This window comes from Paraburkholderia sp. BL10I2N1 (assembly GCF_004361815.1).
In the GTDB taxonomy this organism is placed as follows: Bacteria; Pseudomonadota; Gammaproteobacteria; order Burkholderiales; family Burkholderiaceae; genus Paraburkholderia.
This window is the reverse complement of sequence record NZ_SNWA01000002.1, coordinates 516,502-573,814: the sequence shown is the minus strand read 5'-3', so window position 1 is coordinate 573,814 and position 57,313 is coordinate 516,502. Positions and strand designations below refer to the sequence as shown.

General features: G+C 61.8%; 46 protein-coding genes, 2 tRNA genes, 3 rRNA genes and 1 riboswitch. Of the genes, 23 read left to right on the top strand and 28 right to left on the bottom strand.

Annotated elements, in window-relative coordinates; genetic code table 11:
• Positions 1–85: 85 nt before the first annotated feature.
• From B0G77_RS24485 to B0G77_RS24460, 6 genes are all read right to left on the bottom strand, one after another.
• Complete coding sequence (locus B0G77_RS24485) at positions 86–1,432, bottom strand: glutamine synthetase family protein (protein ID WP_133664646.1); 1,347 nt, start codon at positions 1,430–1,432, stop codon at positions 86–88.
• A 106-nt stretch (positions 1,433–1,538) separates the two neighbouring features.
• A complete protein-coding gene (locus tag B0G77_RS24480; RefSeq protein WP_133664645.1) occupies positions 1,539–2,096 on the bottom strand; it encodes an XRE family transcriptional regulator in 558 nt (185 codons plus the stop codon).
• Positions 2,097–2,110: 14 nt separating this feature from the next.
• A complete protein-coding gene (locus B0G77_RS24475) occupies positions 2,111–3,400 on the bottom strand; it encodes an FAD-binding oxidoreductase (RefSeq protein ID WP_133664644.1) in 1,290 nt (429 codons plus the stop codon).
• Between the two features lie 164 nt (positions 3,401–3,564).
• Complete coding sequence (locus B0G77_RS24470; RefSeq protein ID WP_133664643.1) at positions 3,565–4,245, bottom strand: alpha/beta hydrolase; 681 nt, start codon at positions 4,243–4,245, stop codon at positions 3,565–3,567.
• A gap of 30 nt (positions 4,246–4,275) precedes the next feature.
• On the bottom strand, positions 4,276–4,665 hold the full coding sequence (locus B0G77_RS24465; RefSeq protein WP_133664642.1) for an MAPEG family protein: 390 nt from the start codon (positions 4,663–4,665) through the stop codon (positions 4,276–4,278).
• 46 nt (positions 4,666–4,711) lie between these two features.
• Entirely contained in the window at positions 4,712–5,617 is a 906-nt protein-coding gene (locus B0G77_RS24460; RefSeq protein WP_133664641.1) for a LysR family transcriptional regulator, read from the bottom strand.
• Positions 5,618–5,716: 99 nt separating this feature from the next.
• Here B0G77_RS24460 and B0G77_RS24455 point away from each other — a divergent pair, with 99 nt between their 5' ends.
• From B0G77_RS24455 to B0G77_RS24430, 6 genes are all read left to right on the top strand, one after another.
• A complete protein-coding gene (locus B0G77_RS24455; RefSeq protein WP_133664640.1) occupies positions 5,717–7,021 on the top strand; it encodes a citrate:proton symporter in 1,305 nt (434 codons plus the stop codon).
• A 25-nt stretch (positions 7,022–7,046) separates the two neighbouring features.
• On the top strand, positions 7,047–8,405 hold the full coding sequence (locus B0G77_RS24450) for an acyclic terpene utilization AtuA family protein (protein ID WP_133664639.1): 1,359 nt from the start codon (positions 7,047–7,049) through the stop codon (positions 8,403–8,405).
• A 1-nt stretch (position 8,406) separates the two neighbouring features.
• On the top strand, positions 8,407–8,718 hold the full coding sequence (locus B0G77_RS24445; RefSeq protein ID WP_133664638.1) for a hypothetical protein: 312 nt from the start codon (positions 8,407–8,409) through the stop codon (positions 8,716–8,718).
• A 144-nt stretch (positions 8,719–8,862) separates the two neighbouring features.
• Positions 8,863–9,495 (top strand): TetR/AcrR family transcriptional regulator, encoded by a 633-nt coding sequence (locus B0G77_RS24440; protein WP_133664637.1) that lies wholly within the window; start codon positions 8,863–8,865, stop codon positions 9,493–9,495.
• 63 nt (positions 9,496–9,558) lie between these two features.
• Complete coding sequence (locus B0G77_RS24435) at positions 9,559–10,542, top strand: MDR family oxidoreductase (RefSeq protein WP_133664636.1); 984 nt, start codon at positions 9,559–9,561, stop codon at positions 10,540–10,542.
• 210 nt (positions 10,543–10,752) lie between these two features.
• Positions 10,753–11,673, top strand: coding sequence for a dihydrodipicolinate synthase family protein (locus B0G77_RS24430; protein ID WP_133664635.1), 921 nt, complete (start codon positions 10,753–10,755; stop codon positions 11,671–11,673).
• A gap of 33 nt (positions 11,674–11,706) precedes the next feature.
• Here B0G77_RS24430 and B0G77_RS24425 read toward each other — a convergent pair whose 3' ends face one another.
• The 6 genes from B0G77_RS24425 to B0G77_RS24405 form a co-directional block, all read right to left on the bottom strand.
• Positions 11,707–12,144: an SRPBCC domain-containing protein gene (locus B0G77_RS24425; protein WP_133664634.1), complete on the bottom strand. Its 438-nt coding sequence runs from the start codon at positions 12,142–12,144 to the stop codon at positions 11,707–11,709.
• Between the two features lie 23 nt (positions 12,145–12,167).
• Positions 12,168–12,314: a hypothetical protein gene (locus B0G77_RS43425; protein WP_166656266.1), complete on the bottom strand. Its 147-nt coding sequence runs from the start codon at positions 12,312–12,314 to the stop codon at positions 12,168–12,170.
• A gap of 25 nt (positions 12,315–12,339) precedes the next feature.
• Entirely contained in the window at positions 12,340–12,663 is a 324-nt protein-coding gene (locus B0G77_RS24420) for a metalloregulator ArsR/SmtB family transcription factor (protein WP_133664633.1), read from the bottom strand.
• A 102-nt stretch (positions 12,664–12,765) separates the two neighbouring features.
• A complete protein-coding gene (locus tag B0G77_RS24415) occupies positions 12,766–13,887 on the bottom strand; it encodes a peptidase (protein ID WP_133666849.1) in 1,122 nt (373 codons plus the stop codon).
• Positions 13,888–13,889: 2 nt separating this feature from the next.
• Positions 13,890–14,645, bottom strand: coding sequence for a GyrI-like domain-containing protein (locus B0G77_RS24410; RefSeq protein ID WP_133664632.1), 756 nt, complete (start codon positions 14,643–14,645; stop codon positions 13,890–13,892).
• Complete coding sequence (locus B0G77_RS24405) at positions 14,645–14,968, bottom strand: thioredoxin family protein (RefSeq protein ID WP_133664631.1); 324 nt, start codon at positions 14,966–14,968, stop codon at positions 14,645–14,647. The genes B0G77_RS24410 and B0G77_RS24405 overlap by 1 nt, the downstream gene beginning before the upstream one ends.
• A gap of 232 nt (positions 14,969–15,200) precedes the next feature.
• On the opposite strand from B0G77_RS24405, the gene B0G77_RS24400 reads away from it, so the two are divergent.
• From B0G77_RS24400 to B0G77_RS24385, 4 genes are read left to right on the top strand one after another with little or no spacing between them, the layout of a single operon-like run.
• Entirely contained in the window at positions 15,201–16,196 is a 996-nt protein-coding gene (locus B0G77_RS24400; RefSeq protein ID WP_133664630.1) for an ABC transporter substrate-binding protein, read from the top strand.
• A 25-nt stretch (positions 16,197–16,221) separates the two neighbouring features.
• Positions 16,222–17,256 (top strand): ABC transporter permease subunit, encoded by a 1,035-nt coding sequence (locus B0G77_RS24395; RefSeq protein ID WP_133664629.1) that lies wholly within the window; start codon positions 16,222–16,224, stop codon positions 17,254–17,256.
• Positions 17,250–18,086 (top strand): ABC transporter ATP-binding protein, encoded by an 837-nt coding sequence (locus B0G77_RS24390; protein WP_133664628.1) that lies wholly within the window; start codon positions 17,250–17,252, stop codon positions 18,084–18,086. Before B0G77_RS24395 ends, B0G77_RS24390 begins: the two co-directional genes overlap by 7 nt.
• A 52-nt stretch (positions 18,087–18,138) precedes the next feature.
• Entirely contained in the window at positions 18,139–19,173 is a 1,035-nt protein-coding gene (locus tag B0G77_RS24385; protein WP_133664627.1) for an ABC transporter substrate-binding protein, read from the top strand.
• Between the two features lie 221 nt (positions 19,174–19,394).
• Here B0G77_RS24385 and B0G77_RS24380 read toward each other — a convergent pair whose 3' ends face one another.
• From B0G77_RS24380 to B0G77_RS24350, 7 genes are all read right to left on the bottom strand, one after another.
• The gene (locus B0G77_RS24380; protein ID WP_133664626.1) at positions 19,395–20,501 is read right to left on the bottom strand and encodes an LLM class flavin-dependent oxidoreductase; all 1,107 of its coding nucleotides are present in this window, start codon (positions 20,499–20,501) and stop codon (positions 19,395–19,397) included.
• Between the two features lie 49 nt (positions 20,502–20,550).
• Positions 20,551–21,753 carry an acyl-CoA dehydrogenase family protein gene (locus B0G77_RS24375; protein ID WP_133664625.1) on the bottom strand — a complete coding sequence of 401 codons (1,203 nt, stop codon included), beginning with the start codon at positions 21,751–21,753 and terminating at the stop codon, positions 20,551–20,553.
• 50 nt (positions 21,754–21,803) lie between these two features.
• The gene (locus B0G77_RS24370) at positions 21,804–22,736 is read right to left on the bottom strand and encodes an ABC transporter substrate-binding protein (protein ID WP_133664624.1); all 933 of its coding nucleotides are present in this window, start codon (positions 22,734–22,736) and stop codon (positions 21,804–21,806) included.
• 314 nt (positions 22,737–23,050) lie between these two features.
• The gene (locus B0G77_RS24365; RefSeq protein ID WP_133664623.1) at positions 23,051–24,661 is read right to left on the bottom strand and encodes a rhodanese-related sulfurtransferase; all 1,611 of its coding nucleotides are present in this window, start codon (positions 24,659–24,661) and stop codon (positions 23,051–23,053) included.
• Positions 24,658–25,254 carry a cysteine dioxygenase gene (locus tag B0G77_RS24360; RefSeq protein WP_133664622.1) on the bottom strand — a complete coding sequence of 199 codons (597 nt, stop codon included), beginning with the start codon at positions 25,252–25,254 and terminating at the stop codon, positions 24,658–24,660. The genes B0G77_RS24365 and B0G77_RS24360 overlap by 4 nt, the downstream gene beginning before the upstream one ends.
• The gene (locus tag B0G77_RS24355) at positions 25,254–26,066 is read right to left on the bottom strand and encodes a class II aldolase/adducin family protein (RefSeq protein WP_133664621.1); all 813 of its coding nucleotides are present in this window, start codon (positions 26,064–26,066) and stop codon (positions 25,254–25,256) included. Before B0G77_RS24355 ends, B0G77_RS24360 begins: the two co-directional genes overlap by 1 nt.
• 17 nt (positions 26,067–26,083) lie before the next feature.
• Complete coding sequence (locus tag B0G77_RS24350; RefSeq protein WP_133664620.1) at positions 26,084–27,160, bottom strand: LLM class flavin-dependent oxidoreductase; 1,077 nt, start codon at positions 27,158–27,160, stop codon at positions 26,084–26,086.
• A 266-nt stretch (positions 27,161–27,426) separates the two neighbouring features.
• Between B0G77_RS24350 and B0G77_RS24345 the strand changes: the two genes are divergently transcribed.
• The 6 genes from B0G77_RS24345 (at position 27,427) to rrf (ending at position 33,735) form a co-directional block, all read left to right on the top strand.
• Complete coding sequence (locus B0G77_RS24345; protein ID WP_133664619.1) at positions 27,427–27,624, top strand: hypothetical protein; 198 nt, start codon at positions 27,427–27,429, stop codon at positions 27,622–27,624.
• A 657-nt stretch (positions 27,625–28,281) separates the two neighbouring features.
• Positions 28,282–29,812, top strand: a 16S ribosomal RNA gene (locus B0G77_RS24340).
• 65 nt (positions 29,813–29,877) lie between these two features.
• A tRNA-Ile gene (locus tag B0G77_RS24335) sits at positions 29,878–29,954 on the top strand.
• A 68-nt stretch (positions 29,955–30,022) separates the two neighbouring features.
• A tRNA-Ala gene (locus tag B0G77_RS24330) sits at positions 30,023–30,098 on the top strand.
• A gap of 323 nt (positions 30,099–30,421) precedes the next feature.
• Positions 30,422–33,407: ribosomal RNA gene (locus B0G77_RS24325) — 23S ribosomal RNA — on the top strand.
• A gap of 214 nt (positions 33,408–33,621) precedes the next feature.
• A 5S ribosomal RNA gene (rrf, locus tag B0G77_RS24320) occupies positions 33,622–33,735 on the top strand.
• The 16S, 23S and 5S rRNA genes sit together here with 2 tRNA genes alongside, the layout of an rRNA operon.
• A gap of 216 nt (positions 33,736–33,951) precedes the next feature.
• Here the strand turns inward: rrf and B0G77_RS24315 are convergent.
• Entirely contained in the window at positions 33,952–35,178 is a 1,227-nt protein-coding gene (locus B0G77_RS24315; protein WP_133664618.1) for a D-amino acid dehydrogenase, read from the bottom strand.
• A 151-nt stretch (positions 35,179–35,329) separates the two neighbouring features.
• A riboswitch (glycine riboswitch) is annotated at positions 35,330–35,426 on the bottom strand.
• A 153-nt stretch (positions 35,427–35,579) separates the two neighbouring features.
• On the bottom strand, positions 35,580–36,194 hold the full coding sequence (locus B0G77_RS24310; protein ID WP_133664617.1) for an HAD family phosphatase: 615 nt from the start codon (positions 36,192–36,194) through the stop codon (positions 35,580–35,582).
• Between the two features lie 323 nt (positions 36,195–36,517).
• Between B0G77_RS24310 and B0G77_RS24305 the strand changes: the two genes are divergently transcribed.
• On the top strand, positions 36,518–38,152 hold the full coding sequence (locus B0G77_RS24305; RefSeq protein WP_133664616.1) for an NADP-dependent glyceraldehyde-3-phosphate dehydrogenase: 1,635 nt from the start codon (positions 36,518–36,520) through the stop codon (positions 38,150–38,152).
• Positions 38,153–38,416: 264 nt separating this feature from the next.
• On the opposite strand, the gene B0G77_RS24300 is transcribed toward B0G77_RS24305, so the two are convergent.
• The 4 genes from B0G77_RS24300 to B0G77_RS24285 form a co-directional block, all read right to left on the bottom strand.
• The gene (locus tag B0G77_RS24300; protein ID WP_133664615.1) at positions 38,417–41,200 is read right to left on the bottom strand and encodes an Hsp70 family protein; all 2,784 of its coding nucleotides are present in this window, start codon (positions 41,198–41,200) and stop codon (positions 38,417–38,419) included.
• Between the two features lie 5 nt (positions 41,201–41,205).
• A complete protein-coding gene (locus B0G77_RS24295; protein WP_133664614.1) occupies positions 41,206–43,053 on the bottom strand; it encodes an Hsp70 family protein in 1,848 nt (615 codons plus the stop codon).
• The gene (locus B0G77_RS24290) at positions 43,050–43,631 is read right to left on the bottom strand and encodes a DUF2760 domain-containing protein (RefSeq protein ID WP_133664613.1); all 582 of its coding nucleotides are present in this window, start codon (positions 43,629–43,631) and stop codon (positions 43,050–43,052) included. The genes B0G77_RS24295 and B0G77_RS24290 overlap by 4 nt, the downstream gene beginning before the upstream one ends.
• A 201-nt stretch (positions 43,632–43,832) precedes the next feature.
• On the bottom strand, positions 43,833–45,605 hold the full coding sequence (locus B0G77_RS24285) for a tetratricopeptide repeat-containing glycosyltransferase family protein (RefSeq protein ID WP_133664612.1): 1,773 nt from the start codon (positions 45,603–45,605) through the stop codon (positions 43,833–43,835).
• Positions 45,606–45,954: 349 nt separating this feature from the next.
• Here B0G77_RS24285 and B0G77_RS24280 point away from each other — a divergent pair, with 349 nt between their 5' ends.
• The 4 genes from B0G77_RS24280 (at position 45,955) to B0G77_RS24265 (ending at position 50,568) form a co-directional block, all read left to right on the top strand.
• Positions 45,955–47,994 (top strand): M3 family metallopeptidase, encoded by a 2,040-nt coding sequence (locus tag B0G77_RS24280; RefSeq protein ID WP_133664611.1) that lies wholly within the window; start codon positions 45,955–45,957, stop codon positions 47,992–47,994.
• A 391-nt stretch (positions 47,995–48,385) separates the two neighbouring features.
• Positions 48,386–49,615 carry an ISL3 family transposase gene (locus B0G77_RS24270; RefSeq protein WP_133662124.1) on the top strand — a complete coding sequence of 410 codons (1,230 nt, stop codon included), beginning with the start codon at positions 48,386–48,388 and terminating at the stop codon, positions 49,613–49,615.
• Positions 49,616–49,733: 118 nt separating this feature from the next.
• Entirely contained in the window at positions 49,734–49,874 is a 141-nt protein-coding gene (locus B0G77_RS45600; RefSeq protein ID WP_166656265.1) for a hypothetical protein, read from the top strand.
• Between the two features lie 190 nt (positions 49,875–50,064).
• Positions 50,065–50,568 (top strand): lipocalin-like domain-containing protein, encoded by a 504-nt coding sequence (locus B0G77_RS24265; protein ID WP_133664609.1) that lies wholly within the window; start codon positions 50,065–50,067, stop codon positions 50,566–50,568.
• A 100-nt stretch (positions 50,569–50,668) separates the two neighbouring features.
• On the opposite strand, the gene B0G77_RS24260 is transcribed toward B0G77_RS24265, so the two are convergent.
• The gene (locus B0G77_RS24260; RefSeq protein WP_133664608.1) at positions 50,669–51,739 is read right to left on the bottom strand and encodes an FUSC family protein; all 1,071 of its coding nucleotides are present in this window, start codon (positions 51,737–51,739) and stop codon (positions 50,669–50,671) included.
• An 82-nt stretch (positions 51,740–51,821) separates the two neighbouring features.
• Positions 51,822–52,688 (bottom strand): hypothetical protein, encoded by an 867-nt coding sequence (locus B0G77_RS24255; RefSeq protein WP_133664607.1) that lies wholly within the window; start codon positions 52,686–52,688, stop codon positions 51,822–51,824.
• Positions 52,689–53,095: 407 nt separating this feature from the next.
• Here B0G77_RS24255 and B0G77_RS24250 point away from each other — a divergent pair, with 407 nt between their 5' ends.
• Together B0G77_RS24250 and B0G77_RS24245 are read left to right on the top strand one after the other, a co-directional pair.
• On the top strand, positions 53,096–54,472 hold the full coding sequence (locus B0G77_RS24250) for an IS4 family transposase (RefSeq protein ID WP_133661517.1): 1,377 nt from the start codon (positions 53,096–53,098) through the stop codon (positions 54,470–54,472).
• A 166-nt stretch (positions 54,473–54,638) separates the two neighbouring features.
• Positions 54,639–55,112, top strand: coding sequence for a hypothetical protein (locus B0G77_RS24245; protein WP_208116489.1), 474 nt, complete (start codon positions 54,639–54,641; stop codon positions 55,110–55,112).
• A gap of 379 nt (positions 55,113–55,491) precedes the next feature.
• Here B0G77_RS24245 and B0G77_RS24240 read toward each other — a convergent pair whose 3' ends face one another.
• On the bottom strand, positions 55,492–57,276 hold the full coding sequence (locus tag B0G77_RS24240) for an IS1634 family transposase (RefSeq protein ID WP_133661411.1): 1,785 nt from the start codon (positions 57,274–57,276) through the stop codon (positions 55,492–55,494).
• Positions 57,277–57,313 lie beyond the last annotated feature (37 nt).

Genomic DNA, 57,313 nt, shown 5'->3' with positions numbered 1-57,313 from the left:
GCGTCGCGCGTGCGCCGCAGTCCTTCCGGCCGGAGTGGCGAATGTTTCGGTCACGCTTGTTCATGTCACGCGGGCGAGGGCCTGTTCACAGGAACCAGCGGTACTCGCGCGTACTGATTTCATTCATGAAGTCCTGCTGTTCCTGACGCTTGTTTTCACAGTAGACCATGACGAACTCGTCACCCATTCCTTCGCGTACGACCGGATCGTTCTGCATCGCGGCGACGGCGGCGAGCATGTCTTTCGGGAAGTCGATGCCACTCCTGCGATCTTCGTTGAGCGGCGCGACGGGTTCGAGCGCCGCGTCCAGACCGTGTTCCATCCCGGTGAGGATCGCGGCGAGGACGAGATAAGGGTTGGCGTCAGCGCTCGCCAGGCGATGCTCGATGCGCAGGTTGCGGGCATCCGACTCGGGGATGCGGATACATGCGTCGCGGTCTTCGAAACCCCAGCTGGCGCGGCTGGCCGCATTCACCATCGAGCCGTAGCGCCTGAAGGCGTTATGGTTGGGTGCGAAGACAGGCATGCAATGCGGCAGCAACGCGAGGCAGCCGGCCACGGCGTGACGCAGCGGTCGTTGATTGTCGGCCCCCAGCAGATTGTTGCCCGCCTCGTCGTACAGGCTCACGTGCACATGCATGCCGCTGCCCGGCGCATGCAGATACGGCTTGCCCATGAAGCTGGCGCGATAGCCTTGTTGCAGCGCCACGCCACGCGTGCTGCGGCAGAAGAGGGCGGACCAGTCGGCGGCGCGCAAAGCGTCGTTGTTATGGACGAAGTTGATCTCGAACTGTCCGGGCCCCAACTCCGCTGTGATCACCGTGGCATCCACGCCCTGCTCGCGGGCCGCTTCGACCATCTCGTGCAGCACGCCTGAAAAGCGCGACAGACGTTCGATATGCATATTGGGCTGATCGTCTGGGTCGTCGCAGAGGCGGTCGCGCGGGTACTGCGGCAGGCCGTCTGCAAGCCGCGCCGCGAACAGGTAGAACTCCAGTTCAAACGCCACGACCGGATGGATGCCGCGCTGTTCCAGGCGTTTCAACACACGGGCCAGCACTTCACGCGGTTCGAACTCGATCGGTGCGTCAGTGCCGTCCGAACTGATCAGCATCTGCCCCAATGGCTGGCTTTCCCATCGCACCGGCTTGAGCGTGCCGGGGATCAGGCGGCGTGTCGCGTCCGGATCGCCGTCGTTGAAGCAGTAGTCGCCGATCGTGTACAGCCCGCCTTGCGTGCCTAGCAGCACGCAGTTTTGTGGCAGCTTGAGCAGGGTGCCGGCCGCGATCTTCTCCAGGGCATCAATGGGATATCGCTTGCCATAGAAGTGGCCAGGTATATCCAGGCAGATGAGATCGACGTAGCGGACCTCGGGGTGAGCCGCACGGAACGCACGCACTTCGTTGACCAGGTCCGGGGTAGGGGAAGCCATGTTCTCGTCCTTCTCGTGCGACAAATGCTGAACATAAGTAGACCAGATTTCCGCGAATACAACGTCACGTCGGCCCGCTCAGCGAATTCCAACTGAGTCCGAGGTCTCAGGTGAATACCCAGATTACCCGCGTGAGCTGGTCGGAAAGATTGGCGTAGCGAAACCGGGCATGCGCGGGCAACTGGAAGGCGTCGTTGGGGCCGAGGGTGACTGGCTCCTCGTTCTCCGCCAGCCAGACAGTGAGTTCGCCTTCGAGGACGAAGCCGCCCTGTTCGTCGCTATCGTTCACGGGCCTGTCGCCGCTGCTGGCGCCGGGGGCAAGATGGCTTTCGAGAATGGAAAAGCGTGCGGACATGTTCGGCGACACCAGCACGTCGGTAATTCCAGCGGCGTAGTACACCGTGCGGCGTTCGCCGGGACGTGTGACCCAGGGCAGCGTGCGCGGCTTGCTCAGGCTGTAGAAATAGGTGGTGGGCGCACCCAGAGCCTCGCCGATGGCGGTCAGGTCGGCCACGGTGGGACGCGAAAGACCTCGCTCGACCTGGGAGAGGAAACCAACCGAGCGACCGATCCTGTCCGCGAGGTCGCGCAAGGTGACTTTCTTGTGCTTGCGCAAATCTCGGATCAGGATCGCCAGGCCTTCAATCTCTTCCTGCTCATTCATTGCAGCGGCCCCATTCAGACTGTGTCACGCAGACGGTACCAGGCCTTGCCGATGGCCTCCAGCGGTGCCGCCAGAAGTTGGCCGCCGGGAAAGCCTGCATTGCGGATGCCCTGATATAGAGTCAGCAGGCGGTCGTCACCCAGGATGGCGTCAGCGACGGCACGCGCACCCGCCAGCGTCGGCAGCACGCCATGACCTGAAAAGCCCTGCAACCAGTAGCGCTGATTTTTACGACCGATATCGGGCGTGCGCCGGATACTGATGTCGATATGTCCACCCCAGGCAAATTCGAGCTTCACGCCGCGCAGCTGCGGGAACGCCCGTTCGAGTTGGGGCCGGGTGGCGGCCGCGATGTCCTTTGGAATACCGCCCAGGTATGTGCAGCCACCGCCGAACAGAAGCCGGTGGTCCGGGCTCAGGCGGAAGTAGTCGGGCACGAACTGATTGTCGATGACGCAACTATTGCGCGGCAACAACGAGCGGGCCAGGTCCGGTTCCAGTGGCGCCGTCGCGACCTGATAGGTGCCGACCGGCAAGAGGCGCTTCGACAGTTCGCGGTCGAGGCGGTCAATATAGGAATTGCAGGCAAGGACGAGGACATCCGCGCGCACCTCGCCCTGGTCGGTGCGCGCCACGTAGCCGGCGGGTGTTTCGCGGTATTCCAGTACGCGGCTTTGTTCGAAGATGCGCCCGCCGGCCCGCTCGATGGCGGCTGCCAGCCCTTGAGCCAGCTTCAATGGATTGAGATGCCCCGCGTCAGGATCGTACAGCGCCGCGCAGTAGCGCTCGCTCGCAATCCACTCCGGCATCTCCGCACGGGGAATGAAGCGCAACCGGTCATGGCCCCATTTGTCTGCCGCTTCATCGAGGGCTTGCTGCAACAGGGCGACGCGGCGTGGCTTGACGGCGGTCCATAGACTTCCGGCGCGGTAGTCGATATCGAAGCCGTGCCGTTCTGGCAACTCACGTATCTCGCGGGCGGCCCAGCGCATGCTGTCCCATAGCTGGCTCGCCCCCGCGAAGCCCAGCGCGTTCTCCAGCGGCTGCATGTCGCAGGACCAGCCGGGCAACGCCTGACCACCGTTGCGGCCAGACGCCGCCCAGGCGACACGGCTGGCCTCGAGCACGGTCACGCGCCTGCCGGCCGACGCCAGCCGCAGCGCGGTTTGCAAGCCGCTGAAGCCGGCGCCGATGATCAGCACGTCGGTGTCGAGGCGCTGTTCCAGCGTTGGGCGAAGCGGGATGGGAGCCGCATAGGTGCCGGCGTAGTAGCTCGCGACGTGTTGAGCCGACTGATGGAACATGGCACGCCCCTGTGAAAAAATCAGTCGAAAAGTTCATGAAAAATTATCACGAAAATTTCATGGCGGCAAGCGGCGCGAATATGACGATGGCGTGTCTTCGTCCGGTCTCGCTTTGCGTCGTGAGACGCAAAGCAACCAGCACTTACGATGCGTTGCGGGACCCGTCAGGAGGAAGCCACGAGGCGCGCACCTAGCCAGGTACGCAGCGCGTCGATCTCATCCTCGCAAACCGAGTGCGGCATCGGATACGCGCTCCATTCAACCTTGCAACCCTGTGCGATTGCAAAGTCGCGTGCGGCTTCCCCCAACTGGATCCGCAATACGTCGTCGAATCTGCCGTGCGCGGCAAAGACCGGCGCGTGTCGGTTCGCGGCGCTCAACTGGCTTTCGATAAAGCGCTGCGACGGCACATAACCGGACATCACGATGAGCCCGGCAAGCGCATCAGGGTGCGTCAGCCCCGCTGAATAGGTCAACGCCGCGCCTTGCGAGAAACCTGCGAGAAAGATATTCGAAGTGGGAATGCCACGCTGATTCTGCGCTTCGATCAAGCGGCGCACGGTCACGCAGGATGCTGCAATACCTGCCTCGTCGACCTCGCGGTTGACGCCCTGGAACGACCGGATGTCGTACCACGCGCGCATCACGTAGCCGTTGTTCGCGGTAACGGCAATCTCCGGCGCATTGGGAAATACGAAGCGCACGGCGGGTGCATCGGACAGATGCAGTTCGGGGACGAGTGGCACGAAGTCGTTGGCGTCGGCGCCGAGGCCATGCATGAGGATAACGGCGAACTTTGGGGCCGGCGCAGTTTCGATTTCGATGGTCGGCGACAGGTCGGTCATGATTTGACACTCCTCAGCGTCAGGAAAAGTTCAGATGATCGGGATCAGTACAAGCAGGATACCGCCAAGCGACACGAGCCAGACCAGCGAGCGGATATACGGAACGCCCGCGGCATAGAGCGGCACATAAGCGACTCGCGCGATCAGATAGAGCCACGCGCCCCAATGCGTCAGCGCACCTTCGCGGTCCGCCACGTGGGCAATCAGAATCGCGGCGGTGAAAACCGGCAGGGTTTCGAAGAGGTTGCTTTGCGCGCGCATGAGCCTTCCCGTGACTTTCCCCACCGTTGCCTCTGGTTCGTCGCGTGGACTCGCGTTATAGGCGATTCCACACTCGCGATTGCGAAGCATGGCAGGAAGAAGCACCTGGACGAGGGCAAGAACCAGGGTCCAGGCGAGGATGGTCAGCTCGATTGTCATCGTGGCTCCAGTCGTTAAGGTCGGGTGCGACGACTCTATTGCGGTGCTACTGAATCCATCCAGCGTGACCGATCCTGTTCAGCATGGCCGCCACAAACCTCTCTGTCACGGGAGGCAGGGTACGTCCACGCTTTTTGATCAGCGCGATCGGTCGTACAAAGGCTGCATCGTCAATTGGCCGGGCAACCAGCCCAGGCTCCGCCAGAACCTCGCGCGCCGTGCCCGGAAGAATGGTCACGCCGAGGCCGCCACGCACCATCGCCACGGCAGTCATCATGTAGGTCGGCTCGCAGGTGATCTCGGGCGTGTAACTGGCGCTCGCGAGCGCGGCGTCGACCACCGCCCTGACGCTCGTTCCCTGCGCCGTCAGCACCAGTGGCACGCTGACCAGATCCTTCAATTTGATGCGCCGCCGCCGCGCAAGGGGATGTTCCTTCGGGCACACCACAACGAGACGATCCACGCCGGAGTGCAGGATTTCAAACGCAGCGTCCGACAGGTCGCCCCCTGTCAGCCCGATATCGACATCTTCGTTGCGCACCAGCGTATTCACCATACTCGCCACCACGTCGCGGATATCGAAGCCAGCGTGCGGGACGTCCTTCTTCAGATCGAGGATCAGGTCGGGCAGCACGCTTGCAGCGAACGTCGGCAGACAGGCGATTCTCACCATGCCGCTCGAACCCTCGCCGAGCGCCCGCGCGTCGATCAGCACGTGTTCCATGTCGTGCAGCGACTTCTGCAGGACCGGCAGCAATTCCCGGCCGGCGGGCGTCAACGCGACGTTGCGGCTATTGCGGTCGAAGAGCCGCACGCCGACCGTCTCCTCCAGTCGGCGAATCTGCACGGTCAACGCGGGCTGGGACAGGTGCAGGCGTGCCGCCGCTCGCGTGAAGTTGCCCGTCTGCGCCACGGCGACGAAGGCGCGGATATCGCGAAGATTGAGATCCATTACGTTCTTTGATTGTTGTAATCAAATCATTTCAATTGCTTTATCGAATGACTGAAATTACGCTGGATCACACTAAAAGACAAGTCTGGAGACAAGCATATGCTGCCGTTACTGGGGCTAGCCACCATCACCGTCCTGCTCGGTGCGATCCTTTCGAAACGTATGTCGCCGCTGGTCGCGCTCATCATCGTGCCGATTGCGGCTTCGTTGATCGGCGGCTTCGGGCTGCAGACGAGCAAGTTCGTGATCGACGGTCTGAAGAGTCTCGCGCCGGTCGTCGGCATGTTCGTGTTCGCGATCCTGTACTTCGGGACGATCACCGACGCGGGCACGCTGGATCCGATCATCGACCGGATACTCCGGGCAGTCGGTACAAAGCCGACACGCATCGTGATGGGAACGACGCTGCTCGCGCTGCTGATTCATCTGGACGGCTCGGGCGCCGTGTGTTTTCTCGTGACGATCCCCGCCATGCTGCCGCTCTACGACCGTCTGAAAATGGATCGACGCGTGCTCGCCGCCGCGGTATCGATGGCGGCGGGGATCAACTTTCTGCCGTGGACCGGGCCGATGATCCGCGCGTCGGCATCGCTTCATCTGCCGATCTCGGCGCTCTTCAATCCGCTGATTCCGGTGCAGATCGTGGGCCTCGTCTTCGTATTCGGCATGGCGTTCTGGCTCGGCCGCCGTGAAGAGAAGCGTCTCGGATACTCCGGGGCGGACGGTTCGGTGCCGATGCCGAAACGCGAACTCACACCCGAAGAACAGGCGCTGCGCCGCCCGCAGAACTTCTGGTTCAACATCGTCCTGACGCTGATCGTGCTTGGCACGATGGTCGCGATGGGCGAGAAGATTCCACCGGCAATTATGTTCATGGTGGGTTTGTGCGTCGCGTTGATGGTGAACTATCCGAACGTGGACATGCAGCGCAAGCGGATCGACGCGCATGCACGCGCCGCACTGATGATGGCCGGCATCCTTCTCGCAGCGGGCGTCTTCACCGGCGTCATGCAGGGCAGCGGGATGCTCAAGGCGATGGCGCATGCGGCCGTCGGCTTTGTGCCGCCCGCCATGGCCGGCCATATTCCGGTCGCGCTCGGCCTCATTTCGATGCCGCTCAGCATGCTGTTCGATCCCGACTCGTTCTACTTCGGCGTGCTGCCGGTCGTCGCGGAAGTGGCTGGGCAACTCGGCGTGCCGGCGGTGCATGTCGGCCAGGCCGCGCTGCTGGGCCAGATGACCACGGGCTTTCCGGTGAGTCCGCTCACGCCGGCGACTTTTCTCGTTGTCGGGCTGTGCGGCATCGAGCTTGCCGACCACCAGAAATTCACGTTTCCGCTCCTGTTTGGCGCATCGGTCGTGATGACGATCGCGTGCGTCGTGCTGGGCGTTTTCTCTGTATGAATCCTGTTCGATGGGCGGTATCCGTATGACTGCAACTCAAGACGAACGCCGTGTGCGCATTGGCGCAGGCGCGGGTTATTCCGGCGACCGGATCGAGCCGGCGGTGGAACTGGCGGAGCACGGCGCGCTCGACTATCTCGTGTTCGAATGTCTCGCTGAGCGGACGATCGCGATCGCGCAGCAGGCGCGCCGCAAAAATCCTGAACTCGGTTACGACCCGCTGCTCGAAGCGCGTATGGAGGCGGTGCTGCCCATTGCCGTGCGGAAGGGCGTGCGCATCATCTCGAACATGGGCGCGGCGAATCCGCGCGCGGCCGCGCGCAAGACCGCTGAGATCGCGCTTGCGTCGGGACTCGATGGTCTGAAAATCGCCGCTGTCACGGGCGACGATGTTCTCGACGTCGTGCGGCGGGGAAATTTTCACTTCGAAGAATCGGGCGAAAGCGTCGCGTCGTTTGACGACCGCATCGTCTCGGCAAACGCTTACCTGGGCGCGGCACCGATTGTCGACGCGCTAGCCGCCGGCGCCGACATCGTATTGACTGGCCGGGTGGCGGACCCGTCGCTTTTCACGGCGCCGCTGATCCATGAATTCGGCTGGGACATGAGCGACTGGACCACGCTCGGCCAGGCGACCGTGGTCGGACATTTGCTCGAGTGCGCGGGGCAGGTGACGGGTGGCTATTTCGCCGACCCGGGCTTCAAGGATGTCCCGCACCTCGCCCGGCTCGGCTTTCCAGTGGGCGAGGTTGGCGCGGATGGTTCGGTCGTCGTGACGAAAGTGCCGCATGCGGGCGGGCGTGTCACCGAGGCGACGTGCAAGGAGCAGATCATCTATGAGATTCATGATCCGGCTCGATATCTGCAACCCGATGTCGTCGCCGATTTCACGCAGGTCCGCGTGCAGGAGGAAGCGCCCGACCGGGTTCGCGTGACGGGAGGCCGCGGCACGCCGCGCACGGAAACGCTGAAGGTTTCGGTAGCGTACGTCGATGGGTACATCGGCGAGGGGCAAATCTCTTATGGTGGCCCTGGGGCGCTCGCTCGTGCGCGACTTGCGCTCGATGTCGTGCGGGAGAGACTCCAGTTCACGGGCGTCAAGACGAGCGAACTGCGCTTCGATCTGATCGGCGTGAATGCGCTGTATGGCGAAACGGCCGGAAGGCGCGGCGGTGAGCCTTATGAGGTTCGCGCGCGCGTGGTTGGCCGCACTGCGTCGGTGGAGCAGGCCCTGCTGATCGGTAACGAGGTCGAGACGCTTTACACCAACGGCCCTGCCGGTGGTGGCGGCGTGACGAAATCGACCCGCGAAGTGCTCGCCGTCCAGTCAGTCCTGCTGCCACGGACGGACGTCAAACCTGCATTCGAGTTTGTGGAGGCGTGAAATGAAACTACGGGAACTCGCTCACTCGCGAACCGGTGACAAGGGCAACACGCTGAACGTATCGGTCATCTGCCACGACGCGCGTCATTACGGGCATCTGCGCCAGGAACTGACTGCTGAGCGTGTGAAAGCCCATTTGAGCGACGTCGTGCACGGCGACGTCGTGCGCTACGAGTTGCCCAATCTCGCAGCATTCAATTTTGTACTTGGGCAGGCGCTCGGTGGCGGCGTCACGCGTTCACTTGCCCTCGACGCGCACGGCAAATCGTTGAGTTCCGCGTTGATGGATCTGGACGTCGCGGATATTCGTTAGGTCCACGTGAGTCGATCGCCGCGTTGCCGCTCATCGAGCGATTGCAGACGACATCGCAAAGCTTCACTCGACGCCGTGCGGAATGCTGAGGTCGGCGAGCAAGACTAATTGAATTCTATAGACGATCGGTCTAATATCGATCGCATGGAAACGCCAACAGCCAAACCTCGCCGCGGCCGCCCGCCAGGCCCATCTCGTGAGTATGGGGACGCGCGCGGCGCGCTCATCCGATCCGGCATGGAACTGCTGACCGAACAGAGCTTCACGGCCACAGGCCTCGATGCGATGCTCAAGCGGGTGAACGTGCCAAAGGGTTCGTTTTACCACTACTTCGAAAACAAGGACGCGTTCGGCCGCGAAGTGATGAACGCGTATGACGCGTATTTCTGCGCGAAGCTGGATCGTTGGCTGCTCGACGATAGCTGCTCCCCACTCGGGCGCCTGCGTGCCTTCGTCGAAGACGCCAAGGCGGGCATGGCGCGGCACACGTTCGCCCGCGGCTGCCTGGTCGGCAATCTTGGGCAGGAGATTGGCGCACTCCCTGCCGGATACCGCGAACAGCTCGCCGGCATCCTGCAGGGCTGGCAGGATCGGGTGGCTGAGTGTCTGCGCGCCGCGCAGCGTCACGGCGAACTAGCCGGGCGGGCAGACTGCGACGCCCTTGCCGCGTTCTTCTGGATCGGCTGGGAGGGCGCGGTGCTGCGCGCACGTCTGGTCAGGAATGCTGCGCCGCTGGAGATCTTTTTTCAAGGCTTCATCGCGGGTCTGCCGCGCTAATGTTGCCAGTGGCCGATCTGCAAACCTGCCCTTCTTCTCAAACCTGTCGAAATGGGGTCCGTCATGTTCAATGCCATCCTTGTCGAAAAGGACAACGAAGCTTATAGCGCCAGAATCGCCGCACTCAGCGATTCGCAACTGCCGCCCGGCGAGGTACTCGTGAGGGTTGCGTACAGCACGCTCAACTACAAGGACGGTCTCGCGATTACCGGCAAGGGACCGGTGGTCCGCAGTTTTCCGATGGTGCCCGGCATCGATTTCGCCGGCACCGTCGAAGCGAGCACGCACCCCGGCTTTGCTGCGGGAGATCCGGTTGTACTCAATGGCTGGGGCGTCGGCGAACAGCACTGGGGCGGCCTCGCCCAGAAGGCGCGGGTCCAGGGCGACTGGCTCATCCCGTTGCCCGATGGTTTGTCGCTGAAACAGACGATGGCCGTCGGCACGGCCGGCTATACCGCCATGCTGAGCATCCTCGCGCTGGAGCGTCACGGCCTCAAGCCGGAACACGGCGACGTGCTCGTCACCGGCGCCAACGGCGGTGTGGGCAGCTTTGCCATAGCGTTGCTTGCCGCGCTTGGCTATCGGGTCGTCGCGTCGACGGGACGACCGCAGGAAGCGGATTATCTGAAGCGTCTGGGCGCGGCTGACATCATCGATCGCAGCACGCTTGCCGAACCTGGCCGTCCGCTGCAAAAGGAGCGGTGGGCCGCAGCGATCGATTCCGTAGGCAGTCACACGCTGGCGAATGTCTGCGCAGGCATTCGCGCCGACGGCGCAGTCGCGGCTTGCGGCCTCGCGCAAGGCATGGACCTTCCGACAACCGTCGCGCCGTTTATCCTGCGCGGTGTCAGTCTGCTGGGCATCAATAGCGTCATGCGTCCTGTTGCGCAGCGCAAGGAAGCCTGGCGACGCCTGGCGAAAGATCTCGACACGCGACACCTCGATGAAATGACACGAGAAATCGGGCTTGCCGATGCGATATCCGCGGCAATCGATCTGCTGAAGGGTGCTGTCAGGGGGCGGCTCGTCGTCGATGTGAACCGCTGAGCGCGGCACGTCAGCGAAACTGGCAGCGCGAGGCCGCCCCGCAAATCCAGCCGCCACTCACCGCCGGCCGATCCCTGCACAATGTTGCGTCAGAACCTGTCTTTGAAGGGTAAGTCGCAAAAGCGATCATGGCATGGAAAGGTTTCATTATGCGCCGGAACGCGGACGACGATATAGTCGATGCGATCCGAACAAAGGAGACACCTTGCCATGACGCAAAAAGTCTATCGCGGCGTATTCCCCGTCGCGCCCACCATCTTCGACGACCAGGGCCGTCTCGATCTGGAAGGTCAGAAGCGCGCGATCGATTTCATGATCGATGCGGGTTCCGACGGCATCTGCATTCTCGCGAATTTTTCCGAGCAGTTCGCGCTTACCGACGACGAGCGCACCGCAGTGCAAACGACTGTGCTCGATCATGTCGCCGGCCGCGTGCCGGTGATTGTCACGACGACGCACTTCAGCACGCATATCTGTGCCGAACGCAGCCGCGCCGCGCAGGACGCGGGCGCCGCGATGGTGATGATCATGCCGCCTTATCACGGCGCCACCATTCGCGTGTCGGAGCGCGGCATCCGCGAGTTCTACAGTCGGGTGTCGGACGCCATCGACATCCCGATCATGATTCAGGATGCGCCGGTCGCCGGCACGCCCCTATCCGCACCGTTCCTCGCGCAACTGGCGAAGGACGTGAAGAATGTGTCGTACTTCAAGATCGAGACGGCGCAGGCCGCATCGAAGCTGCGCGAACTGATCGAACTCGGCGGCGAGGCGATCGTCGGCCCGTGGGACGGTGAAGAGGCCATCACGCTGATCCCGGATTTCGACGCCGGCGCCACCGGCGCGATGACGGGTGGCGGATATCCCGACGGCATCCGCAAGATCGTCGACGCCTACGCGGGCGGCGACACGGAGCAGGCCGCAGCGCTCTATCAGCAATGGCTGCCGCTCATCAACTACGAAAACCGCCAGTGCGGTCTTGCAGCTTGCAAGGTGTTGATGAAAGAGGGCGGTGTCATCGCGTCGGATGCTGTGCGCCATCCGTTGGCACCGATGCATCCGGCCGTCCGCGAAGGCTTGCTCAAGGTCGCGCGCCGACTCGATCCGCTCGTGCTGCGCTGGGGGAAGTAAGGGCAGTCACGCTGCACGCGCTTAACAAGCGCTTTACAACTCAGCCACCACGCGATCCAGCTCACCAAGGAATTTCTGCCAGCCATAGCGGGCGCCCTGATAGTTCTGCTCGTTGTCGGGCCTGAAACCAGACTGCTCCATTCGAAGATGGGTACCGCCGTTCGTGGATGTCAGCGTGAAGGTAACGACGGTGGTCAATCGACCGGCTTCGTCGCCTGACGAGTTCCAACTGTACGAGAGAAGTCTTCCGGGTTCGATAGCGAGGACTTCGCAATCGGTTACGCCGTTCCAGTGCGGCATCGGGTCGGCGCGAAGATTGAACTTGTGGCCGACGACAGGCTGAAAATTGTTCGGCATCAACCAGTCTTCGATCAGGTGGCTCTGAGTCAGGGCACGCCAGACTTTTTCAGGCGAGTGGGATATCTGACGTTCAACGACAAGCGAGCGGGTGTCGGCAGGATTCGCGGTCATGGGTCAACCTAACGTAAGGGAGGCTAAAGATATCTGCTTTCGATTTCGTCGAAAAGCGCATGGGAGCGGCGGGTGAGACCGATCGTGTGGCCGACCTTATAGTTCAGGGACGGACTTCGCCGGGTCGTGCCGTTCACATATTTTTTGCCGTAGCAATTCACGCTCAGCATGGGCGAACTCCTTTCAGCAGGATACCTATTGATCCATTCGGTTCAGGAGGGATTCGAGTTGATCGAAGCGCTTGTTCCAGAAGGCGCCGTATAGCCCCATCCAGTCGACCAGTGGTGCCAGACCTTTGGGCTCCGCGCTGTAGTGGGCCTCGCGGCCGGCACGCCGGTGGCGCACCAGGCCGGCCTGTCTCAGGATGCCGAGGTGCTTCGAAACAGCAGGTTGTGAAATGCCGGCTCGATCCGTCAACGCCCGCACCGTCTGTTCCCCATCGCGCGCCAACTGTTCGAAAATCCCGCGGCGGGTCGGATCGGAGAGCGCGGTGAAGAGGTTGTCGAACCCTGTTTGCATGACAAATCCATAACCAGTGAGCTATTGATTAAATAATAGCTCGCTGGTTATGAGTCGTCAAGTGACCCGTTGGTGCGGCCGCGTTCACGCCATCGCGCCGGGCTACAACGTTTTCGAAGGCAACGTCCTTGCGAAAAAGTCCAGGGCTCGTTCGATCGTCTGAGTATGGATCGCGTCGCGGTCGACGCCGGGATTGTCCTTGCAGATGTTCGCGAGGCGATCCACCACGGCCGGCAGGCAAGTATCGAGGAACGTGTCGTGGGCCGCTCCTGGCACCAGGACCAGGTCTGCCTTGGGCAGGAACCCGCCTATGCGCCGGATGTTCGTTTCAACCGGCGCGGTCACATCGGCTGCGCCGGCAATCAGCGACACGGGGATATTCACTTCGGTGAAAGAAGTATTGTCGAATGCTTCGCCCAGAGCCGGAGCGATGGCGAAGACGGCCTTTATGCGCGCATCGCGATACGAAGCACCGGCACGCGCGAGGGACGCCGTCGCTTTCGGCGAGAGCGCGCCCGGCGCATCTGACTTGTCCTTGAGACGCTCCATTTCGGGCGGACGACAGATAGCGTCGGCAGCGGGCGAGCGGCAGAAGTGTTCGAAGGCCGGAAAATTGGTTCGCGCACCGGCCAGTTCCAGAACTGGATAGCCGCCGAGCGAGAAACCCACGGCTCCCACCCGGTCCGTGTCGATTCGGGGACGCAGCGTCGGATCGGCGAGGAGGGCGTCGAGCACTTCGCTGACGTCTGTGGCGCGTTCCCACCAAAGTATGAAGCCTTCGCGCGTCAACGGTTCCAGCGCGTTATTGCCTGGATGGTTGACGCCTGCCACGACATAACCCTGTGCGGCTAGTGCGGACGCCAGCCAGTCGAGGCTATCCGCGCTGCCGCCGGTACCGTGCGACAGCAGGAGCAGCGGATATTTCTGATGTACGGATGACAGCGGCGCTTTATTGACGGAGGGATGTCCACGAAAAATCGGGGCGCCGGGCTCACCGATGTCATGCGGTGCCTCGGGCAGTTCGGCGTCGACCGGATACCAGATTGTTGTCAGGAGCCCCTCAGTCTGAGCGCCGCGCCAGTTGCGGGCGACGTTGGGGTGAAACAGACGTATGGTCTCCCCGACGTGATACTGGGGTGCAGTGTCCGCTGTGTCTGCGGGCGCGGCAGCACCTGTCGAAAACGCCGCAATGAACGCGACGGCGGCAACGCAACGACGAAGCATGTTCATTCCCTCCGGATGGGAATCATGAGATCTGTCACGCACCTGTGCCGCAGACCGGACCGCGGCGGGTTCCGATAGAACTCCAGGGCCGGGCGGTCGTCTGGCTCGTAGCCGCTCTGAGGCAACCAGCCTCCGAACAGGGCTCGAAAGGTCGGCGCAACGAGCGCATACGGGCCGACGAGTCGGTGAGTGGCATAGAGACCGCCCTCGATTCGCACAGGCTCGATTGAGCCAAACGGTTCAGTCGGCGTTGCCGGCACGATTCCGGCGAGGTAAGAGAAACTGCCGCTCTCCTCGGGATCGCCCGAGCAGATGCCGATCATCCGTTGGTCTTTCGCGGAAGCGCCGTCGCAGCGCAGCATTTGTAGCAGTGTCCGGAACGTCTGCCCGATGGTGGTGTTCGGCCCATGGTGGCGAAGACAAAGAACATCGATGGACGGCAGCTCGGTAAGTTCGACGATCGGCAAACCTGTGTCGGCCGCTTTCTCATTGCGCGTCGTCGATTTTTCTGCCGGAGTGTGTGAGGCAGCCAGATTTCGTTGCCGCGTCTGGAAGGCGCTCGGGCTGACACCGGCGAATCCGCGAAAGGCTCTCGCGAAGGCTTGTGGACTTTCGTAACCGACGTGATGGGCAATCGTGGTTACCGTGTCGGTTGCTTCGGTCAGATGATGCGCGGCCTGTGCCAGCCGCAGGCGCTGAACGGTTTCAACGACGCTTTCGCCCGTCAGGGCGCGATAGATGCGATGAAAATTGCGCATCAAGCCAGCGCAGCGAACCCTTCATGGATGGCGCCGACGTTCGACGGCCGTACCACCCGTGCGACTTCGTTGCCGTCGCGCACGAAGATCAGCGTGGGCCACAGTTTGACCTTGAATGAACGGCCAAGGAGCCGCCCTGGCCCGTCTTCGATCTTGAGGTGACGAACGTTGGGATGCTGCCCGAAGGCCTGTCCGATCAATGCCTGGGCACCCTGACAGTAGCCGCACCAGTCGGTGCCGAATTCGAGGACTGTCGCGCCGGCAAGCGCGGCAACTTGCGCGCGGCTCGGCGCGGAGGGTGAGTAGGGAGTATGCGTTGCCATAGGGTTCCGGATTACGGTTGCGACGGCGCGAGCCGCCTTTGTGATTAATGTACCGGAAAAATCGTGGTTCAGACCTGCGCCGCGGTCTCCCATACAAGCGAATCCCCCTCTGATGGATCGCGCGGAAGACGCAAAACATAAATGTTGAGTCGATATAAACATATACAAATAGAATAATTCTCAGGTGTGCGCTTCGTCGCTACGCTTGCGTTCATATCGCAAGCGAGGACGTATGACTTCATCTGCTCCAACTTCATTTCTGGCAAGAAGACGCGTGCTGGGTCTCCTGGCGGCAGCACCTGTTGTCGCTGCGCCAGGCGCACTGCATATACCAGAGGCCTACGCCGCCGATCTCGGGTCGGTCACGCTTGTGCTCGGCGATCAGGCCGGTGGCACGCGCGCCCTGGCCGAGGCCGCGAAGGTGCTCGACGGGGCGCCATACGCGTTTCGCTGGGCCAACTTCCAGGGGGCGGCACCGCTGTTCGAAGCGCAACGCGCAGGAGCCGTCGATCTGGCACCGGCCGGCGATCTGCCTGTTCTCGCTGCGGCGGCAGGTGACCCGTCGCTGAGAATCGTGGCGACGCGAGTCGGGTCGGGTGCGCAGCTCGGCATCCTCGTCGGGCCGAACTCGACCATTCGTAACGTCGCCGGGTTGAAGGGGCGCACCGTGTTCGTATCGTCCGCACGCGGAAGTATTTCGCAGTTTCAGCTTTACGGCGCGCTCGCGGAAGCGGGGTTGTCGAAGGGCGACGTCACGGTCCGCTTCATCCTTCCGGTAGACGCATTCGCCGTGTTTGCATCAGGCGCCATAGAAGTGTGGGCCACCTTCGATCCGTACTATGGCATCGCGATACAGCGCGGGGCACGCATTCTGCGCGACGGTACCGGCATCAACAGCGGGCTGGGATTCATCACGGCATCCGGCGCGGCGGTGGCAGACGGGAAGAAGCGCCTCGCCATTGCCGACGTCCTGTTGCGGCTGCAACGTGCTGGCGACTGGGCGCTCGCGAATCCCGACGCCTACGCACAGATCTACGCAACCCTCACGCGGGCGCCAATCGACGCCGCGAAGCAGATCACGAGGCGTTCGGCGCTGAAGCAGCGTTTCGTCGTCGATGCGGATATCGCCGCCCTTCAAAAGGTCGCCGACAGCGCGTTTCACGATGCGATCCTGCCGCGCCGCATCGATGTTCGCGCAATCTCCGACACCCGCATCGCTGGCGCGTGAGCGCATCACCTAAAGGCACATCGATATGTCCTCTCAAACGCAAACACTCGAACTCGCCGACCTCGAAAACGCGGGTGGCCAGCCACGCGAGCGAAGCGGCCGGATCGTCGTTGCGACCGTTGCCGCGTTGGCGTGGCTGGGTAGCGCGGCAATCACCCAATGGTGGCCGAGTCTCGACGATTGGTCTAACACGCGCGAGCTGCTGATCCTCAAATTCGCGCTTGCCGCCGCGTCTGCGCTCCTTGGCGTAATCGGATGGCACGCCGGCTCATTGGCGCGAGACGACCCGTCGCGCGCGCAGGCATGGCTAGCCACCGCGCCGTGGTTGCTTGCGCTCGCGCTTGGCGTCAGCGCGTGGGAAATCGTGACGGCGAAGCTCGAATGGCTGCCTCGTCCCTTCTTTGCGCCGCCGCAGGCGTTGATCGGCGTTTATTTCGACGATTTTCCACGGCTGTCCGCAAGCGTCGTCCATTCTCTTGGGCTGCTCCTGTACGGCTACGCGATCGGTGCGCTGGCCGGCTTCGTCGTGGGCGTGAGCATCGGCTGGTCGCGTGCGGTCGGCTACTGGCTGCATCCGGTGTTGCGTTTGATCGGGCCGTTGCCCGCCACCGCATGGCTGCCGCTCTCCTTTTTCTTCTTTCCGTCGAGTTTCAGCGCAAGCGTTTTCCTGATCGCCCTGGCGACTGCGTTTCCCGTAGCCGTACTGACCTGGTCTGGTGTCGCGAGCGTCAATTCCGCCTACTACGACGTTGCCCGCACGCTTGGCGCGCGGCCGTCGTTTCTGATTCTGAAGGTCGCGATTCCGGCTGCGTTGCCGTCGGTGTTCGTCGGCCTTTTTATGGGGCTCGGCGCGTCGTTCTCGGTGCTGATCGTCGCCGAAATGATGGGCGTGAAGGCGGGGCTCGGCTGGTATCTGCAGTGGGCGCAGGGCTGGGCCGCGTACTCGAACATGTATGCGGCGCTGCTGGTGATGGCGCTGATGTGTTCCGGTCTGATCACGCTTCTGTTTCGCGTACGTGATCGTCTGCTCGCCTGGCAAAAGGGAATGCTCAAATGGTAGCTACATCCGAAGTTCTCGTCTCGTCCGGCGCGTTTGCGTCGGGTCATGTCCGCGAGGGCGCCCGCATCGAAATACGCCACGTCAGCCATCGCTTCGCTCTGCAAGGTGAAGCGCTGTCGGTTCTCGACGACGTGAGTCTATCTGTCGATCCGGGCGAATGTGTCGCGCTGCTCGGCCCAAGCGGTTGCGGAAAATCGACGTTGCTTCGCCTCGTGGCGGGTCTGGAAAAGCCCGTGACGGGAAGCTTGCATGCGAACGGCGTGCCCGTCGATGGACCTGATCCGTCGCGCGTGGTCGTGTTCCAGGACCCGACGCTCTTTCCGTGGCGCACGGTGCGCGACAACGTCGGATTAGGCCCGCAAGCGCAGCGCTCGGGCCGCATTGCGCGCAAGAATCCGGACGCGCGCAGTGTCGACGGTCGCATCGATGCCGCGCTCGAACTGGTCGGCCTTTCACAATTCGCCGATGCGTTTCCGCATCAGCTTTCGGGCGGCATGGCGCAGCGCGCCGCGCTGGCGCGCGCGCTTGTGAACGATCCGGCGCTGCTCGTACTTGACGAGCCGTTCGGCAAGCTCGATTCGCTCACGCGCATCCGCATGCAGGGCGAACTGGTGCGCCTGTGGCAGGCGGCACGCTTCTCGGTACTGCTTGTCACGCACGACGTCGAGGAGGCGCTGTACGTCGCGAATCGCGTCATCGTTCTCAGCGAGCGTCCTGCGCGGGTCGTGGCGGAAGTGCGAAACGACGCGCCTTATCCGCGTCACCGCGACGATCCGAAGCTCGTTGCGCTACGCCGCGAAGTACTGGCTCAACTCGGACTCGATGCGTGAGCGCCAGGCTACCTTCACTAACCACAACACCACGCAATGGGGAATGCAAGCGATGAACTTCAATGACGACTCCGCGCCGGCGAATCGTGCGCGTCGCGCATGGCTGCGCAAGACGGTCTGGACCGCGGGTGCGGCGGCGCTGGGCGATGTATCGCCAGGCCTTTCAGGACAGCGCGCCCTGGCGGACGACAACCTCAAACCGTTGAAGCTGTCATGGAATGCTGGTGCGATCTGCACGGCGCCCGTGCCAGTCGCGGTCAAACAGGGCTTCTTCCAGAAGCATGGGCTTCAGGTGGAACTCGTCAATTTCGCGGGCTCGACGGATCAGTTGCTGGAGGCGATCGCAACGGGTAAGTCGGATGCCGGCGTCGGCATGGCGCTGCGCTGGATCAAGCCGCTAGAGCAGGGCTTCGACGTGAAGCTGACGGCAGGCATTCACGGCGGCTGCATGCGGCTGCTGGCGACGAAGGCGGCTGGCATCGTCGACTTGCCGGGTCTCAAGGGACGCACAGTCGGTGTGAGCGACATGGCGAGCCCCGCAAAGAATTTCTTCGCGATCGCCTTAAAGAAGCTCGGCATCGATCCGGACAACGACGTTCGCTGGCGGCAATATCCCGCGACCCTGCTCGGGGAAGCGCTCAGGAAGGGGGAAGTGCAGGCCATTGCCGACGGCGATCCGACCATCTGGACGCTGCGCGAGTCGGACCACTTGCAGGAGGTGTCGAACAACCTTTGTGGCGAGTACCAGAACCGGGTGTGCTGCGTGCTGGGCGTTCGCGGTTCGCTGATTCGCAAAGACCGTGCAACGGCGCAGGCTCTGACTCAGGCATTACTGGACGCAACTGAGTGGACAGCCAGCCACCCCGCCGACGCAGCCGCCATCTTCTCGGCTTACACGCCAGGCGCGGACGTCGGTCAGCTCACGGCGATGCTGAAGAGCCATACCGACCGTCATCACCCGGTAGGCGATGCGTTCAGGAAAGAGATCGCGCTATACGCGGACGACCTGAAGTCGGTCGGCGTGATCAATACTGGCACGAATTCTGACCACTTCGCGACGCGTGTGTTTTCCGACGTGCTGGCTTAGGGCGGGTGAACGGTTGACGACGTATGGCAGCTGGGCTTTGGGCGATTGAGGCATCGCGCGCGTGTAGAACATGCGCGGTGGCTGTAGCGCGCTTCGAGCAAGGTTGTCCCGTGCAGCGGATGTGCACGCTCCAGTTGGGGCGACGGCGCGGTGCACGATGCCCCCAACGCGACCGCGTTCGACACGCCACGATTCGCCGGACGGGGTCACTATTGCGTGCGTCAGACCACGGCGGTTTCGCCGCTTTCCACGCGCTGACCCGCAACAGCCGCCCTCACGAGTGGCAATAGGTCGCGTCCATAGGCGAGCGCATCTTCCAGCGGATCAAAGCCGCGAATAAGGAACGTTGAGATACCCAGCTCGTGATATTCGAGCAGCGCATCCGCGACCTGCTGCGGCGTGCCGACGAGCGACGTCGAATTGCCTGCCGCCCGCGTCAATGCGGTGATGCCGGTCCAAAGTCGCTTGTCGACGACATGGCCCCTGTCCGCTTCGGCAAGGAGGCGCTGCGAGCCGACGTTCTTTGGGTCTTTAGGCCGGCGCGCGAAATTGGGCGAGGCAGCGACGACGTCTTTCGCACGCGCAAGAATGGATTCGGCACGTGCCCACGCTGCCTCTTCTGTCGCAGCGATGATCGGACGCAGCGAGAGGCTGAAGCGTATCTGCGCGGCGCGCCCATACGGCGCAGCGGCCGCACGGACGCGCTCGATGGTTTCCCTTGCCGCTGCGAGAGATTCGCCCCACAGTGCAAACACGTCGGCATGCTTGCCTGCGACCGCAATCGCCGCGTCCGACGAGCCGCCGAAGTAGACAGGCAGATGCGGCTTCTGAAGCGGATGCACCTGCGATTTGTGGCCGGTGACACGGTAATACGCGCCTTCGTGATCAAACGGCACGTCGCTTGTCCATGCCCGTTTGACGATGTCGAGGTATTCATCGGTGCGCCGATAGCGCTCATCGTGCGCGAGGTAGTCGCCATCGCGCTGCTGCTCTGTGTCGTCGCCGCCGGAGATGATGTGCACGGCGGCGCGGCCTGCACTGAAATGATCGAGCGTCGCGAGCTGGCGGGCGGCAAGCGTCGGGGCGACGAAGCCTGGACGATGGGCGAGCAGGATGCCAAGGCGCCTTGTCTGCTGTGCAACGAACGACGCGATCTGAAAGCCATCCGGCGACGCGCTCGAATGGGCGATCAACACGCGATGGAAGCCGCCGTACTCGTGCGCCTGCGCCACCGCCGCAAGATACGGCGGATTGACCGCAGGCCCTTGTGGCAGATGGATTTCGCTCGATTCCTGATGACTGACGTAGCCGATGAATTCGACGCTCATGGCGTGTTCTCCTGGTCCGATGTAGTGCTGCAGTGGGATGGAACGGGGTTCAGCGCGCGGCGAATGCCGCGCGCCCAAGATTGCCAAGCACGGTGTCGTTCTGCGGCGTGTGGATGCGCGCGCACAGCACGTCGCGATAGTGACGCTCCAGCGCGTTGTTGCGGCTGAGCCCCGGATTGCCGCTCGCTTCGAGCGCGAGTTCGACTGCGTCGATGGCGTTCCTGCTGACGAGATACTTGATCGTGGGCGCCCCGGCGGCGGTGATGTTGCCCGCCGCGCCAGAGTCGAGCAGTACATCGTTGTTGAAGAGCAATGCATCGATGCGTCCGACTGTCTGCTGAAAACTGTCGAGACTGGACAAGGGCGCGTTCAGACCCGATGGCGCGCGCTCTGCGGCCCACTGCACGAACCAGTTGCGTGCCGCACGCGCCACGCCGTCGTAGATCGCGGGAAGCAGCACGTTCATCCAGACGTTCGTGATCGGGTCCATGCCGTTTGCCGGCCCCGGCAGTTGCAGGTCGACGGCGTAACCGGGCGGAACGTGCACATTTTCGAAGATCACTTCATGGCTGCCCGTCGCCCGCATGCCCAGATGATTCCACGGCTCGCCGAAGCGGATACCCGGTGTGTCGCGATGCACGAGCCACGTGCCGACGCGCGGCGTTGCGTCATCCGTGCGACCCCATACGGCAAACCAGGTGAGCCCCGGGCTGCCGGTCGAATAGAGCTTGCGGCCATTCAGCACCCAGTGGTCGCCGTCGAGCCTGCCGACCGTGGCCGGCAAGCCGCCACGCGACGGCGATCCCAGTTCAGGCTCCACGCGCAACGAGTTGATCAATGCGCCACGTTCGACCGCGTCTCTGGCGACTCGCTCCTTCAATGCGGCTGGCCAGTCTGGCTTGGCCTGAAGACGGAGGTGAAACAGATACTGCATCACGAGAATCAGGGCCGTCGACGGCTCACCACGCGCGACGGCGCGTATCACCTTCAGCGCCTGAGCGAGCGTCGCTTCCTGCCCACCCAGCGCGCGAGGTACCGTGAGCGACAGGAGGCCGGCATGCCGTAAGCGCGACAGATTGTGGTGCGGAAAGTGCGGTCCGCGGTCGAGTTCGGCGGCGCCTGCCGCAAACTCTGCGGTTAGCGCTGTGAGCCATTTGTCGGCGCGGCTGCTGTCGAGATCTTGAAGCGCGTCGAGTGCTTCGGCATCGCGTTCGATGTCCAGAAGCGCGGTGTCGGGGTGTCGGCTGGTCATGGATTGATTCCGGTTGCGTGCTTGACGACGCGCTCCTCGAAGCGGCGAGGTCACGGTGCGGCGAGCGGGAACTGTCTGTCGAAACTGCGCGTGACGTCGAGTGGTGTCTTGATGACATCCGTCCGGTGATAGAGATCGGCGGTCTTCTGCTGCTCGGCAATCAGGCTGTCGTCGATGGCAACGGGATGCAGTTGGGCGCGTTGATAGACGGTTTTTAGCACGTCGGGTGGAAGACCCGTGACGCGCGATTGCATCGCCGCTACTTCGTCGGGATGTGAGAGCGCCCATCGTTGACCTGCCGCGACCCGTCGCAGGAAATCGGCGATTTCGGCGTGCCTCGCCTTGATGGAGTCGTCGGTCGCGGCCTGGAAGCTCAACCCCGATGAAACATTGATACCGTTCGCGATGCCGCGGTCATGATCGCGCTGTTCCGCAAGCGCGACGTAGGGGTCCCACGTCGACCACGCATCGACGTTCCCCGATGCCAGTGCGGCCTTCGCATCGGCGGGCTGCATGAAGCGCAGCGAGACGTCGTCGAGCCTGATGTGCGCGCGCTCGAGCGTCGCGATTGCAAGGTAATGGCCGATCGATCCGCGCGTCGTCGCGATCCGCTTGCCTTTCAGGTCCGCCGCATTCCTGATCGGCGAGTTCTCAGGGACGATGATCGCGAGGTCGACGGGCTTTGATCGCGTGGCCGCGACTGCACGGACTTTGGCACCGGCTGCGTAGGCAAAGATCAACGGCGCGTCGCCTAGTCCACCGACATCGATTGCGCCTGCATTCAGTGCTTCCCCGAGCGGTTGCGCAGCCGGAAAGTTGAACCATTCGATCTTGTACGGCACGTCCTTCAATTGACCCGACGCTTCGAGAATGCCGCGAGTCTGGAACTGCTGGTCGCCGACTTTCAAGGTGGTTTCCGCAAGGGTGGCGAGCGGAGCAGTTGTCAGAGTGACGACGAGTAAGTGGGCAAGCAGGCGGCGCATGGGCAATATCGCTATGACGATGGAAAGATCACGATACGCACGCCCATGTTATAAGGCAAACGCCTTGTTCTTCTTAGCTAATTTGCGAGACGGAAATGCTTGACGCGGGCATCGTTGATGCTGGTTTAGCGCTTCTCTTATGCCATCCTTGAGAAATGAATGCACGCACACGCGCTACGCTCGAGTCCATGGTTCAACCGTCCCCGATTCACTTCGTCGCGGTGGCATCGAGCAAAGCTACAAGGCGGCGCTTCTGGCGCGCGCCGCGTAGTTGGAACCGGATACCGTCAGCAAACCACGCGAACGGCTCACGTTCAGACGACGAAGAAGCCATGCGTTCCGTCGCGTTCGAGTTGTGCGACGAGCCCGTATTCCCATTCGAGATACGCGTTCATTGCTTCGCGCGCGTTGTCGGTGCCTTCATAGGGCCGCCGATAGCGATCGATGCGCGGCGAGGCCAGTTGCGCGTTGCCTGTTTCGATGGGCAAGCCAGCGCGGATCCATGCGGACGTCCCGCCTTCGAGCACATGCACCGGTTTGCCTGTCAGCGCCGCCACTTCAGGCGCGGCGAACGGGGCGAGGGCGCTCGTTGCGCACGTGACGACGTAGCGTTTTGCGTCAGGCAGGGCGCGCAGATCGTCGAACGTGCTTGTCAAGCGTGAGCGCAACAACCAGCGTGCGCCCGGAATATAGCCTCTTACGTGGTTCGCGCTCGACGTGAAGTCGAGCACCAAGGTCTGGGTGGTGGGATCGGCCAGCAGCGTCGCGAGTTCGTCGGGCGAAACTGCGGGCGTCGAAATGACAGGCGCCGGCCTGGGTCTCTTCCATGCACCGGTTTCGGTCAGGTCAGACGGCGACGCACCGTCGACGACATAGACGTCGATGTTCATCTGCGCGAGCCATGATGCGGTCATGTTTGCGCGCACGCCGTCGTCATCGAACAGCACGACGCGCGAGCCTCGCACCGGTGCGAACATGTCCGTTTCCTGCACGAGTTGACCACCCGGCGCGCCCTGAAAGCCAGGTGCATGTGCGCGTTCGTATTCGGCCGGCGTGCGCACGTCGAAGCGATACGTCGTGCGCGAGCGGTCTTCGGCCCAGCGTGCCGTCTCGGTGAGTGTCGTCCGGTGGACGCCCGCCCGCTCAGCGAGCGCCAGCGCTGCTTGCCGCGATTGCCTGATGTCGTGTTCATTGCGGCCTGCCTGTGGATCGAACTGTCTGCTGCTGCCGTGTTCCAGCGTCTGTCCTGCCAGCGTCCACCCGATTGTGCCGTTGCGAAGTGCGGCGACAGGGTTCGGCAAGCCGGCATTCACCAGCGACTGTGTGCCGATGATGCTGCGCGTTCGTCCCGCGCAATTGACGATCACGCGCGTTGCCGGATCGGGGGCAAGCGAGCGCGCACGCAACACAAGTTCAGCACCGGGTACGCTGACGCTGCCGGGGATGTTCATCGTCTGGTACTCGTCGAAACGGCGTGCGTCGAGCACCACGACGTCCTCGCGGTTCTGCAGCAATGCATCGACGGCCTCCGCCGACAGCGACGGGGTATGCCGCTGTGCTTCGACGAACTCGCCGAACGCCTTGCCTGGCACATTTACGTCGCGAAACACTTCGCCACCTGCGCGAATCCAGCCATCGAGGCCGCCGGCAAGCAGCGCGACATTCGTGTAACCGAGCTGCGCCAGCCGCTTGGCAGCGCGTTCGGCGAATCCTTCGCCGGCATCGAGCAGCACGATCGGAACGTCGCGACGCGGCAGACGCGTCCAGGCTTCCAGTTCGATTTTCGACAGAGAAAAGTTGGCCGCAAAGAGCGGATGACATTGCGCATGCGGATCTTCCTCGCGCACATCGAGGAGCGCGATCTCGCGTTTTACCAGCAGTGCCTCGCGCACGTCTTCGTAGGTGCGCACGGGAAGTGACTTCATGAATGGTGAGCTTCCTTGCTGAGATCCCAGATATTTGGCAGGGCTTCGTTCGAATAGCCCGAGACGAACGATCGGGGTGGACCATCCAGGGGATACGTCGAACGATGAACCGCACCGATGTTCGCGCCATAGACGTGAATGCTGACTGAGACGCGATCGTCGTAGGCGTTCCGCACACGGTGGGTGTCGCCGATGGTCGGCGAGACGGCTTCGACCGCGCCGCGTTCCAGCCGTATTTCATCGCCGGTTTGTTGCAGGGTACCGTTGTCGTCGCGTTCGTATGACGTAGCCAGCTCTGCGCCACGCAGCACGCCGATCAATCCCCACACCCTGTGGTCGTGAATCGGCGTGCTCTGTCCCGGCCCCCAGATGAAGCTGACCACCGAGAAGCGCTGGCGCGCATCGGCGTAAAGCAGGAACTGCTGATAGCGATCGGGCGACGCCTGCGAGTAGGCGTCGGGCAGCCAGTCGTCAACCTGAATGAGTTCGCGCAGTGCATGCGATCCCCGCAGGATCAGGTCGGCTTCGCGGGTGTTTGTTTCGACCAGTTCTGCGATCTGGCCCACAAACTGGCGCAGTTTTCGAATAGCCATCAGTCGACCAACTCCGGCTCGGCTTCGAGCAGGCCTTCATACAGGCTCTCGAAAGCATGTTGCGCACCCCCCGGCCGTCCGACCTGGGCATGCGTGAGGGCGGCGACCTCGTGCGGAATCGGTTGTGGCGTGCCGGCTGCTTCGGCCAGCAGCTGCGTGTGGCAGGCGTTCTCCAGCGCGATGTACCACCACGCCGCGGCCTCGACCGTCGGCGCCGCGGTGAGGATGCCGTGGTTTTTCAGAACGACCGCCTTGTAGTGGCCAAGCGCTGCCGCGATGCGCGCCCCTTCGGTCGTATCCAGCACGACACCCTGAAAGTCGTCGAAAAGCGCGTGGTCCTCGTAGAACGAGCACGAATCCTGCGTGAGCGGGTCGAGCTTGCGGCCGAGTGTCGACCACGCCTTGCCATGGAGCGAATGCGTGTGCGCGGCTGCGACGATGTCTGGCCTCGCTTCATGAATCGCAGCATGGATGGCGAAGGCGGCCTGATTCACCGGACCCTCGCCGATCACGATTTCGCCCTGGCTGTTGACGAGCAGCAGGTCGGATACGCGTATCCGTGCAAAGTGCCGGCCGAGGGGATTGACCCAGAAATGATCGGTCCATTCGGGGTCGCGCGCGGTAATGTGGCCAGCGAGGCCCTGTGCAAAGCCATAGCGGGCAAAGAGGCGAAACGCGCCGGCCAGCCGTTCCTGACGATGACGGCGTTCTTCTGCCAGCGTTCTGACCGGGAAGGCGTCATCGAACCAGAACTTGCGCGCGGGCGCCTCGCGAAAGGCGAGAGCGGGTGCATCGGTGAGAGCGGTGCTCATGGTCGTCGGTCCCCGGTTCAGGCGGCGTGGCGAGCGCGGGTCGTCAGTTCACGCGTCGCTGGAATCAATTCGCGGCCATAGTCGATCGCGTCTTCCAGCGGATCGACGCCACGGATCAGGAACGTGGTGACGCCCAGTTCGTGATACTCGGCAAGCGTCTGTGCCACTTGGGCCGGTGTGCCGACGAGTGCAGTCGAGTTCGAGCGGCCGCCGATTTCCTTCGCGACAGCTGTCCACAGACGCTCGTCCGCACGCACGCCGTCGCCTGCGGCGGCAAGCAGGCGGCGGGCGCCTTCACTTTCCTGCGGGCCGCCGCGGGAGAAGCCCTGCTCGACACGCAGACGGCGCGTTTCGGCGAGGATGTGTTCGGCGCGCTCCCACGCAGCTTTTTCGGTCGACGCGAGAATCGGTCGGAACGACACCGAGAAGCGCACCTTGCGGCCGTGTTTCGCCGCTTCGGCGCGCACGCGCGTGATCTGCTCCAGGACCTGCTGTTTGGACTCGCCCCACAGCGCGTACACGTCGGCGTGCTTGCCCGCGACTTCGAGCGCGGGCGCCGACGCTCCGCCGAAGTAAATCGGCACGTGCGGCAGCTGCTTTGGCTTGACGTCGGAGTACGCCTGTTCGAAGCGGTAGAAGCGGCCGTCGTGATCGAAGGGTTTGTCCTCAGTCCACACGCGCCGAAGAATCTGCAGATACTCATCGGTGCGTGCGTAGCGCTCGTCGTGGCTCAGGTAGTCGCCATCGCGACGCTGGTCCGCATCGCTGCCGCCGGAAATGAAGTGGACGGCGAGGCGGCCACCCGACAATTGATCGAGCGTCGCAATCTGGCGCGCAGCAAGTGTGGGCGCGACAAAACCGGGGCGGTGCGCCAGCATGAAGTGAATGTGCGAGGTGACGGTTGCGGCATAGGCGATCGTCAGCGTCGCATCCGGGCTGGTGGAACTATGAGGAACGAGAATCCGGTTGAAACCCGCGTTTTCATGCGCCTGCGCAAATGACCTCAAATAGTCGATGTCGATGACAGGGCCTTTGGGCAGATGTGTTTCCGATACCTTGTGCTGCTGGATCATGCCGATGAATTCGACGCTCACTTTGGCTCCTTGCCGGGTCTGAGATCCCGGCGCGCATGTTGCGGTTTGAGAAGTAGTGCGCGTCTGGGATGAGCGCGCCTGCCGATCGAAAACAGGCTATCACCGGGGTATGCAGGATTGAAATAGTAAATTCAGATAAAGATATGGGATGTGCATGTTATGGCGAAGGCGGCTGTGCTCACTGGAGGCCCGCGTGAATAGACGTACCCGCAACTATCCCTGACCTCTTTGCTAAAGAATATTCACTGGCGCCGAAAACCGCTGGTATGGAAAAACCGAAAATTACGGTCGCCGATGTGATTAACTCCGTTGGTGAAACCCTGCGGACTATTTGCAATGCACGAGGCATTGAACTCAAGGATGTCGACGACGAGCTTATCGACAGGCTTTTGGCGAACGCGTTCGAGGAATACCTCGCCGACGAAACGAACACAGGCGACTCGTTGAACGTCCCGCACAAGTAGACCCGCAACGCGCACCGCGTGCCTGAGCGGCTGATTCTTCCGACGGCTCCGGTGCGCACGCCTCACGTCGCGTCCAGATAGCGTTGCACGCGCGTCGCCTTTCTTCGCATGACTCGTCGTTCCGTTTTTCCGCATTGCGCGGCCGTCTTTAAGACGGCTCGCGTCCCGCAGGTGCGAGTTATCTGTTCAACCTGACGTGTGGGCACGTTCCGTCCACGGCATTCGTGGCGGGCCATGAATAAAGAACGCGACCTGCACGATGGTCCATCACTCAATGCTCACCGGCGAGTCATCTACGACTCTGCATTTGCTGATGGGTCTTTCGTGCGATGAAATTAAAATCTCAAAAAAGGATTGACGGCCCCGGAGCCGCATCGCATAATTCGCCTCCCTTCTGATGAGGGGCGCGAAAAAAAGCAGCTGCAAGCAGCGGCTTGCTTAAGCGGATCGATCTTTAAAAACTAACAGCCGATAAGTGTGGGCGCTTGATGGCGACGCGCTGGCGGGTCCTTTCTGGGCCTGTCAGGACAGGCGAAGGTATCAAGTCTCACACAGTAATGAAAGGAAGGTTTGGCCGTCGCGAGACGGCTGGATCATTCGTCAGTACGTTGAGTGAGCGACCGGTTGGTAAAACAACCGAAAAACAGTAACAGGTTTGAACTGAAGAGTTTGATCCTGGCTCAGATTGAACGCTGGCGGCATGCCTTACACATGCAAGTCGAACGGCAGCACGGGGGCAACCCTGGTGGCGAGTGGCGAACGGGTGAGTAATACATCGGAACGTGTCCTGGAGTGGGGGATAGCCCGGCGAAAGCCGGATTAATACCGCATACGCTCTGAGGAGGAAAGCGGGGGATCGCAAGACCTCGCGCTCAAGGGGCGGCCGATGGCAGATTAGCTGGTTGGTGGGGTAAAGGCCTACCAAGGCGACGATCTGTAGCTGGTCTGAGAGGACGACCAGCCACACTGGGACTGAGACACGGCCCAGACTCCTACGGGAGGCAGCAGTGGGGAATTTTGGACAATGGGGGCAACCCTGATCCAGCAATGCCGCGTGTGTGAAGAAGGCCTTCGGGTTGTAAAGCACTTTTGTCCGGAAAGAAAACCTCAGCCCTAATACGGCGGGGGGATGACGGTACCGGAAGAATAAGCACCGGCTAACTACGTGCCAGCAGCCGCGGTAATACGTAGGGTGCGAGCGTTAATCGGAATTACTGGGCGTAAAGCGTGCGCAGGCGGTTCGTTAAGACAGATGTGAAATCCCCGGGCTTAACCTGGGAACTGCATTTGTGACTGGCGGGCTAGAGTATGGCAGAGGGGGGTAGAATTCCACGTGTAGCAGTGAAATGCGTAGAGATGTGGAGGAATACCGATGGCGAAGGCAGCCCCCTGGGCCAATACTGACGCTCATGCACGAAAGCGTGGGGAGCAAACAGGATTAGATACCCTGGTAGTCCACGCCCTAAACGATGTCAACTAGTTGTCGGGTCTTCATTGACTTGGTAACGTAGCTAACGCGTGAAGTTGACCGCCTGGGGAGTACGGTCGCAAGATTAAAACTCAAAGGAATTGACGGGGACCCGCACAAGCGGTGGATGATGTGGATTAATTCGATGCAACGCGAAAAACCTTACCTACCCTTGACATGGACGGAGCCTGGCTGAAAGGCCGGGGTGCTCGAAAGAGAACCGTCGCACAGGTGCTGCATGGCTGTCGTCAGCTCGTGTCGTGAGATGTTGGGTTAAGTCCCGCAACGAGCGCAACCCTTGTCCCTAGTTGCTACGCAAGAGCACTCTAGGGAGACTGCCGGTGACAAACCGGAGGAAGGTGGGGATGACGTCAAGTCCTCATGGCCCTTATGGGTAGGGCTTCACACGTCATACAATGGTCGGAACAGAGGGCTGCCAACCCGTGAGGGGGAGCCAATCCCAGAAAACCGATCGTAGTCCGGATCGCAGTCTGCAACTCGACTGCGTGAAGCTGGAATCGCTAGTAATCGCGGATCAGCATGCCGCGGTGAATACGTTCCCGGGTCTTGTACACACCGCCCGTCACACCATGGGAGTGGGTTTTACCAGAAGTGGCTAGTCTAACCGCAAGGAGGACGGTCACCACGGTAGGATTCATGACTGGGGTGAAGTCGTAACAAGGTAGCCGTATCGGAAGGTGCGGCTGGATCACCTCCTTTCTCGAGCCAACACGTGTTCAACGTTGAGCGCTCACGCTTATCGGCTGTGAAAAAGACAGACTCAGGGGTCTGTAGCTCAGTCGGTTAGAGCACCGTCTTGATAAGGCGGGGGTCGATGGTTCGAATCCATCCAGACCCACCATTGTCTGCGGTGGCTGATCGGTGCACCCCTGGGGTAGCGGATGCGCACAGCGGTGTGCGTGCATGACTGGGGGATTAGCTCAGCTGGGAGAGCACCTGCTTTGCAAGCAGGGGGTCGTCGGTTCGATCCCGTCATCCTCCACCAATCCTCAATGCGCAGTGTTCTGCCGGCGGTATGCGGTGCAGAGCGTTTTGCATTGGCGATTGAGCCAGTCAGAGTGATAGGTGATCGGTGATCATGCTATCGGCTGTCGTTCTTTAACAATCAGGAAGAAGTAGTAAAGAGATTCACGAAAGGGTGCCTCGAGATGGGTGTCCGAGTAGGTGAATCAGGGTTGTGATTGTATCGATGTATTTTAAAGGTGATCGAAAGATTGCTTTGGAATACGGCGCAACACGAATACTCAACCTGTAATGTGTGTGAGGACACGGTCCCCGTCGGGGCCCGGGAAGACACACTCGTTATAGGGTCAAGCGAACAAGTGCATGTGGTGGATGCCTTGGCGATCACAGGCGATGAAGGACGCGGTAGCCTGCGAAAAGCTTCGGGGAGCTGGCAAACGAGCTTTGATCCGAAGATGTCCGAATGGGGAAACCCACCTCTTTTGAGGTATCCATGGCTGAATACATAGGCCATGTGAAGCGAACGCGGTGAACTGAAACATCTAAGTAACCGCAGGAAAAGAAATCAACCGAGATTCCCAGAGTAGTGGCGAGCGAAATGGGAGCAGCCTGTACTCTTTATCTTTGTTGTTAGCCGAACGCTCTGGAAAGTGCGGCCATAGCAGGTGATAGCCCTGTAGGCGAAAACAGCGAGGAAGAACTGGGTGTACGAGAAGTAGGGCGGGACACGTGAAATCCTGTCTGAAGATGGGGGGACCATCCTCCAAGGCTAAATACTCGTGATCGACCGATAGTGAACCAGTACCGTGAGGGAAAGGCGAAAAGAACCCCGGGAGGGGAGTGAAACAGATCCTGAAACCGCATGCATACAAACAGTCGGAGCCCCGCTTTAAGCGCTTTGGGCGCGCTCACGAAGTGAGTGCGTCAAAAGACATCGAGTCTGAAACAGGACAGCTGCGCGCTTAGGGCGGATTTAAGCGCGAGAGCGCTTAAAGCGGGGTGACGGCGTACCTTTTGTATAATGGGTCAGCGACTTACATTCAGTGGCAAGCTTAACCGATTAGGGCAGGCGTAGCGAAAGCGAGTCCGAACAGGGCGTTCAGTCGCTGGGTGTAGACCCGAAACCAGGTGATCTATCCATGGCCAGGATGAAGGTGCGGTAACACGTACTGGAGGTCCGAACCCACTAACGTTGAAAAGTTAGGGGATGAGCTGTGGATAGGGGTGAAAGGCTAAACAAACCTGGAAATAGCTGGTTCTCTCCGAAAACTATTTAGGTAGTGCCTCGTGTATCACCTTCGGGGGTAGAGCACTGTCATGGTTGAAGGGTCCATTGCGGATTACTTCGCCATAGCAAACTCCGAATACCGAAGAGTGCAATCACGGGAGACAGACATCGGGTGCTAACGTCCGGTGTCAAGAGGGAAACAACCCAGACCGCCAGCTAAGGTCCCCAAATATTGCTAAGTGGGAAACGAAGTGGGAAGGCTAAAACAGTCAGGAGGTTGGCTTAGAAGCAGCCACCCTTTAAAGAAAGCGTAATAGCTCACTGATCGAGTCGTCCTGCGCGGAAGATGTAACGGGGCTAAGCAATATACCGAAGCTGCGGATGCACAGCAATGTGCATGGTAGGAGAGCGTTCCGTAAGCCTGCGAAGGTGCACTGGAAAGTGTGCTGGAGGTATCGGAAGTGCGAATGCTGACATGAGTAGCGATAAAGGGGGTGAAAGGCCCCCTCGCCGTAAGCCCAAGGTTTCCTACGCAACGTTCATCGGCGTAGGGTGAGTCGGCCCCTAAGGCGAGGCAGAAATGCGTAGCTGATGGGAAGCAGATTAATATTTCTGCACCATTGTGAAATGCGATGGGGGGACGGATCGCGGAAGGTTGTCCGGGTGTTGGAAGTCCCGGTTCCTGTGTTGGAGAAGGCGCTTTGGCAAATCCGGGCGCGTAATTCAAGGGCATGGGACGAGCCGCTTAGGCGGCGAAGCAACTGGAAGGGGTTCCAGGAAAAGCCTCTAAGCTTCAGTTTCACGATGACCGTACCGCAAACCGACACAGGTGGGCGAGATGAGTATTCTAAGGCGCTTGAGAGAACTCGGGAGAAGGAACTCGGCAAATTGGTACCGTAACTTCGGGATAAGGTACGCCCCGGTAGCTTGACTGGCCTGCGCCAGAAGGGTGAAGGGGTTGCAATAAACTGGTGGCTGCGACTGTTTAATAAAAACACAGCACTCTGCAAACACGAAAGTGGACGTATAGGGTGTGACGCCTGCCCGGTGCCGGAAGATTAAATGATGGGGTGCAAGCTCTTGATTGAAGTCCCGGTAAACGGCGGCCGTAACTATAACGGTCCTAAGGTAGCGAAATTCCTTGTCGGGTAAGTTCCGACCTGCACGAATGGCGTAACGATGGCCACACTGTCTCCTCCCGAGACTCAGCGAAGTTGAAGTGTTTGTGATGATGCAATCTCCCCGCGGCTAGACGGAAAGACCCCATGAACCTTTACTGCAGCTTTGCATTGGACTTTGAACCGGTCTGTGTAGGATAGGTGGGAGGCTATGAAGCGTGAACGCCAGTTTGCGTGGAGCCGTCCTTGAAATACCACCCTGGCTTGTTTGAGGTTCTAACCTTGGCCCGTGATCCGGGTCGGGGACAGTGCATGGTAGGCAGTTTGACTGGGGCGGTCTCCTCCCAAAGTGTAACGGAGGAGTACGAAGGTACGCTAGGTACGGTCGGAAATCGTGCTGATAGTGCAATGGCATAAGCGTGCTTAACTGCGAGACCGACAAGTCGAGCAGGTGCGAAAGCAGGTCATAGTGATCCGGTGGTTCTGTATGGAAGGGCCATCGCTCAACGGATAAAAGGTACTCTGGGGATAACAGGCTGATACCGCCCAAGAGTTCATATCGACGGCGGTGTTTGGCACCTCGATGTCGGCTCATCTCATCCTGGGGCTGTAGCCGGTCCCAAGGGTATGGCTGTTCGCCATTTAAAGAGGTACGTGAGCTGGGTTTAAAACGTCGTGAGACAGTTTGGTCCCTATCTGCCGTGGGCGCTGGATATTTGAAGGGGGCTGCTCCTAGTACGAGAGGACCGGAGTGGACGAACCTCTGGTGTACCGGTTGTCACGCCAGTGGCATCGCCGGGTAGCTATGTTCGGAAGAGATAACCGCTGAAAGCATCTAAGCGGGAAACTCGCCTTAAGATGAGATATCCCCGGGGCTTCGAGCCCCTTGAAGGGTCGTTCAAGACCAGGACGTTGATAGGTCAGGTGTGGAAGCGCAGTAATGCGTTAAGCTAACTGATACTAATTGCCCGTAAGGCTTGATCCTATAACCAGTGTGTTTTGTGTCGATCAATGTTAGCGCTTCAGCGCTTACAGTGATCCCACCCCCGAAGGGGGTAACGCGCTCAGGTTGAGACCGGTGTTGTGCCCGACACATCACAGCCCGCATCCCGCTGATGAGCCATCATCGGCAACTACTTCTTCCCGATTGGTTGTGCTGCCCCGGGCCCAGAACCCCCGCAGCGCGACAACAAGTCATGCCTGATGACCATAGCGTGTCGGTACCACCCCTTCCCATCCCGAACAGGACCGTGAAACGACTCCACGCCGATGATAGTGCGGATTGCCCGTGTGAAAGTAGGTAATCGTCAGGCTCCCCTGCAGCACCAGAAACCCCACCCCGAAAAGGTGGGGTTTCTGCGTTTACACACCCTGCCCGCAGCAGCAGTGCATACGGCACCATGCAGCGTGCAGCACTGCGCAGGCCTCCTCCACGCACCGACGCTCCGTCGCAGGAAGGGGGTTTCCCTCCCTCGCGCAGTCCTCACTTTCCGCGCGGATGTGCCCCACGCGGTCCAGTGAAGATCGCGTTACCTCCTCACCGAGCGCTCGATCGAATCAGTCACCGACGCAGCCGTTGCAGCTGATAACGTCCACCCAAGATGCCCGTGTCCGGTGTTGTAGAACACGCCGCGTCGACGACCCTGGCCCACTTTGGGCAACATGCCTGGCAACATTGGGCGCAAGCCTGCCCACGGAATCACGCGCGATGTCGCCGCTTCGGGAAAGTAGCGGCGGGTCCACTGGACGAGCGGCGCGATGCGATCCGCACGGATATCGCGGTTGAAGCCGTTGATTTCCGCCGTGCCTGCCACGCGAAAACGATCGGTACCGAGACGGCTCGTGACGATCTTTGCGCTGTCATCGAGCAGGCTGACCCATGGCGCCGCCTGACGGCTCTTGTCGTCGTCGAGGCACACGGTAATCGAATAGCCCTTCACCGGGTAGACGTTGACGTGATCCCCAAGCATCGCCGCAAACTCGCGGCTCTTCACACCTGCGCATACAACGATCTGATCGAACGTGCCGCTGAGCGATTCGTGGTCGCGGCGCACATCGATAAGGAATCTGCCGTTGGTGCCTGGGCTGATCGACACGATTTCGGTGTCATAGTTGAATTCGACGCCATGCCGCACACACGCCTGCGCCAACCCGCGAGTGAATTTATGGATGTCGCCGGTCGAGTCGGACGGTGTGAAAAAACCGCCATGAAACTCGTCCTGCAATGCAGGTTCCAGCGTGCGGATTTCTTCGTTCGTCACAGGGTGGCGATCCAGGCCGCCTTCGCGCAGCAGCGCATTCACCCTGTTTGCGGCTTCAAAATCCTTGCGGTTCTTGTAGATGTGCAGAATGCCGCGACGTTCCAGATCGAAGTCGATTCCCTCGCGCGCTGCGATCGAAAACAGATGCTCGCGCGCGGCAATCGCAAGGCGCACCGTTTCGACGGTGTTGGCGCGATAGTTCGGAATCTGTCGAAGGAACTCACCCATCCACGAGTATTTGTGCCACGTGGGCAAAGGATTGAGCAGCAACGGGGCGTCGCGCCTGAGCATCCAGCGCAGGCCTTTAAGCACGGTCGTGGCACTGTTCCAGACTTCGGCGTTACTGGCCGATAGCTGGCCGCCGTTGGCGAACGACGTTTCCATGGCCGCGTAGCGATGACGTTCGAATACGGTGACTTCGAAGCCGCGTTGCGCGAGGGCGTAAGCGGTCGTGACGCCGGTAATCCCGGCGCCGATGAGGGCGATTCGTGACATGACAGGGTCCAGATTGAATTGAGCATCGCCGGTGTTGCTTCGGTTCCAGCGTCGATGCCCCATCTGTCCCTGTACCTGAGAGTTTCTTTCCTGCCATGCACGCAGGAAATCCCCTTCGGTGGGCGCGTTTATAGCGCCGCTCTCCAGATGTTCTGGCTACGCGGTCCTTTTGCCTGAGAGTTTCCGGGGCGGTTGCTCCGTCGGCGCCGTCAGATGAATCTTCTGACGATCTCTCCCGCGCTACCTTGCAGAACGTGACGACAATAGCCTTCGAAAAATCCCTGTGCAAGCTTTTTATGTTTCGTTTCGGTGCAGGGAGGAGCAGGGCGGGGGCTTAGCCGCTGCGTTCTCGTGCGCCGTGGCCGCTTCTGATGAATCAAGGCGCTACCTTGCCAGGACGTCTACATCAGTTGTCGACGCTCCAGTTCTTCCGATAGAGAATCGGCGCTGACGAACCTGTATCCGTGAAGGCCGGCGTTGATTGCCCCGGCCACGTTTGCTTCGGCGTCGTCGATGAAAAGTGTTTCGGCTGTGCCAGCGCCAAGATGTTCAAGACAGCCCAGATAGGCGCGTGCCGCGGGTTTCGCCGCGCCGAACGAGGCGGAAACGCACACGTGAGGGCCAAAGAGGGCAGCGACCTCAGGACTCAGAAATTCGATATTGTCCGCGACGAGACGGCAGTTGTTGGTAAGCACCGCAATCCTGCGCTTCGCTGACACTTTTTCCGCGAGCGCAAGCACTTCAGCGTTGGGCAATATCGATGCGCGGCGAGCGATCAACCAGTCGTCGCGGGTGATGCGGCAGCCGAGGAGGTCGCCCAGCGCTGTCAGATATTCGTCGTCGGTGATGAGGCCCGCGTCGGCACGCGCTTCCAGCCCGGATTCCCAGATCGCGTGGCGCACCACGTCGGGCGTCTGGCCCGAGACGGCCGACAGGTGATCGACGCGCGCGGAGCGGTCGCTCAGGGAGAGAACGCCCTCCATGTCGAACAGGACGAGTGAGATCGATGCTGTCATGCTGTGGGACCGTGCGTCGAAGCGTCCAGAATCTGAAAGCCATCTGACGATGCGTGTCCAGACGGCTGGAATTCGTATTGTGCCCTGGCGAGTCGATGATCTGGCCGGTACTGTTGTTGAACCCCGATCGGGACTGCCGTCTTTGCGGGGGCCAGGCAGCGACCCGGTGCGCCGGCTGCGACGGATAAGAACAGGCGTGCAGTTTTGACCAGCATCGCAATCTTGAGTACCTTTGACATGCCCGAGAAGCTCAATCGAGACCTCGTGGGTCCTTGTGCTGCATTCAGGTGACTGCGGGGCGTCGGACCACTGAAGAGGAAGCCATGTCGACCATCGACTATGAAAGCCTGCAGGAACTGTTTCCGTCCGCTGATGAGGTACCGGTAGAGGCTCGGCTGTCGTCGCCGATCCACCAGCGCGCGTCACTCGTGGACGGCGAACTCAGATCGTGGGACGGCACATGCAAAACCGTGTTGTCTCCGGTCTGCGTAAGGCAGCCTGACGGAGACGTGCAGCAGGTTGAAATTGGCAGCTACCCGGTGATGGGGGAAGTGGAAAGCGACGCGGCGCTCGACGCCGCGGTGCGCGCCTACGACTCGGGCCGCGGCGAATGGCCGACGATGACCGTGACCCGGCGCATCGCGTGCATGCAGGACTTCATCAAGCGCATGGTTGCGCAGCGCGCGCAGATCGTGAACCTGATCATGTGGGAGATCGGCAAGAGCCTCGCGGACTCTCAAAAGGAGTTCGATCGCACGGTCACTTACATGGTGGCCACGATCGATGCGCTCAAAGACCTGGACAACAGCAACTCGCGCTTTGTGATCGCCGAGGGCACCATTGGCCTGATCCGGCGCACGCCGCTAGGCGTCGTGCTGTGCATGGGGCCGTACAACTATCCGCTGAACGAGACCTTTGCGACGCTGATACCGGCGCTGCTGATGGGCAACACGGTGGTGTTCAAGCCGCCGCAATATGGCACGTTGCTGTTCTACCCGTTGCTCGAGGCGTTCCGCGACGCGTTTCCCAAAGGCGTGATCAACACGATTTACGCCCCTGGCGCAGTCGTCGTGCCGCACATGCTCGCGTCCGGGAAGATCAATGTGCTGGCGCTGATCGGCTCCAGCAAGGTGGCGGACCATCTGAAGAAGCAGCATCCGAAGTCGCATCGGCTGCGTGCAATCCTCGGCCTCGACGCAAAGAATGCCGCCATCATTCTGCCCGACGCGGACCTTGAATTGACCGTGAAGGAATGCCTGCTCGGCGCATTGTCGTTTAACGGCCAGCGCTGCACGGCACTGAAGATGCTGCTGGTGCACCGGTCGATCGTGGAGCCGTTCCTGAAGCGCTTCACTGAGGAACTGGTGAAGCTGAAGGTGGGCATGCCATGGGAACACGGCGTCAGTATCACGCCGCTGCCCGGCATGCACCGCACGGCCTACATGACTGAGGCAATCGACGATGCCAAAGCCAAAGGCGCGCGCGTGGTCAACGACTCGGGGGGCGTGTTCTGCAAGACGCTGTTCTATCCGGCGGTGGTCTATCCCGTGAGCGAGGGCATGATGCTCTACCGCGAGGAGCAGTTCGGCCCGATCATTCCGGTGGCGCCGTTCGATGATGTCGAATCCGCACTCGAGTACGTCACGACGTCCGATCACGGCCAGCAGGTCAGTATCTTCGGTTCGGACCCGACCCAGATCGGCGCGCTCGTCGATCCGCTCGTCAATCAGGTGTGCCGCGTGAACATCAACTGCCAGTGCCAACGTGGCCCGGACGTGTTTCCATTTGCGGGGCGCAAGGATTCGGCAGAGGGGACATTGTCTGTCACCGATGCACTGCGAGCCTTCTCGATCCGCTCGATGGTGGCGGCCAAACAGACGGAGAGCAGCAAGGCACTGCTGGAGACAATCGCAACCGATCACAAATCGAAATTCATCAACACGGGATTTATTCTTTAACCCTGTCGCGATGGCGGTTGCCGGAGGCGGCCGGTGTACCCGATAGCTGGCGTTTGATCGACAGTGCGCCGATCACGCATCGGGTACACCGTTGTTGGCCGGGCTCTCGACGTGCTTCGTACAAGTGTGCATCGCCGCGGTATTTTATTGCGGTATCAACGACTTATCACTGTCATCCGCCGCTTGTCCACAGCATTACGAACAGAATCTGTGGATAAGCCGGCTGGGCACTTCCCGCAAGTCATGCAGGCTTGCTCTGGCGCGTCATTCGACGATCAGTTTCAGGCCGGCAGGAAGCGATTCACCGAACACGCGCCCGGTGTCGGCATTGTCGAGCGTCACGGGCTCGCGAACCATGTCGGCCCAGGTGGGCGGTGCGTTCGCCTGGTCGAGCCGCCTTATGACTTTCTCACGGACCGCCAGCGGCAGATCCCGGGAGCGGTCGCCGGTCATGCGGGCGATCTGCACGGCGGCAAAGGCGGCGGGCTCGACCTTTTTCCAGTCGAGGGCGAGGATTGCGTCCAGCCATTGCCCCGCGACGTCCGGCGGCACGACGCCATGCGCACTGCCGTAGAACGGGCGACGCGCACCGATGCGCCCCACCGCCCACCAGCTCTGATGATTTTCGGAAGACTTCCTGAGCCGCGTGAGCAGCTGTTCCGCGAATTCGACCTTGCGATCGACCGATACGCGTTCAAGCGACGCGCCAAGGCGAATCATGTCTGCGTAGCCCACCTTGGCGGGATCGAAGGGCAGTTTCTGGCGCTTCATGCTGGCGGCCTGCAGATAAGCCATCGCGTCGAGCACCTGAAGCTGCGCGTCCTCGCTCAGGCCGCCCGCCGCGCGACGCCATAGCGTCCACCATTCCGACCAGACCTGCCCCTCGTTGACATACTGGATACCGTCGTCGAACAGCGACCAGAGCTGTTCGACGCGCCATTCGTCGAGCGGGTAGCCGAAACCCGGGCGCACACAATAGCCGGCCAGATTCAGCCACAGGCGTTCGTGATCGGCGGAACGGCGCCGCCGGGCCGCGCGCGTCCAGAGCGCGCCGAACAGTTCGCGAAGCAGCGCGCTATCCCAACCCTGACGCGGCCCAAGAAGCTGCTCGAGTTGTGACCGCAGGCGTTTGACTTCCGTGGGCGCGACGTTCGTCGAGCGGGCGCCAAACGTGCGGTCGATCAACTCGATCGCCTTGTCGAGCGATGGATGACGCTGGGTGGCGGACGCATCGTCCCCGGTATCGTCTTCACGTCGCAACTGGAATTCGAGCCGCCATCGCTGCGAAGGGTTGTCCGTCGCGATGCAGTGCACCTCCAGCGTCCCGACTTCCGTCAGCGCCGTGGTGAGCTTGACCGGTCTCTCGCGCGCCCCGTTCGCGCCTTGCCGCTCTACGACCGTTGCGATCGGCGGCAGGCGTACGAAGTCGCCGATCGAGAGGTCGGCGAGTTCGCCTGGCTGCCAGGCCGTGTCGGCGACTGTCGAGATCAGGTGAAAGCGCACCGGATGCCCGAGCCGCAGCGCGAAGACGCGATCATCGAGATGCACCTCGTGGCCTTCCTCCGTTCCGCGCGGCAGCAGGCACACACCTCGCAGGGCTTTCGCATCGTCTTCGACGACGAGGAAATAACTGCGCGGCGAACCGCCGCCGATGCGCGGCGCGTGTCCCGCGCGTGCAAGGCCGTAAGCGACCGCGCCACGTGCGACAGCGACATCGGGATTGTCGTTGTGCAGGACATGCAGGGACTGCCCGCGCCATGTGCCGAGCGCGCCTGCCAGACGGTCGGACAGCACCTTCGCACGGAAGACGCCGCCGTTGAGCAGCAAGGTGTCGGGCATCGGCAGTGTTTCGTCCGCGCCCGGCGACGTGCCCAATGCTTCGCGTGACTGTGCGGCGAGCCGGTTCAGAAACGCCGCGATGTGCCGGGTGATGGCCGGGTCGGCCGCATAGGGCAGACCGAATTCGACAATCGCACCCCGCGAGCGGCGCGGCAGTTGGTCCGGCCCAGCCACAGGAAAGAATCCATCGACGACGATCTGCTCGGCCTCCTGTCGGGTCAATTCCGCCGTGCGCGCTCCGCCGACGAGTCTCGCCCCCGCACCCAGTAGCGTGATGGCGACGGAATCCGGCGCCGCTTCGCCAAGCAGTTGCTCCTTCGCAGCGCGGCATCTTTCGACGAGCTGGGACAAACTTGCCGCCGACAGGCGCGTCTGTTCTGTGGCAAGACGCGTCTCGACGAGACGCGCCAGTGCGAGGTCCATGTTGTCGCCGCCGAGCATCAGGTGATTGCCGACGCCGATGCGGGTCAACTGCGGCTCGCCGTCCTCGAAGTGCACCTTGATGAGCGTGAAGTCCGTCGTGCCGCCGCCCACATCGCAGACCAGCACGAGGCGCGTCTGCCCCAGTTCCGCACCGAGCGTGGCGCGATGATGAAACAGCCAGTCGTAGAAGGCGGCCTGTGGCTCTTCGAGCAGGCGCAGGGCGGGCAGCTTTGCGAGGCGCGCGGCTTCGAGTGTCAACGCACGCGCACCGTCGTCGAAAGACGCCGGCACGGTGAGCACCACGTCCTGATCTTCGAGCCGCGCGTGCGGAAAACGATGATTCCACGCGGCGCGCACGTGAGCCAGATAGCTGGCGCTGGCCGTGACCGGCGAGACCTTGCGGACCTCGTCGCTGGCGCCCCACGGCAGAATCGGCGCGAGGCGGTCGACCGACGCATGCGACAGCCAGCTTTTTGCGCTCGCCACGAGCCGGCCCGGCACCTGGGCGCCCAGCGCACGGGCGAGGCGGCCGATCACGGCCGGCGGCCCGTCAGTCGGCCCGTCAGTCGTCCCGGTCTCGCTCCACGGCAATTGCAGGTCGCCGGCGGCAAGCTCGCCGGGCGCCGGGTGATAGCGCACGGACGGCAACAGCGGCCGTGCGCCGACTTCGCCGGGACTCACCAGCTGATCGACATCGAGGACGCGAATGTCATCGGCACCGGCCTCGACGTAGGCGACGACCGTGTTGCTCGTGCCGAGGTCGATGCCGACGGTGTATTGCTTCATCGGACTCAGGCGGTGGCGCTGCCGCGCACGTCGAACTCGACTTTCCAGCGTTCGCTGCTTTCGCGCGGCACGGCTTCGAGTTCCAGCGTGCCGGTTTCGGTGACCCGTGCGTGCAGCTTCACCGCGACGACTTCGCCAGGCGTTCGTCCTTCGGGTGGCAGCGTGGCCTGGATTTCTTCCAGCTCCTGCAATTCATCGGGTGACCAGTAATCGAGCAGCGTGCCGACCTGATCCTGGCGACGTACCGATGAACCGAAGAAACGAAAGTGCACCGGCTCGCCGACAACAAGGCCGAACTCCTGCGCGGGCAACTCCGCGTCGGTGCCTTCTTCCATGCCAAAGGGCGCGACGCACAAAGCCTGCACCGGTGGCTCCAGACCCGGCACGGCTGGCATCGCCGACTCGACCGCCACATAGTAGGCACGCGCCGTGCCACCACGGATGCGCACGCCTTTACCGCGCTTCACGTAGCCGTAATACGCCGCACCGCGAGCGACCGCGAGGTCGAGATCCGCGCCTTCGAGCAGGCGCGCAGGCGTCGCAGCTTCGGACGCGAGCCAGCCGTTGAGCGTCTCGAGAATGCGCTCGACCAGCAGCGGTGACTTGAAGACGCCGCCATTGAACAGCACCGCGGTCGGATGCAGAAAGCTCGCGCCTTCGCCTTGCAGGTGTTGCAAGCCTTCGAGTTCGGAGAGCGCCGCCACCTGGCGGCCAAGGAATGCGGCCAGGTGCCGCGTGATGCCCGCATCCTGCGCATACGGCAGGCCGAGTTGCGTCAGACCCGCGCGTGCGCGGCTCATCGGCCGTGCCGATGCGTCGACTTGCGGGAAGAAGCCATCGAGGATCGTCTGCGTGAGTTCGGCGCGGGTCAGCTCGGTGCGGATCGAGCCGCCGATCAGCTTCGATCCCCGGCTGGGCACGACGAGCGGTACTGCATCCGTGCTGCGGTCGGTCAGCAGCGTTTCCTTGGCTGCGCGGCATGCATAGGTCAGCGCACGCAACTGCCACGGGTCGGCCTGCGTGCCCTGGGCAGCGAGTTTGCGCGCGACGACGTGCGCAAGCGCCAGATCCATGTTGTCGCCGCCGAGCAGAATGTGCTCGCCGACCGCGACGCGATGCAACTCGAGATTCCCGTCACGTTCGATGACGGCGATCAACGACAGGTCAGTCGTGCCGCCGCCCACGTCCACGACGAGAATGATGTCGCCGACTTTCACCTGCCTGCGCCACGCGCCGGTGCTGTTCTGGATCCAGCTATAGAGCGCGGCCTGCGGCTCCTCGAGCAGCGTCATCTGCGTATAGCCCGCAGCTTGCGCTGCTTCTGCTGTCAATTCTCTTGCGGCCGGATCGAAAGACGCAGGGATGGTGACGGTGATTTCCTGTTCGCTGAACGATGCGTCGGGATGCGCGTGGTTCCACGCTTCGCGCAGATGCGTCAGATAGCGAACGGAGGCTTCGAGCGGTGAAACGCGTGTCACCTCGGGTGGCGCATCGCTCGGCAGGATCGCGGCGCGACGGTCCACGCCCGGATGACACAGCCAGCTCTTCGCACTCGACACGAGGCGGATCGGCGTTCCCGCGCCGCGGCTGCGGGCCATTTCGCCGACGGCGAAGTCGCGCTCCGCGGTCCATGGCAATGCCAGATCGCCCGGCGTCAGTTCGCTGGCGTGAGGCAGATAGAGAAACGAGGGTAGCAGGTCGGGCGCTTCGAGCGCACCAGGCGCCGTGAGCTGCGTCACAGGCAGTACGGCCTGGCTGATCTTCTCGCCGTCGCTCGCAGCGAGGTCGACGTACGAAAGCGCGCAATGCGTCGTGCCCAGATCGATTCCGATCGAATAGCGTGCGTTAGTCATAGTTCCACCTCGGCCGGAGCGAGCACGGTCGCATCATGCGTTTTTGTCAGCGTCGGCAGACGCACGTCTTCGACTCGCCAGCCGCGATGGCTGATGTTGCCGCTGAACGGCGGCTTGCCGACCACGTTGCCCGTCAGACGGATGGCGGTCGCGTCGAAGCCTTCGGCGAGCGTGACGCGACTGCCTTCGGCTTCTTCGCGTACCGGTCGAATCGTGAAATGCTCGCGCAGCGTCGCGCGGCAACCGTCGTGCACGAGCCGCGCAGCGGCGCCGATGTCCGCATCAGAATAGCCTGCGATGTTCTCTTCGATGAAGTCGATGAAGCGCGCATCGCGCTGGAGCAGCCCGAGAAGCTGCAACGCTGCGTCCGGGCCCGCTTCCCTGATGACGACGGGTGCGGCCACAGGCGCAGGGGCGGCCGCTGGCGCAGGCTGAGGCGTCGCGACAGGTGCCGCGACCGGTGCGCCGTCGCGCAGCCGCAGCACGCCGGCGGCGAAATCGCGGTCGCCAAGGACGCTGAAAAACGTACCGACGGCAAGGGAAAGTCTGCCGAAAAAAGACAGATTCGATTCGGTCATAAGATATTGCTCCTGTAGGCTCGCGCGAAGCGCGAGCTAACCTTGCGGGCATGGGCCGGGGCTCGATGAAAGCCCCGCAGGCCCGGTGTCGGCAACTCATCCGTGGGCTCCAGAGAGGCGCCGAAACCCGTATTTTGCCTTGGATGTGACGAGGAGCCGTTCACGCGCCAGTTCTCCATGGATCTGGCGCATGTGCGGCTATCAGAAAGTATCGTGTGCGGGCTGACGCGATCTGCGGGCGGCGACACCGTCGGAGAGCGCCTGAAGCGCCATGCGCACGGCTCCGACAACGCCACCCCAGTCGCCCAGCGTTTGCTGCCGGAAGAGTCTTGCCTGTGGATACCAGGGGCTGTCCTCGCGCTCCAGCATCCAGCGCCAGCAACTGTCGAAGCGGTTGAGGATCCAGACCGGCACGCCCAACGCGCCGGCGAGATGGGCCGTCGAGGTATCCACCGAAATGACCAGATCCAGATTCGTTACGAGCGCAGCCGTATCGGCGAAGTCGACGAGCTCGTCCGTGAAATCGGCGATGCGTGGGGCTGCTCCGTGCGTGTGGCCAGGTTGGGCGACCTGCGCGGCGGCCGGACCCTTTTGCAGGCTGAAGAAGCGAACGTCGCGCACATCGAGGAGCGGAGCAAGCATGGCCAGCGAAATTGAGCGACGGGCGTCAGTTTTTCTGAGCTCGGGGACGTGCGACCGGTCCCCACCCGCCCAGACGATGCCCACCTTCAGCGCATGCGGCGCATCTGGCGCATGTCGGGCAAGACGTTCAGCCCAGCGCTTCGTCAATTCGGCGTCGGCTCGCAGATAAGGCGCGGCGCCAGGGATCGATCCGAGATCGGTCCTGAAGGCAAGCGGGGCGCTAAGTAGCGGGCAATGCAGATCGAAGGGCGGCAGCGGCTGCCCCTGTTCGACCACATGGGCGACGCCCTTGAGATCTTTCAGAAGTCGCGTCAATTCCACGGGCACTTCGAGTATCACCGTCGCCCCGAGTTGTGCGGCCTCCTGCGCGTACCGGCAGAACTGGAGCGTATCGCCAAGGCCCTGCTCGGCGTGTAGCAAGAGGGTCTTGCCGGCGAGGGGCGCGTCTCCGAGCCACAGCGGCTCGCCGAACACGCGATGGCCTGCCTTGATGCGGCGGCGCTTCCAGCGCCATTCGTATTCGTTGAATCCTTCGACGAGCCGCCCCATGCGCAGCAGGCAGAGTGATTTGTTCCAGTGCGCTTCCACGGCATCCGGATCGAGGGCGAGTGCGCGTTCGTGACTCTCCAGCGCTTCTTCATGTCGGCCCAGGTCGATGAGCGTCAGGCCAAGGTTGTTCCAGGCGTCGGCGAAGCCCGGCGAGATTTCGAGGGCGTGCCGATAGTCTCGTTCGGCCTCGTCGGGCCGGTTCAGATCGCTCAATGCATTGGCGCGGTTGCTCCATGCCTCCGCATACGCCTTCTGCAGCCCAATGGCTTGATCGAAACTTTCGAGCGCCTCTTCCGGACGACCCAGATCGCGCAGTGCGCATCCCCGGTTATTCCACGCCTGGGCAAAGTCCGGCTTGAGCGCCAGCGCCTTTTGAAAGCTTTTGAGCGCCTGCCCGGCGAGTCCGAGTCCTGCCAACGAGTTGCCCTGATTGTTGAACGCATCGGCGAAGTTCGGCGCAAGTCTGATCGCCCGCTTCGCACTGGCGAGTCCTTCGTCATAGCGCTGCACTGCGTTCAGCGCATACGCGAGATTCGAGTGGATTGGTGCCTGCGTGCCGTCGATCGCGATTGCCGCTTGCAGCAGTGCGATGCCTTCGCGCAACCGGCCGGTTTGCAGCATCAGCGCACCGAGCAATTGTGTCGCGTTCAGGTGCTTCGGCCGCACGGCGAGAATCTCGCGATAGGTGTCCTCTGCCTCGGCGAGCGCGCCGTTCTGCTGTAACGTCACGCCTTCCTGCAACAAGCTTTCGATCTGTCGGGGCTGAATCTTCGTCTTACCCATTGTCCTTTCCAACCTGAAAGCCAGGTGTGTTTCGTTCCGCCAGGCGGCCGTCGCGAGTCGAGCGGCGTTCTGGCTGTGTGCCATTTCCGCACCTTTGCATGTCCGCGCAATGACGTTGCCGTCCGGCGTGCAGCCCTGAATTATCGACCAAATCTGCTTTTGCCGGCCTTGGTCCGGGAGTCATAGCGCCAGTCGGGACCCCCGAGCCGCCAATGCGATAGCGCCGGACTTTGCCGCTGGCGCGACGACAAGGAGCCGTACTGGCATTCGCCACCTCGCCCCGCCGACGTTGACGCGATGTCATATCATGTTTGCTTCTCGACGCTGAGCGCCCACAAGGCAGATCGACATGACAGACCAGAGCAATCCGCTGTTACAAGACTGGCAGACGCCCTATCAGTTGCCACCCTTCGAGCAGATCCGCTTCGAACACTTCGCCCCGGCCTTTGCAACGCTCTTCGACGAGCATCTGGCCGAACTCGATGCGCTGGCAGCCAATCCGGCCGCGCCGACATTCGAGAACACTGTGGCGGCATTCGATGCCGCCGGCGCCAGGCTGGATCGCGCACGCCTGACCTTCGAAAACCTGTGCGCGTCAGAGTCGCCGCCCGCCCTGCAGGCAGTTGAGCGCGAAATGGCGCCGCGCCTCGCCGCCCACGACAGCAAGGTGGCGATGCACGCGGGCTTCTTCGCACGGCTCGATGCGGTCCACCGCCAGATTGCGACGCTGGACCTGAGCGAGGAGCAGAGGCGTCTGCTGCAACGTCTGCATACCGATTTCGTTCGTACGGGCGCCACGCTGCAAGGCGCTGCGCGTGAGCGCTTCGCGGCGATCGCGGAGCGGCTGGCCGATCTCCAGACGCAGTTCGCGCAGAACGTGCTGGCTGACGAATCCGCCTGGCAGTTGCCGTTAGTATCCGAAGCCGATCTGTCGGGTCTGCCCGAGTTTCTGCGCCGTGCCGCCCACAGCGCAGCACAGGAGCGCGATGTGGACGGCTATGTGATTACGCTGTCGCGCTCGCTCGTGGTGCCCTTTCTTACCTGGTCGACTCGCCGCGATCTGCGCGAAACCGCGTGGCGTGCGTGGACCAGCCGTGGGGAAACGCCGACGCGGGACAACCGGCCGCTCGCGCGCGAGATACTCGCACTGCGCAACGAACAGGCGCGTTTGCTGGGCTACCAGAACTATGCCGATTACGCGCTGTCCGATCGCATGGCCGGCACACCCGCTGCCGTGCATGAACTGCTCGCTCAGGTGTGGGAACCGGCGAAGGCGAGCGCAGGGCGGGAGCGCGAGGCGCTGGTGGCGCAAGCCGCAGCGCTTGGCGAACCCACTGACATCGAAGCGTGGGACTGGTATTACCTGGCCGAGAAAGTCCGGGTCGCCCGCTACGCACTCGACGATGCGGAAGTCAAACCGTACTTCAGTCTGGACGCGATGCTGGGCGCGATGTTCGATTGCGCGCAACGCCTGTTCGGGCTGCGGTTCGTCGAACAAACCGGCGTGCCGCTTTATCACCCGGATGTGCGCCTGTGGGAAGTGCGCCGCGGCGATGAGTTGACAGGCATCTTCATCGGCGACAACTTCGCCAGGCCCAACAAGCAGGGGGGCGCGTGGATGCACATCTATCGCGGGCAAAAGCGTAACGGCGGCATCGCGACGCCGGTCGTGGTGAACAACAACAATTTTGCCCGCGACGGCGATGGCCCGACGCTGCTCAGTTTCGATGATGTGCGCACGCTCTTTCACGAGTTCGGGCATGGCCTGCATGGCCTGCTGTCCGATGTGACGTACGGTCGCCTGTCCGGTACCCATGTGCCACGGGACTACGTGGAACTGCCTTCGCAACTGATGGAGAATTGGGCCACCGTACCGGAAGTGCTGGCACGGCACGCGCGTCATGTGACGACTGGCGAACCGATCCCGGCTGCGCTGATCGAGCGGATACGGGCTTCGCAAACCTTCAACCAGGGTTTCGAAACGGTGGCTTATACGTCGTCGGCACTGATCGACATGGCGTTGCATTTGCAGAGCGACCCGAGCGGGGTCGATATCGCCCGCTTCGAGGAGGAGGAAAGCCAGCGCCTTGGCGTGCCGCGCGAAGTGGGCATGAGGCACCGGTTGCCGCATTTCGGTCATGTTTTTAGCGGCGCATATTATGCCGCCGGCTATTACGTCTACATGTGGGCCGAAGTTCTGGAGGCCGACGCGTTCGACGCATTCGACGAAGCGGGCGATGCATTCGACGCTACGCTCGCCGGCAAGCTGCTGCGCTACATTTACAGCGCGGGCGACAGCCGCGAACAGGGCGCCGCATTTCGCGCTTTTCGTGGCCGCGATCCGCAAGTCGCGCCGATGTTGCGCAAACGTGGCTTGCTGCAGGCTTGATGCAGATGGGGTGGACGAACGGGTCCTGTAGCGAGGAAAACATGGACGACGGATGGCGGTTTCAACTGAGGCTCACCGTCTCGCCTGAGCTCTCAGCCGCTTTGCGTGAACCCCCGGCGAGTCATTCGCACGGCCCGCTAGCCGATGTTCTGCGCAGACACAATGCATCTTTGAAGTGTCAGTTCGACGCCTTTGCGGACTATCTGAGCGAGGCCGAAAGACAGGGCTCTGAAAAATATGCCTATTTCAAATTCCGAGTGGCTGGTTTGGCGGGTCAAGTACGGGCGTCAGCCCGGCGAAGCGAATACTTGACGCGCGTTGAAGAAGTAAGCTGGGACAGGGCTGGTTGCGGCAGAATGCGGCAACCAGCCCTGCAAGACAACGTGAACCGATGAACCAGACCCAACTGTTTGAAGCCGCCTTGGGAATCAAGGCCCCGTGGTACGTGCAAGGCGTCGATTTCGATGCCGCGCGGCGTGAACTGACCATTGCCGTGGACTTTGTCGCGGGTACGCGCTTTCCCTATCCCGGCGTCGCGGGCGAGCATCCGGCTCACGACACCCAGATCAAGCGGCTGCGCCACCTCAACTTCTTTCAGCACGAGTGCTATCTGGAGGTTCGGGTGCCGCGGGTGCGTCTGCCGGACGGCTCGGTGCGCCTGGTCGAACCCGACTGGATAGGCAAGCTGGACGGCTTCACGCTGCTGTTTGAAGCGCTCGTGCTGACGCTGTGCCGGGAGATGACATTTGCCGCGGTGGCCCGCGTGGTGAACCTGTCGTGGCATCGGGTGAAGGCCATCTGTGACCGTTACGTGGACCTGGCCGTGGCCGCGACCGACCTGTCCGAAGTTACCGCGGTGGCCATTGACGAAACGTCGGCCCGACGTGGGCAGGACTATATCTCGCTGGTCGCCGACATGGACGCAAGGCGCGTGGTCTTCGTCACGCCAGGCAAGGATGCCGGCGTTGTCGAACGCTTTGCCCGGCACCTGGAGGAACATAATGCCACGCCTGCACAGATCGAATCGGTCAGCATCGACATGTCGGCTGCCTTCATCAAGGGCGTGGACGAACACCTGCCCGACGCGCGTGTGACCTTCGACAAGTTTCATGTCGTGGCGCATGCGTCCAAAGCGCTTGATGGTGTGCGCCGCGCGCAGCAGAAAACCGATCCCTCGCTGAAGGGCATGCGCTGGTCGCTGCTCAAGGATGCCGAGAAACTCGATCTCGCGCAACTGACCGATCTCGAGGCGCTGATCAGCCAGTACGCCACCAACCGCACGGCCCGAGCGTGGATGTACCGCGAGCAACTGCGCGAGATTCTCGATCGCAAACAGATCCACGTCGTCTCCAAAATGCTGCGCCGGTGGTGCGGCAACGTCATGCGTTCCAAGGTCGAGCCCATGAAGGACGTCGCGCGCATGATCCGTCGTCATTTCGACGGCATCATCGCGTGGGCGCAGACACGCCAGACCAATGGATTCATTGAGGCGATCAACGGCCTGTTTCAGGCCGCCAAGCGCAAGGCACGGGGATACGCCAGCTTCAAGACCATGCGCACCGTGCTGTTTCTCATCGCGGGCAAACTCGACTTCTCAGCACTCAATCCGCATGCCTCGTGAGCCGCATTACCCACTGCGCTTTTAAAAGAGCCAAAAATATCCGCTGTATAAGTGGACCAAAGACACGATCGCCATTCCTGAGAAAAAAGCCAGGTATCTGCAGATCTTCACTGTCTACGTGGGCGGCGAGGAGGTCTATGGCAAGGAAATTGCTGAGCTTCTGGAGGCTGAACTGTCAGCGCTGATCGGCGATGCGGGAATCGAAAGCATGGTCAAGTTCGACACCAATCCGGCGAACAACCCACAGCCGCCTCGTTGAATTGGCCGTGTGTGCACCCGACCATTCGTGAATGCCTGCGATCTCGCCGACGCTGTTTCTTTGACCGCGCAACTTCGGGTATCGCATCGTCTGGTTCGAGTCTATAACACTCACAGCGTGGCGATGCTGACCCGTACCCGGCCGATATGCCGCGGCTCTCGAACGTCGTATTCGCAAGCGGGAGAAGATCATGAAACAAGTCCTGAAAATTTCGGGAACTGTCGCCACACTGATTCTCGCGATGTGTTTCTCCACTGCGAAGGCGATCGCCCAGGCAGCACCGGATCTCGTCGGTTCGTGGTCACTGGTCTCGTTGACCGTCTCGCGGAGCGGGACCCCGATGGAAATGCTGGGCCCACATCCGCAGGGGCAACTGATATTTGGAAGCGACGGCCGCTACGTTCTGCTTGCGGTTCGTGCCGATCTGCCGAAGCTCCAATCGGGCGGTCGTCTGTCGAGCACTGCCGAGGAAAACAAAAAGATCATTGAAGGGAGCGTCTCGCATTTCGGCACGTATGCCGTCGATCCGGCCGGCAAGATTATCGTGTTTCACATCCAGAAAAGTACTTTCCCGAACTGGGACGGCGATACTCAAAGCAGACCGTTCACGCTGGTTGGCGACACGCTTACGTATGTCACTCCGGGCAGCTTTGGCTACGGGGCCTCGACGGTGGTCTGGCGGCGAGAGAAATAGACCGCCCCATCTGCAAGCAAACGCGGTTGCGGCATCGCAGGGCCGTGCGATGTCGGTTGCAGGGAGAGCGTAGCCGCACGTGCCTGGACGGCATGACAGTTCATCGCCCGGATTGCATCGCGGCAAGATTGCAAAGCAGGATGCCGTAGCCGGTCAGATGGCCCAGATAGACGCTGGCGAACACACCGGGGGCCGGCAACACCGAGACGAGTTGCCGCAACTCCTCCATCTCGATCGGTGCCCGCGCGAGGCCGGGGCGCTCGACGCGCAGGTCTGCCACTTCGGCAAGTTGCCGGTGTGCCGTGACAAGCCGGTTCAGCCCGGCAAGGAAAGCCGCCTTCCATTCGACATCGAGCGCGGCGAACTGATCATGAAACGTATCCATCGTTTCGAGAAAGTTGACGAGAGAATCAAAGACTTCGCGGTAGCCGTAGAACAGCGGAAGACGATCACGGTTGCGCTTGAGATGCATCGATACCCACGCCTGTTCGAGATCCAGCTTCAGCAGATCGTGCGCCTGCTTGAGGTTCGTGCTCGTATTGCGCAGATTCGCGGTCAACGGCTTGATCGCCTGCCGCGCCAGTGAGCCGCTCGTTAGACGCGAGATGGCCTCGGTTGCCTGCTCGTTGCCTTCGTTGACGAGCGTATTGGCCCAGTAGCCGTGATCCGGCGGAAAGGCGACCTGCTGGATGATGAAGCCGAGCGACATGCCGAGCACGACACCGATGAGGCGCTGTTCAAGCAGCGGAAGGTGCTCGCCGGTGTACAGGACGAGCGTCATCGGCACGGTGATGCTCGTCATCCGGAACAGCGACGGCTTCGCACGGACAATGGCGAATATCACGAGCGGCAAAAGGAAGGCGCCGCGCCACAGGTGCGGCGCGGTCAGCCAGATCAGTAGCGTGCCGAGCGGCATGGCCACGGCGTTGGAGACCACGCGTTGGTAGAAATAGCTGCGTGCGGCCGAAATCGAGCTGCCGAGCGCTAGCGTCAGCATCGTGGAGGCCGCGAGTGCGACGGCGGCATCGGGATAATCGAGAGCCGAAGGAATCGCGAAGCCTATCCAGAGGCCCCGCGTGAGTTTCGCGCATTTCGCCGTTTCCGAAAAGGAAAAACGCGCGACGGAGCGGCGAAAGGGTGTGAGTGGCTTATGCGTGTAGAGGGAGGACACGGCTCTATCCTTGCGTGCGGTTCTCCAGGTTCGGCATTGCGCGTCGAGCTTTTAAATACGCTCTTACCGTTCAGTGGACGCGTCAGCCGCCAGAAGACGCGCGCAATGCCGGCCATACCATGGCGAATCTGACGCTGCCTCGCGCAGGAATGTAAAGTTCGCGGCTGCGCTCGACGCCGTTGAATCTGGCGACGACGCGGTAGTGGCCCGAAGGAAGCCTGGCGAAAAGATACGGACCCTGGGATACGGCCGTGAAGACGGTCGCGCCGTTCGGGCTGGAGACCTGGACGGCGACACCCGACAGATACTCGCCCGTGACGCTGGTGAATGTCGCGCGCATGCTATAGCCGGAAGCGAGCCGGCGCAGCGCGGTCGCTTCGTCCTGGCCGACGCCGCCTGTGACGTAGGGGATACCGTGATCGTGTCCGATCGGTATGTCAGTGTCGGGCACCGTCTGGGACGGTGTGTTTTGAGCTGGTGTGCTTTGGATCGGTGTGTTTGGCGCTGGCGTGTCGCGCACAGGTGTCTCGCGCGCCGGTATTTCGCGAGTGGGCGTTCCCTGATCGGGTGCCGCGTGCGCGGGCGGCGTGTTCTGTGTGCGCGGCCTCGCGCGCCCCGATTGACAACCCAGTCCGGGAATGGCGCCGCCGCGCCCCTCGATGGGCTGTCCATCCAGCAACCAGGCCGGCAACGTAACGCCATAGGCCTTTGCGCGGGGCGTGAGCGTTGCGCGCATGCGCTCCGCGACCTTCTTGCGCTCTTCGGGCGTCGAAGCGTCGTGCATTTGTGTGCAGAATTCGATGCGCTCGTCGTCGCTGAGCAACTGGGACGGAATCGCTTGTGGAGGAACCGGAGGCCGCTGTCCATGCGCGCCAATGGCCGCAACCGATGCGCCGTACACGACGGCAATCACGACAGTTCTCGACAGACCGGAAAATGTAGTGGACATAGGGAACCTCCGGATGAATCTCGGGAGCGCATCGGTTGGTCCATTCCGGGAGCGTCTGTGAGCGCGCGCTCCGCTCTATTTCGGACTGTCGATGGTCGGGGGCTTGTAGTGTAGCAAGCCAGCCGGGGGTCGTCGGCGATTGCGGAAGCTGGCTTGCCGATGGGGCTTGCGGTACCAAAACACAGGTTGCTGGCTGGCATTCAGCAAGTGTGCCCGATCGAGCAGCATCGACAGCCGCGAGTCGGTCGCGCAATCGCCCATCAGCGGCTGCAAAAAACTCCAGATCAAGCGTTTACCCGCCCCCCCTTCATGGGCTCAGGATTGCCCACATCTTTTCGCTGAATCGCGCTTGTAAACTGAGTCAGGCGATGTTAACTTGCGTGTATTGCCTGTAAAACGACACGCCGTTGCCTTCCATAGACGATAACGCTGACTGGGCCGATACCGAATTCGGTGCGGCCAATCTGGGCGATGCCCGTTTGACGAGCCGACTGGTCGCGCTGGCGCGACGGTTGGCAAGTAGTCCTGATTGCCCATTCCCGCGCTCGCTCAATGCCGCCGAGCTCAAGGCAGCCTATCGTTTTTTCGACAACGAACAGGTCGATACGGATGGCGTACTTGCTCCGCACATTGAACAGACCCTGCGGCGCATGACCCGCATACCGGTCGTGCTTGCGGTGCAGGACACGACCGAATTCAACCTGAGCCACCTCAAAGCGACCGAAGGACTGGGCTACGGCACGGGCAACGCTTCGCGCGGCTTCATGCTGCACAGCCTGCTGGCCGTCACGCCAGAAGGTTTGCCGCTGGGTGTGCTGGGTATGAAGACCTGGGTGCGACCCGACGCGCAATTAGGCAAGAAGCAGGAGAGAAAGCACCTTCCGGTTGCAGACAAGGAGAGCGTCAAGTGGCTCGAAGGCATCGCGCATCTGGGCGCCCTCAAGGCACGCTGTCCCGAGACCCTGGTGATTGGAATCGGTGACCGGGAAAGCGACCTCTACGAAGTGTTCACGGCCGAGCGTCCGCGAGGCGTTGAGTGGCTGATCCGAGCCAAGTCGGATCGCAAGACCGTCAACCCCGAGCACTCCCTCTGGGAGGCCGTTGCCGCGACCGCCCCGCTGGGCGAAACGGAGTTACAGGTCCCGCCAGTGGGTAATCAACCCAGGCGCGTCGCCCGTCTGACACTGCGGTGTACGCCAGTGCGACTGAGGCCTCCGCAACGGCCTTCATCCCGGCTCGCCGAGGTCACAGTCTATGCGATCCACGCCCTTGAAACCACGCCGCCGGCGGACATCGAGCCGCTCGAATGGATGCTGCTCAGTTCCGTGCCGACGATCACGTTTGAGGACACCCTTGAACGACTCGGCTGGTATGCCCGCCGATGGACGATTGAGTCGTGGCACCGCGTACTGAAGAGTGGCTGCAGCATTGAAAAGCGTCAGTTCGGCAACCTTGAGCGGTTCGTACGGTCGACCGCGCTATTTGCGGTGATCAGCTGGCGCATCATGTACGCGACGTTGCTGGGTCGTGCCGATCCGGACCTGTCGTGCGAAGTCCTTCTGCAACCAGACGAATGGCGCGCGCTTCATAGCCGCACCCATCGCACGTCAAAACCACCGACTGCAATACCTTCACTCGGTGAGGTCGTGCTGTGGATTGCAAAACTCGGTGGGTACCTGAACCGCAAGCATGACCACCCACCCGGTCCCACCGTCATGTGGCGTGGATTTCTCGTCCTGCACGAGATCACCGAGATGTATCGCATCTTCAGGCAAGACGAATAAGTTGGCTCACGAAAAATGTGGGTGATCCTGAGCCTTCATGGGTGGGGCGACAAACCTTTCGACCTGGTATCGTTCCCCTTTCGCGTAACAATTTGTAAATGCGTTACGCGCTGGAGGGTTGTTATAAAGACCACCCGCTACAAATACCCGTGTAGGAGACCTAATCATGAAACGCATAATCATAACTGCTATTGCTAGCGCAACCGTCTTGATGTCTGGTTGTGCGTCTATCGTTGGCGGTACGCAGCAAACGCTCTCTGTCGATGCGCATAATGGCGCTGATTCCGTAGCTGGCGCAACGTGCGAACTGAAGAACGATAAAGGCACGTGGTTCCTTACCACACCGGGGACCGTGACCGTTCACCGCTCTGCGGACGCGCTAAATGTGAATTGCAAGAAAGACGGCTTTGACCCAGCGGCAACCACCGTGAAATCATCCGTCAAAGGTTCCGCGTTCGGTAACATTCTCTTCGGTGGAATTGTCGGCGCGGCCATTGACACCGCGAATGGTTCAGCGTTCGATTATCCCGATCTGATAACGATTCTTTTCGGCAAATCGGATTCAGCGAAAACTGGAATCAAGCAGGACGTCAAAGCTGATGTGAAGCCTGACGCGAAACCTGCAACCGCGACGAACTGATCTTGAATTTCTCCCCCGGCAGTCCAACGCAATGCATAGCCTGGACTTATCTGCCCTTGCCGCCAGAATTTGCACGAGAAGTACGATTGCCCCTATGCGGCGTGTGAGGGGTCAGACGCGCGCATAACGGGCCTTCAGACGGGCCGCGCGCGGTCCGCTGGCGTCAGGGAAGGGCGGAAGGTTGCGGGGCGTCTGCCGCGTGTGCGTCGTCACTCGCACCCGACAATATTGCGCCCGCTTCTGGCGTTCCCGGCGCGGGCCACAGCGCGGGCGGCGGCGCACCACGCGGGGGTAAAGCGCTAACCCAACTTTCGCTATTCGCGGTGTTTGCCTAGGCTAAGTAATTGATTTTAAAAGGTGTCGCCGGCAAAGGTCTTCACTACAGGGCGTGGGCGCGCGTAGGGACGATTGGCGATGGCTGGGCGGTGATTTTCGGCGGTGGCTGCGCGGGCAGCTTGAGACCTAACTGGTCGAGCAGGAGACGGTGTTCGGGTTCCGGCTGCGTGTAGCGCGACAGGATCAGATGGCGCCCGTCAGTGGTGGGCAGATGAACATCGACCATCTGCATGGTCCTGAATTTCTCCAGCGCCGCTCGGGGTGTCAAACCTGGCGCGGCCCGCTTGAGCTGGTATTTGAGCGTGACCTGCAGGCAATACGCCAGAAAGGCCACGAAGATGTGCGCTTCGATGCGCTCTTCCTTGTGATGGTAGATCGGTCGGATAGCCAGATCATGCTTGAGTTCCTTGAACGCCTGCTCGACTTCCGTGAGCTGAATGTAGAAGGTCCAAAGCTGCGCCGGGTCGTGACTCGAGAGGTTGGTGCGCAACAGATAACGGCCTTCGCGGTGCCGCACCTGACGCAATTTCTTACGGTCAAGTTCAAAGCGGAAGGTGTCCGGCGTGACGACTTCATGGCTCTGTGGCAATGTCAGTCTGATCAGGCTCGCGGCTCGCCCGGCGTCCTGCCTGGCCGCGCCCACTTTCATCAGTAGCTGGTCGCGTGTGAGGCTTTGCGTACGGCACTGCCTGAGCCTTTCCACGTAGCGCCTGAGCCGGCGCAGCCGCATGCCACGTTCTTTGCCGATCCGCTGCTCGCTCACGGCAAGCACATACGTTTCGCTCTCCAGGGGCAGGCGCTTGACCTGCATCCCTTCCCGGACATGCTCCCACGGCGCTGGGAGGAATGACTGCTCCAGCTTGCTCAAGCGACCCTTAGGTGTGCCTACGAGGTAAAAGGCGCCCATCTGGCGCATCTGTGCCAACGTCTCTTCTGTTGGGATGCCGCGGTCCATGACCCAGATCCGATTGGCCTTGCCGTGTCGGGTCTCGATACGCTTGAGCAGATCGGACAGCGTGGTGCAGTCTGCGGTGTTGCCGGCCAGCACTTCGTAGCTCAGGGGAAAGCCCTCCGGCGTGACAATCAGGCCGATCACGACCTGCCGGCAGTCGCCGCGCTTGTCGCGGCTATAGCCGTATTGACGCTTGTCCGGTGCTTCCCGCGGCGTGTCGGCCTCGAAGTAGGTGCTGGTCAGATCGTATAGCAGCACGTCGAACGAGGCGCCGAACAGTTCGCCCCAACGCTGCTTGAGAAACAGCATCAAGGTGTCCTTGTGCGGCAGCAACTTGTCCAGGCAACGATACAGCGTATCTTTGCCGGCCAGCGCAAAGTCGGCTTCCAATAGATCCGCCATCGCGCTTGACGTGAACCAGTGCCGGTGCAGACGCCATTCCGAGCCCGGATCGATCAGCCGATACGCCACCAGGGTCTGCAACACCTGCAGCCAGCGCGTTCCTTTGCGTGAAGCCGGCAGGCGCGCCGACCAGAATGCGTCCAGGCCTAGCTGCTGCCATAGCACGCAAGACAGCCAGCACGCTCCCCACTGCCGCGGGCGCTTCAATTGCAACTCGCTCAACCGCACGCCCACTGCCTTGGCGTCATCTGCCGGCTGCGCACCTTCCGCAAACAGCGCGACCTGGCGTTTGGCGCCTTCGTCGAACACTTCGATCGTCTTGCGCCAGGCGAGTTGCTGACTGTCGTTGATCTCGCCCAGGTACAGCACCTGGCGCTGCGCGACCTTGCCATTCAACAGACGCCGATTCTCCACCACGCTCCAGTACTGGTGCGTCTTGCCGTCCTTGATCCGCTGTGTGCGCTTGAGGAACATTCGGCCAGTGTAGGATCCTCGCCGTACGACTGCCAAG

Bases quoted from the DNA above. Each gene is read 5' to 3' on its own strand.
- B0G77_RS24450 (WP_133664639.1), top strand. From the start codon at position 7,047: ATGACTGCAACTCAAGACGAACGCCGTGTGCGCATTGGCGCAGGCGCG.
- B0G77_RS24290 (WP_133664613.1), bottom strand. From the start codon at position 43,631: ATGACCGAATCGAATCTGTCTTTTTTCGGCAGACTTTCCCTTGCCGTC.
- B0G77_RS24455 (WP_133664640.1), top strand. From the start codon at position 5,717: ATGCTGCCGTTACTGGGGCTAGCCACCATCACCGTCCTGCTCGGTGCG.
- B0G77_RS24485 (WP_133664646.1), bottom strand. From the start codon at position 1,432: ATGGCTTCCCCTACCCCGGACCTGGTCAACGAAGTGCGTGCGTTCCGT.
- B0G77_RS24360 (WP_133664622.1), bottom strand. From the start codon at position 25,254: ATGGCTATTCGAAAACTGCGCCAGTTTGTGGGCCAGATCGCAGAACTG.
- B0G77_RS24475 (WP_133664644.1), bottom strand. From the start codon at position 3,400: ATGTTCCATCAGTCGGCTCAACACGTCGCGAGCTACTACGCCGGCACC.
- B0G77_RS24465 (WP_133664642.1), bottom strand. From the start codon at position 4,665: ATGACAATCGAGCTGACCATCCTCGCCTGGACCCTGGTTCTTGCCCTC.
- B0G77_RS24280 (WP_133664611.1), top strand. From the start codon at position 45,955: ATGACAGACCAGAGCAATCCGCTGTTACAAGACTGGCAGACGCCCTAT.
- B0G77_RS24285 (WP_133664612.1), bottom strand. From the start codon at position 45,605: ATGGGTAAGACGAAGATTCAGCCCCGACAGATCGAAAGCTTGTTGCAG.
- B0G77_RS24270 (WP_133662124.1), top strand. From the start codon at position 48,386: ATGAACCAGACCCAACTGTTTGAAGCCGCCTTGGGAATCAAGGCCCCG.
- B0G77_RS24420 (WP_133664633.1), bottom strand. From the start codon at position 12,663: ATGCAAACAGGGTTCGACAACCTCTTCACCGCGCTCTCCGATCCGACC.
- B0G77_RS24265 (WP_133664609.1), top strand. From the start codon at position 50,065: ATGAAACAAGTCCTGAAAATTTCGGGAACTGTCGCCACACTGATTCTC.
- B0G77_RS24400 (WP_133664630.1), top strand. From the start codon at position 15,201: ATGACTTCATCTGCTCCAACTTCATTTCTGGCAAGAAGACGCGTGCTG.
- B0G77_RS24245 (WP_208116489.1), top strand. From the start codon at position 54,639: ATGAAACGCATAATCATAACTGCTATTGCTAGCGCAACCGTCTTGATG.
- B0G77_RS24255 (WP_133664607.1), bottom strand. From the start codon at position 52,688: ATGTCCACTACATTTTCCGGTCTGTCGAGAACTGTCGTGATTGCCGTC.
- B0G77_RS24405 (WP_133664631.1), bottom strand. From the start codon at position 14,968: ATGGCAACGCATACTCCCTACTCACCCTCCGCGCCGAGCCGCGCGCAA.
- B0G77_RS24415 (WP_133666849.1), bottom strand. From the start codon at position 13,887: ATGCTTCGTCGTTGCGTTGCCGCCGTCGCGTTCATTGCGGCGTTTTCG.
- B0G77_RS24240 (WP_133661411.1), bottom strand. From the start codon at position 57,276: ATGTTCCTCAAGCGCACACAGCGGATCAAGGACGGCAAGACGCACCAG.
- B0G77_RS24385 (WP_133664627.1), top strand. From the start codon at position 18,139: ATGAACTTCAATGACGACTCCGCGCCGGCGAATCGTGCGCGTCGCGCA.
- B0G77_RS24315 (WP_133664618.1), bottom strand. From the start codon at position 35,178: ATGTCACGAATCGCCCTCATCGGCGCCGGGATTACCGGCGTCACGACC.
- B0G77_RS24295 (WP_133664614.1), bottom strand. From the start codon at position 43,053: ATGACTAACGCACGCTATTCGATCGGAATCGATCTGGGCACGACGCAT.
- B0G77_RS24410 (WP_133664632.1), bottom strand. From the start codon at position 14,645: ATGCGCAATTTTCATCGCATCTATCGCGCCCTGACGGGCGAAAGCGTC.
- B0G77_RS24395 (WP_133664629.1), top strand. From the start codon at position 16,222: ATGTCCTCTCAAACGCAAACACTCGAACTCGCCGACCTCGAAAACGCG.
- B0G77_RS24480 (WP_133664645.1), bottom strand. From the start codon at position 2,096: ATGAATGAGCAGGAAGAGATTGAAGGCCTGGCGATCCTGATCCGAGAT.
- B0G77_RS24460 (WP_133664641.1), bottom strand. From the start codon at position 5,617: ATGGATCTCAATCTTCGCGATATCCGCGCCTTCGTCGCCGTGGCGCAG.
- B0G77_RS24300 (WP_133664615.1), bottom strand. From the start codon at position 41,200: ATGAAGCAATACACCGTCGGCATCGACCTCGGCACGAGCAACACGGTC.
- B0G77_RS24440 (WP_133664637.1), top strand. From the start codon at position 8,863: ATGGAAACGCCAACAGCCAAACCTCGCCGCGGCCGCCCGCCAGGCCCA.
- B0G77_RS24365 (WP_133664623.1), bottom strand. From the start codon at position 24,661: ATGAAGTCACTTCCCGTGCGCACCTACGAAGACGTGCGCGAGGCACTG.
- B0G77_RS24310 (WP_133664617.1), bottom strand. From the start codon at position 36,194: ATGACAGCATCGATCTCACTCGTCCTGTTCGACATGGAGGGCGTTCTC.
- B0G77_RS24470 (WP_133664643.1), bottom strand. From the start codon at position 4,245: ATGACCGACCTGTCGCCGACCATCGAAATCGAAACTGCGCCGGCCCCA.
- B0G77_RS24305 (WP_133664616.1), top strand. From the start codon at position 36,518: ATGTCGACCATCGACTATGAAAGCCTGCAGGAACTGTTTCCGTCCGCT.
- B0G77_RS24390 (WP_133664628.1), top strand. From the start codon at position 17,250: ATGGTAGCTACATCCGAAGTTCTCGTCTCGTCCGGCGCGTTTGCGTCG.
- B0G77_RS43425 (WP_166656266.1), bottom strand. From the start codon at position 12,314: ATGCTGAGCGTGAATTGCTACGGCAAAAAATATGTGAACGGCACGACC.
- B0G77_RS24345 (WP_133664619.1), top strand. From the start codon at position 27,427: ATGGAAAAACCGAAAATTACGGTCGCCGATGTGATTAACTCCGTTGGT.
- B0G77_RS24370 (WP_133664624.1), bottom strand. From the start codon at position 22,736: ATGCGCCGCCTGCTTGCCCACTTACTCGTCGTCACTCTGACAACTGCT.
- B0G77_RS24435 (WP_133664636.1), top strand. From the start codon at position 9,559: ATGTTCAATGCCATCCTTGTCGAAAAGGACAACGAAGCTTATAGCGCC.
- B0G77_RS24355 (WP_133664621.1), bottom strand. From the start codon at position 26,066: ATGAGCACCGCTCTCACCGATGCACCCGCTCTCGCCTTTCGCGAGGCG.
- B0G77_RS24430 (WP_133664635.1), top strand. From the start codon at position 10,753: ATGACGCAAAAAGTCTATCGCGGCGTATTCCCCGTCGCGCCCACCATC.
- B0G77_RS24425 (WP_133664634.1), bottom strand. From the start codon at position 12,144: ATGACCGCGAATCCTGCCGACACCCGCTCGCTTGTCGTTGAACGTCAG.
- B0G77_RS24445 (WP_133664638.1), top strand. From the start codon at position 8,407: ATGAAACTACGGGAACTCGCTCACTCGCGAACCGGTGACAAGGGCAAC.
- B0G77_RS24375 (WP_133664625.1), bottom strand. From the start codon at position 21,753: ATGACCAGCCGACACCCCGACACCGCGCTTCTGGACATCGAACGCGAT.
- B0G77_RS24380 (WP_133664626.1), bottom strand. From the start codon at position 20,501: ATGAGCGTCGAATTCATCGGCTACGTCAGTCATCAGGAATCGAGCGAA.